General features: G+C 28.6%; 42 protein-coding genes, 3 pseudogenes and 2 CRISPR repeat arrays (1 of these 47 cut by a window edge). Of the genes and pseudogenes, 34 read left to right on the plus strand and 11 right to left on the minus strand.

Annotated features, from left to right (window positions below; translation table 4 throughout):
- The 10 genes and pseudogenes from R7X45_RS01520 to R7X45_RS01555 all read right to left on the minus strand — a co-directional run.
- Window positions 1-588: the 5' portion of a hypothetical protein gene (locus R7X45_RS01520; protein ID WP_318055663.1), read on the minus strand. Its footprint begins 144 nt before the window's first position; 588 of the gene's 732 nt are visible here — the first part of the coding sequence; the start codon lies at window positions 586-588; the stop codon falls past the left edge of the window.
- Between the two features lie 285 nt (window positions 589-873).
- Window positions 874-969, minus strand: a pseudogene (locus R7X45_RS03755) (transposase); the annotation flags it as partial.
- A 437-nt stretch (window positions 970-1,406) separates the two neighbouring features.
- Entirely contained in the window at window positions 1,407-2,138 is a 732-nt protein-coding gene (locus R7X45_RS01525) for a UPF0182 family protein (RefSeq protein ID WP_318055664.1), read from the minus strand.
- 287 nt (window positions 2,139-2,425) lie between these two features.
- On the minus strand, window positions 2,426-3,163 hold the full coding sequence (locus R7X45_RS01530; RefSeq protein ID WP_318055665.1) for a hypothetical protein: 738 nt from the start codon (window positions 3,161-3,163) through the stop codon (window positions 2,426-2,428).
- Window positions 3,164-3,243: 80 nt separating this feature from the next.
- Window positions 3,244-5,601: an ATP-binding cassette domain-containing protein gene (locus R7X45_RS01535; RefSeq protein ID WP_318055666.1), complete on the minus strand. Its 2,358-nt coding sequence runs from the start codon at window positions 5,599-5,601 to the stop codon at window positions 3,244-3,246.
- On the minus strand, window positions 5,588-7,477 hold the full coding sequence (locus R7X45_RS01540; RefSeq protein ID WP_318055667.1) for a hypothetical protein: 1,890 nt from the start codon (window positions 7,475-7,477) through the stop codon (window positions 5,588-5,590). The genes R7X45_RS01535 and R7X45_RS01540 overlap by 14 nt, the downstream gene beginning before the upstream one ends.
- Before the next feature lie 10 nt (window positions 7,478-7,487).
- Window positions 7,488-8,108, minus strand: a complete 621-nt coding sequence (locus tag R7X45_RS01545; protein WP_318055668.1) for a hypothetical protein — start codon at window positions 8,106-8,108, stop codon at window positions 7,488-7,490.
- A gap of 468 nt (window positions 8,109-8,576) precedes the next feature.
- Window positions 8,577-9,242 carry a hypothetical protein gene (locus tag R7X45_RS01550; RefSeq protein WP_318055669.1) on the minus strand — a complete coding sequence of 222 codons (666 nt, stop codon included), beginning with the start codon at window positions 9,240-9,242 and terminating at the stop codon, window positions 8,577-8,579.
- 298 nt (window positions 9,243-9,540) lie between these two features.
- Window positions 9,541-9,651 (minus strand): annotated as a pseudogene (locus R7X45_RS03745) (ATP-binding cassette domain-containing protein); the annotation flags it as partial.
- Window positions 9,638-11,530 carry a hypothetical protein gene (locus tag R7X45_RS01555; RefSeq protein WP_318055670.1) on the minus strand — a complete coding sequence of 631 codons (1,893 nt, stop codon included), beginning with the start codon at window positions 11,528-11,530 and terminating at the stop codon, window positions 9,638-9,640. The gene R7X45_RS01555 and the pseudogene R7X45_RS03745, both read right to left, overlap by 14 nt.
- A gap of 935 nt (window positions 11,531-12,465) precedes the next feature.
- Between R7X45_RS01555 and R7X45_RS01560 the strand changes: the two genes are divergently transcribed.
- The 32 genes and pseudogenes from R7X45_RS01560 to R7X45_RS01715 all read left to right on the plus strand — a co-directional run bounded on the left by R7X45_RS01560 (window position 12,466) and on the right by R7X45_RS01715 (window position 32,144).
- The gene (locus R7X45_RS01560) at window positions 12,466-14,091 is read left to right on the plus strand and encodes a hypothetical protein (protein ID WP_318055671.1); all 1,626 of its coding nucleotides are present in this window, start codon (window positions 12,466-12,468) and stop codon (window positions 14,089-14,091) included.
- On the plus strand, window positions 14,075-15,358 hold the full coding sequence (locus tag R7X45_RS01565; protein ID WP_318055672.1) for an MFS transporter: 1,284 nt from the start codon (window positions 14,075-14,077) through the stop codon (window positions 15,356-15,358). Before R7X45_RS01560 ends, R7X45_RS01565 begins: the two co-directional genes overlap by 17 nt.
- 307 nt (window positions 15,359-15,665) lie before the next feature.
- Window positions 15,666-15,986, plus strand: coding sequence for a 30S ribosomal protein S10 (gene rpsJ / locus R7X45_RS01570; RefSeq protein ID WP_029513109.1), 321 nt, complete (start codon window positions 15,666-15,668; stop codon window positions 15,984-15,986).
- A 1-nt stretch (window position 15,987) separates the two neighbouring features.
- Complete coding sequence (gene rplC, locus R7X45_RS01575; protein WP_129644594.1) at window positions 15,988-16,683, plus strand: 50S ribosomal protein L3; 696 nt, start codon at window positions 15,988-15,990, stop codon at window positions 16,681-16,683.
- Window positions 16,676-17,335 (plus strand): 50S ribosomal protein L4, encoded by a 660-nt coding sequence (gene rplD / locus R7X45_RS01580; protein ID WP_252262523.1) that lies wholly within the window; start codon window positions 16,676-16,678, stop codon window positions 17,333-17,335. Before rplC ends, rplD begins: the two co-directional genes overlap by 8 nt.
- Window positions 17,322-17,804 carry a 50S ribosomal protein L23 gene (rplW, locus tag R7X45_RS01585; protein ID WP_318055673.1) on the plus strand — a complete coding sequence of 161 codons (483 nt, stop codon included), beginning with the start codon at window positions 17,322-17,324 and terminating at the stop codon, window positions 17,802-17,804. The genes rplD and rplW overlap by 14 nt, the downstream gene beginning before the upstream one ends.
- On the plus strand, window positions 17,804-18,652 hold the full coding sequence (gene rplB, locus R7X45_RS01590; protein WP_069099475.1) for a 50S ribosomal protein L2: 849 nt from the start codon (window positions 17,804-17,806) through the stop codon (window positions 18,650-18,652). Before rplW ends, rplB begins: the two co-directional genes overlap by 1 nt.
- Window positions 18,652-18,927 (plus strand): 30S ribosomal protein S19, encoded by a 276-nt coding sequence (gene rpsS, locus R7X45_RS01595; RefSeq protein WP_010321352.1) that lies wholly within the window; start codon window positions 18,652-18,654, stop codon window positions 18,925-18,927. The genes rplB and rpsS overlap by 1 nt, the downstream gene beginning before the upstream one ends.
- 13 nt (window positions 18,928-18,940) lie before the next feature.
- Window positions 18,941-19,289, plus strand: a pseudogene (gene rplV, locus R7X45_RS01600) (50S ribosomal protein L22); the annotation flags it as partial.
- 115 nt (window positions 19,290-19,404) lie between these two features.
- A complete protein-coding gene (rpsC, locus tag R7X45_RS01605; protein ID WP_252262520.1) occupies window positions 19,405-20,088 on the plus strand; it encodes a 30S ribosomal protein S3 in 684 nt (227 codons plus the stop codon).
- A 2-nt stretch (window positions 20,089-20,090) separates the two neighbouring features.
- Entirely contained in the window at window positions 20,091-20,501 is a 411-nt protein-coding gene (gene rplP, locus R7X45_RS01610) for a 50S ribosomal protein L16 (protein WP_010321355.1), read from the plus strand.
- A 7-nt stretch (window positions 20,502-20,508) separates the two neighbouring features.
- Window positions 20,509-20,868 (plus strand): 50S ribosomal protein L29, encoded by a 360-nt coding sequence (gene rpmC, locus R7X45_RS01615; protein WP_044284056.1) that lies wholly within the window; start codon window positions 20,509-20,511, stop codon window positions 20,866-20,868.
- Window positions 20,858-21,142, plus strand: a complete 285-nt coding sequence (gene rpsQ, locus R7X45_RS01620; RefSeq protein WP_129644584.1) for a 30S ribosomal protein S17 — start codon at window positions 20,858-20,860, stop codon at window positions 21,140-21,142. The genes rpmC and rpsQ overlap by 11 nt, the downstream gene beginning before the upstream one ends.
- Before the next feature lies 1 nt (window position 21,143).
- On the plus strand, window positions 21,144-21,512 hold the full coding sequence (gene rplN / locus R7X45_RS01625) for a 50S ribosomal protein L14 (RefSeq protein WP_010321358.1): 369 nt from the start codon (window positions 21,144-21,146) through the stop codon (window positions 21,510-21,512).
- Window positions 21,513-21,515: 3 nt separating this feature from the next.
- Complete coding sequence (gene rplX, locus R7X45_RS01630; RefSeq protein ID WP_044284054.1) at window positions 21,516-21,839, plus strand: 50S ribosomal protein L24; 324 nt, start codon at window positions 21,516-21,518, stop codon at window positions 21,837-21,839.
- 1 nt (window position 21,840) lies between these two features.
- On the plus strand, window positions 21,841-22,386 hold the full coding sequence (gene rplE, locus R7X45_RS01635) for a 50S ribosomal protein L5 (RefSeq protein WP_010321360.1): 546 nt from the start codon (window positions 21,841-21,843) through the stop codon (window positions 22,384-22,386).
- A 46-nt stretch (window positions 22,387-22,432) separates the two neighbouring features.
- Complete coding sequence (locus tag R7X45_RS01640) at window positions 22,433-22,618, plus strand: type Z 30S ribosomal protein S14 (RefSeq protein ID WP_010321361.1); 186 nt, start codon at window positions 22,433-22,435, stop codon at window positions 22,616-22,618.
- A gap of 4 nt (window positions 22,619-22,622) precedes the next feature.
- Window positions 22,623-23,018: a 30S ribosomal protein S8 gene (gene rpsH / locus R7X45_RS01645; protein ID WP_069098717.1), complete on the plus strand. Its 396-nt coding sequence runs from the start codon at window positions 22,623-22,625 to the stop codon at window positions 23,016-23,018.
- Window positions 23,019-23,023: 5 nt separating this feature from the next.
- Window positions 23,024-23,563, plus strand: a complete 540-nt coding sequence (gene rplF / locus R7X45_RS01650; protein WP_318055674.1) for a 50S ribosomal protein L6 — start codon at window positions 23,024-23,026, stop codon at window positions 23,561-23,563.
- A gap of 2 nt (window positions 23,564-23,565) precedes the next feature.
- Window positions 23,566-23,931, plus strand: coding sequence for a 50S ribosomal protein L18 (gene rplR / locus R7X45_RS01655; protein WP_044284050.1), 366 nt, complete (start codon window positions 23,566-23,568; stop codon window positions 23,929-23,931).
- A gap of 1 nt (window position 23,932) precedes the next feature.
- Entirely contained in the window at window positions 23,933-24,565 is a 633-nt protein-coding gene (rpsE, locus tag R7X45_RS01660) for a 30S ribosomal protein S5 (RefSeq protein WP_318046989.1), read from the plus strand.
- 184 nt (window positions 24,566-24,749) lie between these two features.
- On the plus strand, window positions 24,750-25,196 hold the full coding sequence (gene rplO, locus R7X45_RS01665) for a 50S ribosomal protein L15 (protein WP_044285653.1): 447 nt from the start codon (window positions 24,750-24,752) through the stop codon (window positions 25,194-25,196).
- Window positions 25,196-26,617, plus strand: coding sequence for a preprotein translocase subunit SecY (secY, locus tag R7X45_RS01670; RefSeq protein ID WP_044284047.1), 1,422 nt, complete (start codon window positions 25,196-25,198; stop codon window positions 26,615-26,617). Before rplO ends, secY begins: the two co-directional genes overlap by 1 nt.
- 31 nt (window positions 26,618-26,648) lie before the next feature.
- Window positions 26,649-27,290 carry a nucleoside monophosphate kinase gene (locus R7X45_RS01675; RefSeq protein WP_318055675.1) on the plus strand — a complete coding sequence of 214 codons (642 nt, stop codon included), beginning with the start codon at window positions 26,649-26,651 and terminating at the stop codon, window positions 27,288-27,290.
- On the plus strand, window positions 27,281-28,033 hold the full coding sequence (gene map, locus R7X45_RS01680; RefSeq protein ID WP_318055676.1) for a type I methionyl aminopeptidase: 753 nt from the start codon (window positions 27,281-27,283) through the stop codon (window positions 28,031-28,033). Before R7X45_RS01675 ends, map begins: the two co-directional genes overlap by 10 nt.
- Entirely contained in the window at window positions 28,034-28,261 is a 228-nt protein-coding gene (gene infA / locus R7X45_RS01685; protein ID WP_044285649.1) for a translation initiation factor IF-1, read from the plus strand.
- Window positions 28,262-28,298: 37 nt separating this feature from the next.
- Window positions 28,299-28,412, plus strand: a complete 114-nt coding sequence (gene rpmJ / locus R7X45_RS01690; protein ID WP_010321371.1) for a 50S ribosomal protein L36 — start codon at window positions 28,299-28,301, stop codon at window positions 28,410-28,412.
- Between the two features lie 109 nt (window positions 28,413-28,521).
- Window positions 28,522-28,938 carry a 30S ribosomal protein S13 gene (gene rpsM / locus R7X45_RS01695; RefSeq protein WP_010321372.1) on the plus strand — a complete coding sequence of 139 codons (417 nt, stop codon included), beginning with the start codon at window positions 28,522-28,524 and terminating at the stop codon, window positions 28,936-28,938.
- A gap of 6 nt (window positions 28,939-28,944) precedes the next feature.
- A complete protein-coding gene (gene rpsK, locus R7X45_RS01700; protein WP_010321373.1) occupies window positions 28,945-29,349 on the plus strand; it encodes a 30S ribosomal protein S11 in 405 nt (134 codons plus the stop codon).
- 6 nt (window positions 29,350-29,355) lie between these two features.
- Window positions 29,356-30,354 carry a DNA-directed RNA polymerase subunit alpha gene (locus R7X45_RS01705; RefSeq protein WP_318055677.1) on the plus strand — a complete coding sequence of 333 codons (999 nt, stop codon included), beginning with the start codon at window positions 29,356-29,358 and terminating at the stop codon, window positions 30,352-30,354.
- Between the two features lie 2 nt (window positions 30,355-30,356).
- Window positions 30,357-30,719, plus strand: a complete 363-nt coding sequence (gene rplQ / locus R7X45_RS01710; protein ID WP_010321375.1) for a 50S ribosomal protein L17 — start codon at window positions 30,357-30,359, stop codon at window positions 30,717-30,719.
- A gap of 762 nt (window positions 30,720-31,481) precedes the next feature.
- Entirely contained in the window at window positions 31,482-32,144 is a 663-nt protein-coding gene (locus R7X45_RS01715; RefSeq protein WP_318055678.1) for a serine protease, read from the plus strand.
- 140 nt (window positions 32,145-32,284) lie between these two features.
- Here R7X45_RS01715 and R7X45_RS01720 read toward each other — a convergent pair whose 3' ends face one another.
- On the minus strand, window positions 32,285-32,962 hold the full coding sequence (locus R7X45_RS01720) for a hypothetical protein (protein WP_318055679.1): 678 nt from the start codon (window positions 32,960-32,962) through the stop codon (window positions 32,285-32,287).
- A 407-nt stretch (window positions 32,963-33,369) separates the two neighbouring features.
- Here R7X45_RS01720 and cas9 point away from each other — a divergent pair, with 407 nt between their 5' ends.
- Both cas9 and R7X45_RS01730 read left to right on the plus strand, forming a co-directional pair.
- Window positions 33,370-36,996, plus strand: coding sequence for a type II CRISPR RNA-guided endonuclease Cas9 (gene cas9 / locus R7X45_RS01725; RefSeq protein WP_318055680.1), 3,627 nt, complete (start codon window positions 33,370-33,372; stop codon window positions 36,994-36,996).
- 88 nt (window positions 36,997-37,084) lie between these two features.
- A CRISPR array of direct repeats spans window positions 37,085-38,377; the repeat unit is 36 nt; unit sequence GTTTTACTCTAATAAGAAATTGTACAGCACAAAAAC.
- 133 nt (window positions 38,378-38,510) lie between these two features.
- The gene (locus R7X45_RS01730; protein WP_318055681.1) at window positions 38,511-39,689 is read left to right on the plus strand and encodes an IS3 family transposase; all 1,179 of its coding nucleotides are present in this window, start codon (window positions 38,511-38,513) and stop codon (window positions 39,687-39,689) included.
- 60 nt (window positions 39,690-39,749) lie between these two features.
- A CRISPR array of direct repeats spans window positions 39,750-40,973; the repeat unit is 36 nt; unit sequence GTTTTACTCTAATAAGAAATTGTACAGCACAAAAAC.
- Window positions 40,974-40,992: the final 19 nt, after the last annotated feature.

Raw genomic sequence — 40,992 nt, forward strand, 5'->3', positions numbered from 1 at the left:
AACAACAAAAAATATAATACTAGTTATGAACGAATATGTAAAATTAGGAATAACAGATAAATTGTTGTCTTTTGTTGAAACCGCTATTGTAATTATAAAATAGTAAGATAAAGTACCGAATGCAATTGAAATAGTAAGTAAAAATAATTCAACAATCTGAAATTTTAAAATAATCTTGTATATAAATTTTTGTTTTTCTTTATAGTCGGGATCCTGTTCATTAAATTTAGAAGCAATTAAAGGTCATTGAAATTTTAACCAAGTATTATAATTTGAAACTCTTTTTGCAAATCGAGCTGCATTTTTTTCAATTTTTAAAAGTTTGGGAAACTTTTTTTCAAGTTCTTCATTTGACAAATTCAAAGCCTCTTTTCTGTATTTGGGAATAAATCAAATGTATCTTGAAAAGGTAAAAAAAGCAAGCAAAAAAATCGAACTAAAAATAAATATTCTTAAAATAAGTAAATGTTCGGGAAATAAGTATTGAAAAGGTGTACCTAATAGAATAATAATGAATAAAAAAACGCTCGGAACAACATAAATAGGTTTAACAAATATTAGTCTAAAATGTAGTAAAATTGATTTCATTTTAATAAACACCTGCGATAATTTTTTCTAAATCAAGTCTAAATAAGTATACTAATTTGGGTATAATAGAGTCTAAAATATTATAAACTATTTTTAAGAAGTTCGCTGACAGCTTTTTTGTAATATTCTAATGATTTAAAAAAATAGATAAGAAAAATAAATAAGCTAATTCAGAATTGAATTGAAATTAAATCCATAAAAATTTGTGTATAAGTTGGACTTATAAAATTAGGGGTGTTCATAATTTTGTGTTTTTAAATTTTTATGGATTTTTCAAATACAAATCTAATTTAATTTTACATTATTTAACCCATTAGGCAAAAAAATTTCTAGTTGTTTTTTAATTATGTTTCAATTTCTTACCTGCCTTTGTCATTTTATAGTTTCGCTTTTGTCAAAAAACAATCTGACTGATGGTTAAAAATTTTTGTTGTTTTTGGAACAGATTAATATTATTTATGCAATTTAATAGTTTTTTTATAGGTAATAAAACTCTAAATTTTAGTGTAAATTATTTATGCCCAATTAACTTGTACTTTTAGTTAATAAGAAATTCTCACACAAAAACAAGTCTTGTTTTAACAAAATAGTAAAACTCCCGCCAATTTGGCGGGAGTTTCTTTCAAGTTTTCAATCGTTATACCAATCAATAAATCAACTTATTTTTTGGTAAGCCACGGACACATTTTCAAAATTTACAAATTCAATATTAATCGTGACTACAAAATAGCTTAAAAAATCATTGGTAGTCTGTGGTGGTTGTTTTTTGAAGGTATTAATTTATTTGTGCTTTGATTTTCTAAAAAATTTATGCAATCTTAAATGTCTTTAGGAAGATAAAATCTGATAAAAATACTTTTAAAGCTTTTTTTAGATTCTTCAACAGAAACAGTCAAAAGATTTCTAAAAACTTGTATTAATTTGATTAATGATTGATTTAATCACGTTGAGGCAACACTAGTAATAACAAAAAGTATAATACCAGTTATCAGCGAATATGTAAAGTTAGGAATAACAGATAAATTATTATCTTTTGTTGAAATAAGTGCTGTCATCATAAAATAGTAAGATAAAGCAAGGCATGCCATTAAAATAGGAGCAAAAAATAATTCAACAATCTGCGATTTTAAAGTAATCTTGTATATAAATTTTCGTTTTTCTTCATAGTCGGGATCCTGTTCATTAAATTTAGAAGCAATTACAGGTAATTGAAATTTTAACCAAGTATTATAATTTGAAACTTTTTTTGCAAATCAAGCTGCATTTTTTTCAATTTTTAAAAGTTTGGGAAACTTTTTTTCAAGTTCTTCATTTGACAAATTCAAAGCCTCTTTTTTATATTTGCGAATAAATCAAATGTATCTTGAAATGGTAAGAAAAGCAAACAAAAAAATCGAACCAAAAATAAATATTCTTAAAATAAGTATATGTTCAGGAAATATGGGTTGAAAATGTGTGCTTATTATAAAAATTAAGGATAAAAAAAAGCTTGAAACAACATAAATGGGTTTTAAAAATACTAGTCTATTAAGTAGTAAAATTGATTTCATTTTAATAAACACCTGCGATAATTTTTTCTAAATCAAGTCTAAATTAGTATACTAATTTAGATATAATAGAGCCTAAAATATTATAAACTATTTTTAAGAAGTTCACTAACATCTTTTTTGGAATATTTTAATGATTTAAAAAAATAGATAAGAAAAATAAGGAAGCTAGTTGAGAATCAAATCTAAATGAAATTGATAAAAATTTGTGTATAAGTTGGACTTATAAAATTAGGGAGTGTTGATAGTTTTGTGTTTTAACTTTAATTTTCAAAAAAATTTAGACAATCCTAAATTTTTTTAGGAAGATAAAATCTAAAAAAAGTACTTTTATAGGCTTTTTTACATTCCTCAACAGAAAGAGTCAAAAGATTTTTAGAAATTTGTATTATTTTGGTTTTTGATTGAATTATTCACAGTGTGGTAAAAAGACCAAGACTATAAAGTATAATACTAGTTACTATCGAAAATACAAGATTATAATTATAAGAAAGATTATTAGTTATTGGATCAACCGAAAATGTTCTTGGTAATATAAAATAGAAAGATAAGGTAAGGCATGCAATTACAAAAACAACTAAAAATGATTCAACAATATATAATCTTAAATGCATCTTGTATAAAAATTTTTGTTTTTCTTCATAATCAGGATCTTGTTCATTAAATTCAGAAGCAATAAAAGGTAATCTAGTTCTTAGTCAAAATTCATAATTTAAAACGGGCGTTGCATATAGAGGTAAATTTTTTTCAATTCTTAAGAGTTGAGGATACTTTTCTTTAAGTTTTTCATTTGACAAATTCAAAGCTTCTTTTTTGTATTTGGAAATAAATCAAATGTATCTTGAAAGGTTAATAAAAATAAGCAAAGAAAGCGAACCAAAAACAAATATTCTTAAAATAATTATATGTTCAGGAAATGCTAATTGAAGAGGTGTGCTTATTAGAAAAATCAACGCTAAAAAAACGTTTGAAACAATATAAAGGGGCCTGAAAAATAATAGTTTATAAAATAGTAAAATTGATTTCATTTCAATAATCACCTGCGTTGATTTTTTCTAAATCAAATCTAAATTAGGATACTAATTTAGATATAAAATGACCTAAAAAATTATAAACTATTTTTAAGAAGTTCAGTAACAGGTTTTTTGTAATATCTTAATGATATGAAGAAATAGATAAGAAAAATAAGTAAGCTAGTTGAGAATCAAATTACAATGAAATTGATAAAAATTTGTGTATAAGTTGGACTGATAAAATCAGCGGTTGTTATCAAGCTATAAAAATATGGCATGCTAGGCAAACTTATTATTAGTCCTGATATTAAAATTAAGAAAGAAATTGCAAAAATATTTAATATGTGTAGGAAAAAGATTTTTCTAGTTTTTTCACCTAGTGATTTAAGAATTCCAATTGATTTTAATTTTGATTGTGTTAGATTTTTTGCATAAAGAACTGAAAAAACTACTAATAAAACTATAAGAATTACTTGGATAGCAAGTAGTACTGCTTTTACAAAAAAAGTTGACCTTAAAAGAAAAATTTTTATTGATTCAAGATCATTTGAATATGAAAAATTTGAAAAATCCTTTTTAAAAGAGGCTAAATTTTCATTGATATTGTCAGATTTTAAGAATATTTTTGCTGCTTCTGGCCTTATTTCGTTTCTGTATTCATCACCATCATTGTGCATTATGATTTGGTACTTAAATTCATGTCTTTGTTCTTCGGGAGCACCAGATTCAGATTTTTGTTCCTGCAAATGAAGGTTTTCCTTTAAATCAAAAGTTCCGACTATTTTAAAAGGAATATTTTTTCCATTTTTGTTTGATAATTCAACTTTAGATCCTATTTTTACCTTCTCGTATTTGTCAGTGCTACCATTGTTTAAATCATCTATAAGATTATTTATTTTATCAATAGTGTTAACTGAAACAACAATTTCATCTTTATTTTTAGGAAGTTCACCATCACTAATTTTTAAATTTTCTAGCTTTAAATCTTTTAAAAAATGATTTTTTTCAATTTCCAAATCTTGAAATCTTTTTACATTCAAAGGAGCGATCATTATGTCACTGAAAAGTGACACGCCGACTGTGTTTTTAACAAAAAAAGCTTCATTAATTTTTTTTGCTAAATTATAATGCAAAAAAGTGGGTATTGTGTTGTATACATCAGTTGAATAATTTACTCCGACAATAGTAACTTCAAAAATAGTTGGAATTTCATCAACACTCGAATTACGTATAGCTTTAATTTTAATTTTTTTACCAATAGGATCAGTAATTTTTAATTTTTCGACAACTGAATTTGAAATAATTATCTCATCTTCATTTTGTATAAAATTACCTTGAAGGTTTTTGTCATCAAATTTAAACCTATTTTTAAAAAAATCAGATTCGTCGATTAATTCAATAGTATTTTTCTCGGAAATTAATTCTTTGCCGTTATTATTGTAAGTAAAAGCAAAGTTATCAGTTCAATAAACGGGAATAATTTTATTAACAATGTCTTTTTTAGTATTGAATTTCTCGATTTCTCCGTCAAAAAATGGTGATATTCTCTTTTTTTGTACTTCAAAAGAATCTAAATTGTATTGATGAATTCGTTGCGAGTCAACAGCATTAGCTTGCGTATCAAGTGTAGCAAATAAATTTAGACTTAAAATGCTAATTAGAAATGTGATAATTAGTAAAGCTGTAATAATTATTTTATTTTTAAAATCTAGCCTCAAAAATAAAATAATTGATTTTAATTTATCACTTATTTTTAAAGGTTTTTTTTCAAATTTAAAATCATAATCAGTTTTATTTAAAGATTCGGCTTTATTTATTTCTTCGATTTTATCAATTTCTAATACAGATTCATTTTTTAGATAAATTATTCTATCACCGTATTTTTTAGCAAGATCCAAATTGTGGCTAACTATCAAAATAGTTTTATTTTTCTTTAATATTTGTATTTTTTCAAAAAGAATTTCAGCATTTTCAACATCAAGATTTCCAGTAGGTTCATCTAACAAAATAAAGTCAGATTCACGCGCTAATGATCGCAAAATTGCGATTCGTTGTTTTTGACCACCTGATAAATCACTCACTTTATTTGCTAAATTTTCTTTCGAAATATTAACAAAACTTGCATTTTCTTCAATATTCGTTTCATCAATATTAAAATTTATTGCATTTGCTCCAATTTTAATATTTTCCATACCAGTAGCAGATTCAATTAAGTTAAAATCCTGAAAAACAACGTCAATTAAAGGGTTTTTAACAATTTTATTATCTTTATAAAAAAGAATTTCACCTTTATCTTTTTGACTAAAATTAGCGATTAGGTTAATAAGGGTAGTTTTCCCAATCCCAGAAGGTCCAACGACAAAAACCAACTCATTGGACGGGATGTCTAGACTAAAATTTTTAAAAATACTTCTTCGATTAAAGTTTTTAGTCAAATTTTTAATTTTTATCATTTTTAAGTAGCCAATCTATTTGATAAGTCATATAAATAGTTTTAATATTCAAAAAGTGTGTTTTACCCATTTTTTTATCAATTTTATCTAAAATATCTTTTTTTAACAATGAAATAAATTTTTCTAATTTAGTAGAATCAATTTGGTGATCTAATTTTGATTTAATTGCACTTTGAAATTCGAGATACCAAAAAAGATGTTCTAAAAATTCAGTGTTATTTATATTTTTTTCATCAAGATTTTGGTTTATAAATTCAACAATTTCCTTGTTATCATCTAATTCATTTTTAAAAATAAACTTAATAAATAAGTTAATAAATTTTAAAAAAAATGGAGCATTTTTTTCTAGTTTCACATTTATAATATTGTCAAAAATTTGCTTTGAAACATTAATTTTTGTCGGCTTGTCTGTATTATAAAAACTATTTAATAGCGCAATTGTTTTAAACAAATAAAAAAAATCAATTGGTTTTTTTACAAATTTACTATAATCAATTATTGTATTTAAAAAATCTTTTTGACTCTTAAAAAAATCGGGATGAGTCTTAATTGAAAAAAATACATAATTATATAAGTCTGCAAAAAAATCAGGATTATTTTCTGGTTTTTCCGTTGTTTGTTTAAATAAGGTTTCTATTGTTTGATTTATTTTTTGCACTTGATTATCTTTTTTCTCACTCAAGTCTAAAATCTGTTTTACAAAAATAGTATTTGTGATGTCAGGTTCTTGACCAAATAAACCATTTTCAATGCCAAAATCTACAATTTCTTCACTTTTTTTAAGTAATTCGGTCTCTATTTTTTTATTATTACCAAAATAATAGTAAAGAAGACCTGAACCATAGAAACTTGGATCGCTGGACGTGCTAAAATTTATTAACCAATTTTTAGTAAAGTCATTTATTTTTGACAAATACTCTGGCGAGTAGTTATAAAAATCCTTACTAAAATAGTAAAAACTAACCATTGGTGAAATAAGCAAATTACTTTGGTTTTCTTCTATATCTTTATTTTCAATAATTTTTCTAAAATGGTTATCTCATTTTTTAATTAAAACATTTATTGATTCTTGCTTTTCCTTTATAACGTCGGTAAAATAGTCCTTATCTAAATTATTAATTATTGTTAAAATAGCGATATATTTTTTAAAAAGGAGAAAACGTTTTTTTCGCAAAGTTTCATGAGGTTCATTATCACTTATTAACACCTCATCGCTTTCAAAATTCGCTTTCTTAAATTCATTTTTAATCCAATCTTTAATATCGAAATATTTTTGAAAATCATGCCCATTTAATTTAAAATATAAAATATTTCATGCTAAATCTTGAAATTCATCATCTTTAATATTAATAAATTCCTTTTTGTTTTTGTCATAATATTTTGAAATAAAATTAACAACTTTAGGAACATTATTAATTGGGTCAATATTAAAATAAATATTGCTTATTTGGTATACATCAATTAAACTAAATTGTATTCTTCGCGATAAATTAGGCGTAGTTTTTAATATTGATTTAAGTTTCTCAAATTGGTTGATATTATTTGTAATTTTTAAAATTGCTAAAAACTCATTTGCATATACGTGATTATACTCTCCCTGAAAATTATTTTTTAGAGCATAGTCACTGTTTTGTGCATCTTTTTTTAATTCATTTTCTAAAATAAAGTTATTTATTTTTTCTTGATCGGAATTAGAAAAAATAGATGATGATTTTGAATTACTAGTTAATGTTTTAGGTTCAAATCTATTTATTTCAACTTCAACGGACTTAGTAAGAGCAAAATAAATTAAAGGAACACTTATAGCAATTGATCCCAAACTAGCGCCAATAATTGAAAAAATAACTCATTTTTTTGTAAAAATTTTAGGCATCATACCTATTCATCTAAGCTCCCGGTTCATCTAAACTTTCAGACAATTGTGGAACACTATTATAATATGAATCAGACAATATACTTGCAGCTTTACCATCATATATGGCTTTTGCACCTGCTGAACTACCAAAGGTTGTTACTTTGTATTTTCAACCATGAAAATCATATTTTATTTTTGCATATCTACGATTATAATTGGTAATTGAGTCAACAAGATATCCATTTGAATCAATCGAAATATCTACATTTCCACTTACCTTAGCTGAAAATTTACCATCGTATTTTATTTCCCCTCCTACTGAAAACGAAGGACTTCCCATTCCAGAAATTCAAGATGTCACTTTTAATTCTAATTTTTCCGGGTTAGAAAAATAGTCATAATAATATGGATTTCTTGGTCTATATTTTGTTTTTGCTTCTCCAGTTCATGAAACTTTATCTTGAAAAAATCAACCGCCATAATACGATAAACGTTGGTGACCTATTAATGATATTCCGAAATAATAGTCTTTATCATATGTTTCAGCAAGTTGCACTACATTATTTTGGTTTGCTAAAAGCGCAATTCCTGGAAACAATAAAAAAGCCTTGGCATTTATTTTTTGACTAGCAACAATTACCGGTGTTGTCACTGCAAGCGTTAAACTTGTTAATGCTGTTAAGTTAAGTAAAATTTTTTTTATTTTTTTGTGAATGACATAGAATCTCCTTAGAAATTTTAGTGATATTATATAATGCTAAATTAAAATTATTACTCATAATTATATCACGCTAAATTAAATAACAAAGAACAAAAACAAAAAAAATACAAAAATATAATTTTTGTAAAAAAAAGTAAAAAATATATTTTTATTCATAGCAATTTTGCAAACCATAAATTCTATAAACATAAAACAAAATTTAAATAACAAAAAGTAAGTCATTAAAATTTGCAGCTGTGTCTTCATTTTTTCTTTTTTATATATAGTGTTCAAAAGGGCAAATTTTTTTTTGTTCTTTTTTCATATTTTAGTTCTTTATGATAAATTTTACCAAAACAGATTTACCTTAAAAACACAAAATACTTAATATTTCCCAAAAATTTTAGAAATCATTTACTGTTATTCCAAACTTTCAGATAATTTAGAAACCTTATAAAAAGGAGAATTAGATAATAAATTGATAGTTTTTCAATCGTATTCAGCTCTTGCTGACGCTAAGATGCCAAATCCTGTTGCTTTGTATTTTCAACCATGATGATCATAATAAATTGAAGCAAATTTATTATTATAATTAGTGATTGACTGAACAAGATAACCATTTGAATCAATTGAAGTATCTATATTCATACTTGCCCTAGGTGAAAATTTACCATTATATTTTATCTCGTCACCAACTTGAAAAGAAGGGCTTCCAACCCCTGAAATTCAAGATACTACCTTTAATTTTAAATTTTTTGGTTTATCATAATATTTATTTTTTAATTTAAATTTTGTTCTTGCTTTTCCAGTTCATGAAATTTTGTCTTGATAAAATAAACCACCATAATATGATAAATGCTGGTAACCCATCAATGATATTCCGAAATAATAGTCATCTGTATGTCATTCAGCAAGTTGTTCTATATTATTTTTGTTTGCTAAAACCGAAATTCCAGAAAAAACTAAAGAAGCCTTCGCATTTATTTTTTGACTAGCAACAATTACCGGTGTTGTTACTGCAAGCGTCAAACTTGTTAATGCTGTTAAGTTTAGTAAAATTTTTTTTATTTTTTTTGTAAAAGACATAAGATCTCCTTAGTAAATTTTTAGTCATAATTATATCGTGCTAAATTAAATAACAAAGAACAAAAACAAAAAAAATACAAAAATATAATTTTTATTAAAAAACGGTAAAAATTATATTTTTATTCATAGCAATTTTGCAAACCATAAAATCTATAAACATAAAATAAAATTTAAATAACAAAAAGTAAGTTATTAAAATTTCCGGTTGTTTCTTCATAAATTAGTAGAAAAAATTAACAAAAGTGGCACAATCAGAATCATAGATAAAAAACTAATTGTTTGAATTTTTCTACTAATTCAGGTTAATGAGAGTAGTTTTCCCAATGCCAGAAGGTCCAACTACAAAGACCAACTCATTAGACGGGATGTCTAAGTTAAAATTTTTAGTTAAATTTTTAATTTTTATCATTTTTAAGTAGCAAATCTATTTGATAAGTCATATAAATAGTTTTAATATTCAAAAAATGTGTTTTACCTATTTTTCTATCAATTTTATCCAAAATATCTTTTTTTAGTAATGAAATAAATTTTTCTAATTTAGTAGAGTCTATTTGGTGATCCAATTTTGATTTAATTGCACTTTGAAATTCAATACACCAAAAAAGATGTTGTAAAAATTCAGTGTTATTTATATTTTTTTCATCAAGATTTTGGTTTATAAATTCGACAATTTCCTTGTTGTCATCTAATTCATTTTTAAAAATAAACTTAATAAATAAGTGAATAAATTTTAAAAAAAATGGAGCATTTTTTTCTAGTTTTGCATTCATAATATTGTCAAAAATTTGCTTGGAAACATTAATTTTTGTCGGCTTGTCTGTATTATAAAAGCTATTTAATACCGCAATTGTTTTAGACAAATAAAAAAAATCAATTGGTTTTTTTACAAATTTACTATAACCAATTATTGTGTTTAAAAAATCTTTTTGACTCTTTAAAAAATCGGGATGAGTCTTAATTGAAAAAAATACATAATTATATAAGTCTGCAAAAAAATCAGGATTATTTTCCGGTTTTTCCATTGTTTGATTAAATAAGGTTTCTATTGTTTGATTTATTTTTTCCACTTGATTATCTTTTTTCTCGCTAAATTCTAAAATCTGTTTTACAAAAATAGTTTTTGTGATATCAGCCTCTTGACGAAACAATCTATTTTCAAGAACATAATCTACAATTTCTTCGCTTTTTTTAAGTAATTCGGGTTCTAAATTTTTATTATTTCCAAAATAATAGTAAAGAAGTACACCGGCATAGTACCGAGTATCACTATCTGTTTTAAAATTTAACAATCAGTTTTTAGTGAACTCATTTATTTTTGACAAATACTCTGAAGAATACTTATAAAAATTCTTGCTAAAGTGGTAAAAACTAAATATTGGATAAAGTAAAATGTCCAATTTTCTTATATTTTCTTCTGTTTCCTGATTTTCAATGATTTGTCTAAAATATTTATCCCATTTTTCAATTAAAATATTTATTGATTTTTGTTTTTCTTTTATAATATCAGAAAAATGATTGTTGCCTAAAGTATTTATTATTGATAAAATCGAGATATATTTTTTCGTGAGTAGTGAATCTTTATTGTCTAGTGATTCGGGATTTTCACTCCCGTTTAACAATACTTCTTCGCTTTCAAAATTCATTTTCTTGAATTCACCCCTAATTCAATCTTTAATATCGAAATATTTTAGAAAATCATGCCCATTTAATTTAAAATAGTAAATATTTCATGCTAAATCTCGAAAGTTATTTTTTATATCAATAAACTGTTTTTTATTTTTGTCATAATATTTTGAAATAAAATTAATAATTTTAGAAAAATTGTTAGACGGATTAATAGCGAAATAAATGTTAATTGATTGACGAATATTAAATAAATCAAAAGTTATTCTTCTTGTCAAGTCAGGTGTGATTTTTAAGGTTGTTTTTACTCTATCGCTCTGATTAATGTTATTCGACATTTTTAAAATTGCTAAAATTTGGTTCGCAGAGTCGTAATTATACTCTAACTGAACTTCACTTTTTAGAGCATAGTCACTCTTTTCTACTCCTTTTTTTAACTCGCCTTCTAAAATAAAGCTGTTTATTTTTTCTAGATTAGAATTAGAAAAAATAGATGCGGATTTTGAATTACTAGTTAATGTTTTAGGTTCAAATCTATTTATTTCAACTTCAACAGGCCTAGTAAGAGCATAATAAATTAAAGGGACACTTATAGCAATTGTTCCCAAACTAGCACCAATAATTGAAAAAATAACTCATTTTTTTGTAAAAATTTTAGGTATCATGACTATTCCTCTAAATTTTGAGATAATTTTGAAACTTTATGAAAAGAAGATTTAGGCAATATATTCGTAACTTTTCCTTCATTGCATTCAGTTCTTGCCAAGTGCCAGTTGCTGAATGTTGTTATTTTTTATTTTCAACCCCAATAGTTTTAATTAATTCTAGCAATTTATGATTATAACTAGTGATTTAACAACAACAACAACAAAACCATTTTAATCAATTAAAACATCTACATTTACACTTGACTTAGATAGAAATCCACCATCAAATTTTACTTAGGTCTAGTGATTTTTTATTTTTTTGTAATTATCATAAATTATCCTTAATAAATTTTTATTTATAAATTAGTGTTAGTCATAATTTTACCATACTAAAGCAAATAATAAAGAACAAAATAAGAAAAATACAAAAATATAATTTTGTTAAAAAATGGTAAAAATTATATTTTTATTCATAGCTATTTTTGCAAACTATAAATATAAAACAAAATATTTAATATTCCCTTCTTTTTCTACTTATTTATGTTTTTTATGTTACAATTTTGACAATTTCAATTACTAATTCAGCAAAATTACAGTTATATTTTAAGTGTTAAGCTAGTTTTTACTTTTTAAAAATCAACAACAAAAGGCAAAAACATGAATTTTGGCGATCGCAAAAATTTTTTTTGATTAAATAGTTTCCCTCAATAATAGTGGCATTTTACCAAAAAAAGTATAAATAAAATCGCAATGAAACGTTAAATTCATTATAATATCATAAAAAGGATCCTAAAAATACGAGCGATATTCAGAAATGATAAAAAATATGCCTTTAAAAACTTCGGTTTTAGTATTTGCCTTGAATGATTATCGCTATTTATAATAAGCGAATCTAATATCCGCAAAGTTGAGTCAATCCCTAGACAAGTAAGTTTGGAAATTTTACCATAAAAATGCAAGAAATTATTAGCCAAATAGCATCGTTAATTAGCAAATTCAATAAAGAAAATAATTTGAATTTGCAAATTTTTCTAAAAGGAAGTTATCTATTTTGAAAGGAAAATTTTATAAGTCGAAAGCCCAACGATTTGGATTTGGGCTTTGTAAATTGTTCCTTTAGTCAACGTCAAGAATTTATTAATTTTATTTTGCAAGAAGAAAATGCTGAATTGATAAAAAAAGACGAAAATTTACAAGTACTTAGAATTAACGGTTTTATTATTGAATTTATAATATTAGAAACAATAAACAAGCAATTTTTAAAAGAATCCCAATACAAAAATCTTTATGAATTAAAGATCAAGTATGCTTTTTTTCAAAAAATTACGATGATAGGTTATGTTCTAAGTCCAGTTTTTCCACATGATTCAAATAAAAAAATGCTAAGTATAATTGATGATTTGAACATTTCTTGAAATATACTAAGTAAAAATCCAGACAACATTAATTATCAAAGCGAAAAAAATTTCTTTCAAAATAGTCTATGAAATAGCTTCTTTATTTATTGGTTTTATAATTATGACAAAATGCTTGATAAATATTTTGATTTTTTAAAATTAAAAAGCTACAATAATTATTTTGACCAATCCTTAAAAAATTATATCTATAATTTTTTAACTTTTATAAAAGAACAATTTAAAGACAATTTAAATTTTTTTGACAAAATACTAAAAAACAAGCTAATTTATACAAATATGATGTTAAATTTTTTGAATTTTCCATCAATTCCAGGTTTTGAAAAAAAGTATATTGAAAAATTGTTTGCTGATAATATTCATAAAAAAACAAACGGTGGTTATTTATCAAAAAATAATAAGAATAACAATGTTTTATTTATAAATCACAGTGATGAAGTTGGCGGTATTGCAATAGCTGGTGAGGTTTTTAATCAAGGAAAAACTTATTTTGACTCAGGTGTTTTTGAAATATTTGACCAGAATTCAGAAAAAATTAATGAAATTTCTTGTGTCAAAGTTGACAATTTAGTTTTTTCTGAAGAAAAAAGTGCAAAAATAAATCGACCTAATTTAAAGTGCCTTGGAATCCCTGAAAATGGAATTTACCAAGTTTTACCCAAAAGTGAGGTAAAAATTTCCGGATTTACTATCTTTTCGCGAAATCAAGATAATAAAATTTCTAACATATTAACTAGAATTCTTTTGGATATTGACAAAAATTTTGATATTCTTTTGACAACAAAAGCGGAAATTCAACTACAAGGAACAAAAGATTTTTTTGTTACTAATCAAGTTAAAAAATACAAATTTTTGGTCAATATTGATGTCTGTGAGGACCAAAATTGAAATAATGAAGGTATAAAAATAAGAGTAGCTGATACTTTCACAGCACATAATATTGTTTTTTATAACAAAATTGTCGAAATTTTTCAAAAAAATAACATTCCTTTTAAACCTTATTTTAGTTCAGGCTCAACTGATATTACTAATTTTCAAAATCAAAACGCCATAACTTTATCAATTCCGGTGTCAAAAATATATTCTAACTCCTCGATGTCACTAATAAAAAATTTTTTCTTTTTGCTTTGAATTTGCAAGGAAATAAATGACAATATTTTTTAAAAATTCAATCAAATTTACTAGTTCACTTAGCACTTCACTTATAGGTTCGGAAGCTTTTAAGTTTAGTTCGTCTTTATACATATTTAAAATTACAGGCGATTTTTGGCTTGTTACAATTTTATATTTGTTAATTCAAATACCTAATTTGGTAGTTTATTTATTTAGTAGCAAAATTGTCCAAAAGTGAAAAAATGACAAAATTATTTTATTAATTTCAGATATTTTGAGTGTTTTTTGTTTAGCTTTTTTGTTAATTATTTTCTTTAGTCTGGTTGATAGTCAAATTTTTACCTTTTCAATAATATTAATTTTAGTTAATACATTGCTTGGTTTTATCCATGCTTTTCGATTTATTTATTTGAAAAACATTGTTTATTATTTAGCAAATAATGAAAAACAGATGCAAAATATTAATGTTTTTTCCTCTTTTGCAACAGCAATGGGGTTTTTAATTTCGGCAGTATTTGCCTTAGTTATTTACTCTAGACTTGATTTTTATTGAATGGTTTTGTTTAATATGGGTACCTATTCAATTTCAGGTTTCCTTTATTTTTGGCTGAAATTAAATGCAAAAAAATTTGATTTTGCCCTTAGTCAGCAAGAAAATTTCAAAGAAAATGACAAAAAAATTTCGACTTATAAATGAGTTTTTGTCTTAGCCGGCCATTTTATTGTTGCAATTTTCTTTTTGCCAAGAACAACGCTATTTCCACCAGTTTTTAAATATATTAACTCTCAAAGTCAAGTTGAACTTTTTAATTACCAACAATTAGCAACGTGATTCAATATTGGCTTTTCGTTTGCTTCAGTTTTAGGAACAATCGTTAGTTTTTTAATATTAAATAAAACAAGAAAAAAAATTAGCATTATTTGACTTTTGGTTGGCCTTTTAATATTAGGTTGAATTTGACCTTTTGTTGCTTTTATCAAAAATTTAAATGTTCAATTTTATTCATATATGATAATTACTAGTTTTAATCAGTTTATATTTTCGTTGTTTTTCCCAACTTTTTCCAGTTTGTCATATTTATTTTTTAGCAAAGAAAAATTCCATGTCCAAAACGGAATTTCACTAGTAACTAGAGCGATTTTTTACACTTTAGTTACAATTGCTACAACCGCAACTTTTATTTATCTTTCATTTTACTTTTCATTTTTAATATTTATGGTTCTCATCTCAGTTTTGGGCTTGATAGTCATTTTTAGCTATTGAAAAATTAAAAAATTAACTATTAAAAAAGTTAAAATCAAAACTACAAAAAGCTAGAAAACCTATAAATTCTTATATTAATTTAGAAAAAATCATTTTTTGTCTTTTGTTTTAAGGGATTTGCATGTATAATAAATAAGCATTTATTCGAAGAAAAGTTTTCTTATTTTTTGCTTTGGTAAAATTTCTCTAAAAAATATTTACAAAGATAAGAAAATTTTTCCTTTTTTTGTTATAATTAATCTTTACATTGTAAGGACTATGAAACATAAGGTTGCAATACACGAGAAGGAGTTGTTTTTGTGTATTGGTTTTTATGTAGAGTCCGTTCAAAAATATGAACAGGAGCAACTCACTTATTTTTATGAGCACAACATCAATAAAAATTAAGTTCAAATCGTTTGACCACCGTCAAATTGATGCTGCTGCTAAAAAAGTTATTCTTTTAGCACGTGAACTTAATGTCGAGACATGTGGCCCGGTACCGCTGCCAACTTCAAGAGCGATTTATACAATTTTGAGATCTGTCCACGTTAATAAAAAATCTCGTGAACAATTTGAAAGTCGCACTCACAAACGGCTAGTAATTTTAAAAGTTTCGCCAAACAATCAAAAAGCAGTTACAGAAAAAATTTCACGAACACAATTGCCAGCTGGCGTTTGATTAGAAATCGAGGTAAATTAAAATGAAAGGAATTTTAGGTAGAAAAATTGGAATGACGCAACTTTTTACAGTTGAAGGTATTTCAATTCCTGTTAGCGTCATTGAAGTTCCTGAAAACATAGTTACAAAAATTCTTACTAAAGAAAAAGATAACTATGAGGCAATTCAGCTCGGTGTCTTTGACAAAAAGCAATCAGCTCACAAAAAACCTGAACTAGGTCATTTTGCAAAAGCTGATACTAAACCGAAAAAATTTGTTCGTGAATTCCGTGATTTTCCAGGTTTAAAACTAGGTCAAAGCATTAATGTTTCAATTTTTAGCGCAGGTGAATTTGTTGATGTAATTGGAACTTCAAAAGGAAAAGGTTTTGCCGGTCCAATTAAACGTCACAATCAAGCAATCGGACCTAGATCTCACGGTGGTGGGGGTGGTTCAAAACCAATTCGTCAAACTGGTTCACTTGGAGATATTTCCGGAAACAAAGTTGTTAAAGGAATGACAATGCCAGGACGTCTTGGACATTCTCGGGTAACTAAACAGTCACTTGAAATTGTCAAAGTTGATCAGGAAAATAATTTATTAATAGTAAAAGGTTCAATTCCTGGCCCAAAAAAATCATTTGTTATGATAAGAACCGCAATTAAAAAATCAACTTCTAAAACTCCCATTAATCTTTTTGAAGTTAGTCCCAAAGATCAGGAGTTAAAACATGAATAAAAACACACCAATTTCAATTCAGAGCGCAAAATACGAAAATATTGTTAAATTTAACCCTGATAAAGCTCTTCCAGAAGTTTTATTTGAAAAAAGAGAACTAAAAACTCAAGCTATTTTTGACTCAATTTTGGCCGAAAGAGCCTCACGTCGTTTTTCAACTCACAAAGTTAAAAACCGTGGTGAAGTTTCAGGGACAGGTAAAAAACCTTGAAAACAAAAATCAACCGGGAAAGCCCGTGCTGGATCAAGAAGATCACCAATTTTTGTTGGCGGGGGTCGCGCTTTTGGACCGACAACTTTAAGAAATTACACTCTAAAAGTAAACAAAAAAGTAAAAAAACTAGCTTTTGTTGGCGCCCTTTCCCAACTAGCCCAAAATCACCAAGTTTTAGTAAATGATTTTTCAATGGACAAAATTTCAACCAAACTTCTTGTAGAACAGTTAAAAACCTTTAAAATTGATAAACTTCGTCACATTTTAATCGCATCAACTGATACAAATTTATTTTTATCAGCAAGAAATTTACCAAATGTCGAGTTAGTAAAACCTAATTCAATAACAGTTGAATCACTAGTAAAAACTGATTTGTTAATCATTTCCGAAAATGATATTGCAAGTCTTAAAAAAAGGATTGAAGATGAACGTAAATAATATTATTAAAGGTCCAATTTTAACTGAAAAATCCTACCAGTTAATGTCTCAAGGAGTTTATTCTTTTAAAGTAAGTCCGACAACAAATCGTTCTGAGACAAAAAAAGCTGTTGAATACATTTTTAATGTCAAAGTTGAAAAAGTTAATATTTTCACTGTTCCAAAAAAAGAAAAAAAACTAGGAAAATCACGTGGTTTTAGTACTAAATATAAAAAAGCATTTGTAAAATTAAAACCAGGATACACAATTAATCTTTTTGAGGACGAGACTCCAGCTGCAGCAAGCATTGACCAAACCAACAAAGACCAACAAGAATTTAGTCAACAAATTGAAGAAAAAAGAGCCGAGCTAGAGCAAAAAAATCAAGAAATAGCCCAAAAACTTGCAAAAAAACAGGCAGCCGAAAGTCAAAAAACTGAGGAAAATCAGCCCGAAAACCAAACTAACGAACAAGGAGAGACAAACTAATGGCGCTTAAATATTATAAACCAACAACAAACGGCCGTCGCCATATGTCTTCACTTGATTTTGGCGCAAATTTAACAACAAACAAACCCGAAAAGTCTTTGCTTGTTACTTTAAAAAAACATTCAGGCCGTAATGCTCAAGGTAAAATTACCGTTAGACACCAAGGTGGACGCCACAAAAGAAAATACCGTCTAATTGATTTTAAAAGAAATAAAGACAATATTCCTGCAATTGTAAAAACAATTGAATATGACCCAAATCGTTCAGCAAATATTGCGCTTGTTTCTTATATTGACGGTGAAAAACGTTACATTTTAGCACCTAAAAATCTAAAAGTAGGACAAAAAATTTCTTCGGGTCCTGAGGCTGATATTCTTGTTGGAAATTGCCTACCGCTTAAAAATATTCCTGAGGGTACTTTTGTTCACAATCTCGAACTCCATCCAGGAGCAGGGGGTCAGCTAATTCGTTCAGCCGGAACTTGAGCCCAAATTCAAGGTCGCGATGAAAGCGGAAAATACGTTATTCTCAAACTAAAATCAGGAGAATACCGTCGAATTTTATCTACTTGCCGGGCAACTGTTGGTGTAGTTGGAAATGAAGAAAATTCACTTGTTAACATCGGAAAAGCAGGAAGAAATCGTCACAAAGGAATTAGACCAACCGTTCGGGGATCAGTAATGAATCCAAATGATCACCCACATGGAGGTGGAGAAGGTAAACAACCAATTGGACGTAAAACTCCGCTTACTCCTTGAGGTAAAAAAGCACTTGGAGTTAAGACAAGAAATCCTAAAAAAGCTTCAACTAAATTGATAATCCGTTCAAGAAAGGAATCTAAAAAATAATGGCTCGTTCACTTAAAAAAGGTCCATTTGCTGATGAGCATCTTCTTAAAAAAGTTGATGATGCAATTATGAAAAATTCACGCAAACCAATTAAGACTTGATCACGCCGGTCAACTATTTTTCCCCAGTTTGTTGGTCTAACTTTTTTGGTCCACAATGGCAAAATTTTTAACGAAGTTTATGTTACTGATGATATGGTAGGCCACAAATTAGGTGAGTTTTCACCAACAAGAACTTATTATGGGCATGGAAAAGACAAGGCTAAAAAGAAATAAAAGGACAGTATAAATGAATTTAGAAAACAATAATTATGCAGTTGCTTCTTTAAAAACCCAAAGAATTTCTGCCTCAAAAGCACGCCTTGTTGCTAATTTAGTTAAAAATAAACCTGTCTTTGAAGCCCTTTCAATTTTAGCCCATACTAATAAAAAAGCATCACCAATTTTTCGAAAACTAATTAATTCTGCCATTGCCAATGCAATTAATAATCATGGTCTTGAACAAGCAAATTTAGTTGTAAAATCAGCGATTGTTAATGAAGGTCCAACGCTAAAACGTTTTCGTCCACGGGCAAAAGGATCAGCAAGTCAAATTCTTAAAAGAACTTCTCACTTCAAAGTCGTTCTTGCAGCACTAGACAACAGTCAAGATTCAAATAATTTTGAGACTTTTGACTCTGAAAGTACAACTTCTGCTGAAGTTTTACCAGAAACTAACAATCAAGACTTAAATCCAAAACAAGGAGAAAAATAATGGGACAAAAGGTAAATCCAAATGGTTTCCGTTTTGGAATAACAAGAGCTCATAATGCAATTTGGTATGCAGACAAAAATAAATTTGCCACTAATTTGTTAGAAGATGTTAAAATTCACCGTTTTTTTGAAAAATTAACTCGTGAATACCAAATTGGAAACACAATAATTCGTCGTGATCGCAATAATGCAATTACTGTTTTAGTCTATACAGCAAGACTTGGTTCATTTCTTGGATCTTCAGGCGAAAATCTGAAAAAAATTGTTGAACAACTGAAAAAAACTCTTAAAAACCGTAAAATTGTTTTACACATTGATGCAATTGAAATCACAAATCCTGAATTAAATGCAAAATTAATGGCTGAAACTATCGCCCAAAAACTTGAACAACGTGGATCCTACCGAATTGCCCAAAAATTTGCAATTCGAACCGCACTAAAAGCGGGTGCAAAAGGGGTAAAAACACTTGTCTCTGGTCGTCTTAATGGTGTTGAAATGGCTCGTTCTGAAGGATATGCCGAAGGTGAAATGAAATTGCACACTTTACGTCAAAATGTTGAATATGCAACTGCAATTGCAAAAACAACTTACGGAATTTTGGGCGTTAAAGTTTGAGTATCACTTGGTGAAACCAGACAAAAAATTGATATTGAATCTGTCATAAGAAGTGATAAAAGGAGATAAAAATGTTGCAACCAAAAAAAACTAAGCACCGTAAAACTTTCCGTCTTTATCACGATAAACGGGAAGCACACTCAGGAAATTTTTTAGCCTTTGGTGACTATGGACTTCAAGCCGTTGGCTCAGCTTGAATTTCTGCAGCCCAAATTGAAGCTGCCCGTATTGCAATTACAAGAAGAATGGGACGTGAAGGTCAAGTTATTATTCGAATTTTTCCACATTTGTCCTTAACTTCTAAGCCAATTGGAGTTAGAATGGGATCTGGAAAAGGTTCAGTTGATCGTTGAGTCGCTGTTGTTAAGAAAAATACAATGATGTTTGAAATTAAAGGTGTAAAAGACGATGTTGCTCGTGATGCACTTCGACTTGGTGGGCATAAATTACCACTAAAATGAAAAATAGTAACTATATCTTAGGAAAACAATGGAATATAAAGAACTTTTAAAAAAAACACCAAGCGAACTTAACTCTCTTCTTCTTGAATACCGTTCTGAATTATTTACTTTAAGATTTAAAAATCAAAGTTCAAATTTAGACCAAACTCATAAAATCAGCCAGATTCGTAAAATAATTGCCCGAATTTTAACAATTCTTTCTGAGCAAAAATTAGCCCAAAGTCCAAAGCCAAAAAAACTCACCAAAAAGCAAAAAAAAGCGCAAAAAGTCGTATTTGCAAAATCGCCAAAATCAATCAAAGCCCATTTTAATGCACATATCAAGCCGCTTTTAGCCCCAAAAATTCAAACAAAACCAGCAGAAATGAGTAGCCAAAATGAACAATAATTTAGAAAAAATTCCCCAAAAGCGTAATCTTCGTAAAACACTGCAAGGAAAAGTGATTCGCACTTCTGAAAAAACAATAATGGTTTCTGTTGAGACAGCTTACAAACATAAACTTTATGGAAAACGGTTCAAAAAAACAAAGAAATTTGCAACTCATGACCAAGCAGGAACAGCAAATGTTGGTGATTTTGTTAAAATTGCAGAATGCCGTCCAATTTCAAAAACAAAACATTTCCGTCTAGTTGAAGTTTTACAAAAAAAAGGAGAAGTCTAAAATGGTTCAAGAACAATCTCGTTTAAATGTTGCTGACAATTCGGGCGCAAAAATTGTTGGTGTAATCAGAAATTTAGGTGGATCTGTTAAAAAAACTTCAAATATTGGCGACATTGTTGTAGTTTCTGTTAAAAAAGCAATTCCTAACGGAATGCTCAAAGAAGGACAAGTAGTAAAAGCACTAATTGTCCGTTCAACATACGGTCTTCGTCGTCCAAATGGTTCACATATAAAATTTGATGACAATGCAGTTGTAATTATCAAAGAGGATGGAACCCCAAGAGGAACACGTGTTTTTGGGCCAATTGCCAGAGAAATCCGTGAAAAAGGTTACCTAAAAATCGCTTCACTGGCGCAGGAGGTTCTCTAAAAAATGCAAAAAATTCGTAAAAATGATTCAGTTGTAGTTTTATCTGGCGATGACAAAGGTAAAGTTTCATCTGTCCTTGAAATAATTCCTGCCAAAAACGCGGCAATTGTTAAAGATGTAAACATTAAAACAAAACACCGTAAACCTTCAAATCAAAACACAAAAGGTGAAATTGTCACTTATGAGGCACCAATTTTACTTTCAAAACTAGCACTTGTTGCCAAAAAAGCTGGAAAAGATAAGCCAGCTGTTCCAACTCGTGTTGGTTTTAAAGTCGAAAATGGTAAAAAAACCCGAATTGCAAAAAAAACAGGAAAGGCTATTTAGTATGACAAAGCTTCAAGAGCACTATCGTGATAATGTTTTTGGCCAACTAAAAGACCATTTTAATTTCAAATCTCCTTCTGAAGTTCCCAAAATTGTAAAAGTTGTCGTTAATATGACTGCCGGAAATCAAGTAACAAATGCAAAAGCAATTGAAGCTGTTCTTGATGATCTAGCAAACATTACTGGTCAAAAACCGTATAAAACAGTGGCAAAAAAATCACTTGCAACTTGAAAACTTCGTCAAGGAATGCCAGTTGGTGGAAAAGTTACTCTCCGTCGTGAACAAATGTGGAATTTTCTTTCAAAAGTTCTCAATATTGCAATTCCTCGTATTCGTGATTTTCGTGGTCTTTCACCTAAGTCTTTTGATGGCAAAGGAAATTTTGCCCTTGGTTTTAAAGAATCAATCGTTTTTCCCGAGATAACTTTTGATAAAATCACAAAAATTCGCGGACTTGATGTAATAATAGTAACAAGTGCAAAAAATAATGAGCAAGCCTTAAAACTTCTTGAATTATTAGGCTTTCCTTTTGCGAAAAAAAGTTAATTTTTTCGCAAAAAATTAAAAATTTTTTAGGTTAAAGGATAAATCTATGGCAAAAATGTCGTGAAAAGTCAAAGCAAATCGGGCTCCTAAATTCAAAGTTCGTGCCTATACTCGTTGTCAGTTGTGTGGCCGTTCTCATTCAGTTTTAAGAAAATTCCGTATTTGCCGTATTTGTTTTCGTACTTTGGCTCACCAAGGACGAATTCCTGGAATTAAGAAAGCGAGTTGGTAAAATTATGGCTTTTATAACAGATCCAATTGCTGATATGCTAACCCGAATTCGGAATGCAACAATCAGAAAACACAAACAAGTATCATTTCAGCACTCAAAAATTAAAGCAAAAATGTTAGAAATTATTAAAGAAGCTGGATATATCAAAGATTTCCAAATTGAAGGCGAGCTTAAAAAAACAATAACTGTTGAGCTTAAATACAAAGGAACTACCTCATCAATTTCTGGACTCAAAAGAATTTCTAAACCTTCGCTTCGCGTTTATGCTCCTGCCCAAAAAATTCCTTTTGTCCAATCTGGCTACGGAATTGCAATTTTATCAACTTCAAAAGGGCTCTTAACTGATTCACAAGCAAGAAAGGAAAATGTCGGCGGTGAAATTATCGCCTACATTTGGTAAAAAATATGTCACGTGTCGGTAATCGTGTTTTAATTATTCCTGAAAAAGTTAGTGTTGAAATTAATGGCTCAAATGTTAAAATTCAAGGTCCGCTTGGTATTTTAGAGCGCCAATTTTCTGATTTAATTACAATACTTCAAGAAAACAATACACTAAAGACAATCAGAAAATCTGAAGAAAAACAAGTAAAACAGCTTCATGGAACAACAAATTCTCACCTTAGTGGAATGCTAATTGGTGTCTCAAAAGGTTTTCAAAAAGAACTTAAAATTAAAGGGGTTGGGTATAAGGCAACACTAAAAGAAAAAGTTATTGAACTTTTAGTTGGCTATTCTCATCCCGTTGAACTCAAAGTTCCAGGCGAACTTGATGTTTTAGTACCAAATGCAACAACTATTGTAATTAAAGGGATTGACAAACAAAAAGTTGGTCAATTTAGCGCCCAAATTCGTCAAGTTCGCCGGCCAAATCCTTATTCAGGCAAAGGAATTTCCTATAGTAACGAAATTCTTAAACTCAAAGAAGGGAAAAAAGCTTCTAAATAATTATGCAAAAATCACGTAATTTTCACCGAAAAGCAAAACATGTCCGTATTTTGAAAAAACTTAGTCCTTCGCACCAAGAGCAAAAAAAATACCGGATTGGCGTATATAAATCTTTACGTCATTTTTATGCTTATATTTTTGATCCTTGAAAAAATCAAGTTATCCTTTCGGTTTCAACACTTGATAAATCTGATAAATACAGCGGAAATATCCAAGCTGCAAGTAATTTAGCCCCTGAATTATACGCTAAATTAAAAGAGCTTAAATTGGAAGAAAATCCTTTTGTTTTTGACCGAAGCGGTTATTTATATCATGGTCGCATTAAAGCTTTTGCCGAATCATTAAGAGCCCAAGGAGTAAAATTCTAAAATGGATACAAATCTTCAAAATAAACCTGTACAGCAAAAAACAAATCAAAACAGTCAAAATCAAAAACAACTCTCTCCAAAAGAAGCAAGCCGTCAACAACGTCCACGTGCTCAGCGTCAAAAACCAAAAGAAAAAAATTTTCGCCCTGAGTTTGAAGAGAGAATAATTTCAGTTGCCCGGGTAACTAAAGTTGTAAAAGGTGGACGCCGTTTTTCTTTTAGTGCCTTTGCCGTTGTTGGAAATAAAAAAGGAAAAGTTGGACTAGGACACGGAAAAGCTAACGAAGTGCAAGACTCAATTCGTAAAGCCGTTAAAGACGCCCAAAACCGTCTTGTGACTGTGCCAATTTACCGAAGATCAACTGTTCCTCACGAGATAAATGCTAAATATTCAGCCTCAAAAATTCTCATCAAACCAGCCCCAAGAGGAAAAGGAATTGTTGCTTCAAATACCGTGCGTGCTGTTGTTGAACTTGCTGGATATACCGATATTTATACAAAAACTTACGGATCAAGAACAAAAATTAACGTTGTGCGCGCAACTCTCAAAGCGCTTTTAGGACTTAAAACTATTAATCAAATAGCTGAACTTCGTGATCTTAATCCTTCACAAGTTTTAGCCCAAAAAAAATAACTTTTGCTTTACAAATTCATAAATTTTTCCCTTTATTAAAAAAATAGCAAAAAATCTTGTAATTTTTAGTGCCTGCAAGGTAAAATTTAGGCACTAAAAATTGCTTAAAACTTTTTTTCATTTTTTTTGAAAAAAAGTTTTAAAATAAAGTATAATAATATAACTTAAAAAAATAGGAACAAACATGGCAATAAGACTTGAAAATTTAACTTATACCCCTGGTGCAAGAACAAAAAAACACCGTAAAGGGCGTGGGCATGCTGCTGGAAAAGGTAAACAAGCCGGTAGAGGTCAATCTGGACAAAAAAAACGTTCAACTGTTCGTCTTGGCTTTGAAGGTGGTCAAAACCCTTGATTTCGTCGTGTGCCAAAAATTGGTTTCCGCAATTTTAACTCAAAAAAATATGAAATCTTTAATCTAGCCGATCTTGAAAGCCGTTATCAAGATGGTGATAAAGTTAGTCTTGAGTCACTTTATCTTAAAGGTGTACTTAAAAAACGTAATTTGCCAGCCAAATTACTTGCAAAAGGTGAGTTAACAAAAAAACTTTTTGTAACAACAAATGCTTATTCTGAAGCGGCATTAGTTAAAATTGAAGAGCTCGGCGGTTCAATAACTGAGGTAAACTAGTGAGCAAACTTTTTGCTAAACTTTGAGAGAAAACAAATTCTGGATATATAAGTCTCAAAAATTATATCCAACTTGTTTATAAAGAAAAAGTTCTTGCCCGCAAAATAATTTTTACATTTTTTTTATTAGTAATTTTTATTGTTTGTGGTACAATTACTATTCCTGGGCTCAGGTTGCTGCAATTTCAAATTGATACCAACTCATTTTTAGGTATCATTAATACCGTCGGTGGTGGCGGGTTACTTAATTTTTCAGTTGTTGCCTTAGGCATCAGCCCTTTTATTACGTCGTCTTTGTTCATGCTTATTGCTCAGACAAAGATTTTCCCGCCAATTCATCGACTTTCCCAGTCTGGTCCTGCCGGAAGAAGAAAAATCAATATAATTACAAGATTTTTGACTCTTCTTGTTGCGCTTATTCAGGCGATTGTTTTAATTCGCACCGTTATTCTTAATGAAAGTTTTGGCTTTGTTCGTTTAGAGATTACTAGCGCTGGATATGTTTGATTTGTTTTACCCTTAATTTTAGTCGCTGGTTCTTTGTTTTCCTTGTTTTTAGCCGAACAGATAACCGATAAAGGTGTAGGAAACGGGACTTCGTTATTAATTTTTTCGGGAATAATTGTTGGTCTTCCCCAACGTTTTCGTCATGCTTTTGAGTATTTAGTCGATCTTTCTTCCCCTTCTTCATTAATAACACAAGTTCTTAGTTTTATCCTTTATATTGTTGCATTTTTGGCTATTTTATTTATATCAGTTTATGTTTATTTGGCCGAGAGAAAAATCCCAATTCAACAAACTGGTTCAGGAATGTCCAAAAACATTAAAGAAATATCGGTTTTACCTTTAAAACTAAATCCAGCCGGAATTATGCCAGTAATTTTTGCGTTAATTGTTGTTTCAATCCCTTCACTTTTGACCGGATTTTTTGACCGAAACACTTCAGCTGCCCGTAATTGAATCGATAATAATTTGCAAATTCATCATCCAATTGGTCTTAGTATATTTATTGTATGTAATATTATTTTTAGCATTATTATGTCGCTTCAGCAATCACGGATTGATAAAATTTCCCAGGATTTTGCAAAAAATTCAACTTTTATCCCTGGTATTCGTCCTGGTGAGCAAACTGAAGATTATTTAATTGGTGTTATTCTTCGAATTTCAGTATTTAGTGCTATTTATTTGACTTTTCTTGGAATTTTTCAGCCAATTGCGATAATGTTAGGTCTACCTTCGGCAATAACTTTTTCAGGAACTTCGATAATAATTTTAGGAACAACTGCTCTTGAGACTATATCGCAAATTAAAGCACGTTATGGCGCGCAAAAAGTACTAAAACAAACAAAAAAAATCCGCAAAAATCTTACATATAAACAAGATTCTTCTTCTGCAAAGTCAAGTCGTGATTTATTATGGTAAAAAATTAAAAAAAGGTCTTAAAAATTTAACAATGTCATTATCTAATTCAAAAATTCTTTTAATTGGCGCCCCTGGTTCAGGAAAAGGTAGTATTTCAAAAATTCTAGTTGACAAGTTTAAATTAGTTCATATTTCTACTGGTAATCTTTTCCGTGAAAAAATTGAAAAAGATCGTGATTTTGCCGAGAAAATTCAAAACTATGTTAAAAATGGCCTATATGTTCCTGATGAAATTACTAATGATTTATTGTCAAATTTTATCAGTCAACTCCCGCCGCAAACTGGTTATATTCTTGATGGCTACCCGCGAACATTAAATCAGCTCAATTTTATGAACGAAAATAAAATTGATGTTGACAAAGTTTTTTACCTCCAAATTGAGCCAGAGACAATAGTTAGCCGTCTTTCTCAACGTTTGTTTTGCAGTAAATGTCAAAAATCATATAATTTACTACTGGCAAAACCAAAAGTAGAAAATACATGCGACATTGATGGTGAGCCTTTATTTACCCGGCCAGATGATCGTCCTGAAATTGTTAAGCTTCGAATTGAAAAATTTAATGAATCTGTAAGCCCAATTGTTGATTTTTATGAAAAACATGGTAAAATTTATTACTTAAATGTTGAGCGAAGCTTAGATGAAATTGTTAGTGAAATTGAAAAATGTCTCTAATTAAAACAGAATTTGAAATTGAGCAACTAAAAATAGCCGGTAAACTCCTGGCAGAAGTCAAGAAAAAAATTTATGACTTTGTAAGACCAGGAATCTCTTTAAAAGAAATTGATGCCATCGCTTTTGATGAGATTATTGCTAGAGGCGCCAAACCAGCATTTTTAAATTATCATGGTTTTCCGGCAACTATTTGTATAAGTGTTAATGAAATCCTCATTCATGGTATTCCAAATGACTACATTCTTCAAGAAGGTGATTTGGTTTCCGTTGATTTAGGACTATCTTATAATGGTTTTTTTGCCGATAGTGCTTTTAGTAAATCACTTGGCCCAAATGCTGAAAATGAAAAACTAATAAAATGTGCTGAAGAAGCTTTTTTTGCCGGATTTGAGGCAATCAAGCCAGGAGCAACAACAGGGGACATTGGTTTTGCTATCAGTCAAGTAATAAGATCTTACGGATTTTTTACCCCTGTTGAATTTTGTGGGCATGGTATTGGCAAAAAATTGCACGAAAATCCTAATATTTTCAATTTTGGCGTTCCGGGCAGAGGAAAAAAAATACAAAATAATATGGTAATTTGTATTGAGCCAATGATCGTCCAGAGTTCTCCGCGAATAAAAATTTTAAAAGACGGATGATCGGTACAGTCAAATGATGGTAAAAAAACTTCCCATTATGAACAAATGATTTTAATTCAAGACGGGAAGGGAATAATACTAACAGAAATGGATCAAAAATAGATGCAAAATTCTTCAAAAGAACAAAAATTATTATTTCAAGGTAAAATATCACACGTTTTTAACTCTCAAGAATATGAAGTAACTCTTGAAAACGGGGTAAAATTAAACTGTCATATTGCTGGGAAAATGAAACTTCACCATATTAAAATTATTTTAGGCGACAGCGTTAAGGTTGAAATGTCACCTTATGATCTTTCAAAAGGAAGAATTGTTTACCGCTTTAAATAATTTTTTTTGAAATTATTACCTAATTTAAAGGAAAAAAATGAAAGTTCGAGCAAGTATTAAAAAAATTTGCAAAGATTGCAAAATAATTAAGCGTCGTTCGGTGAACCGTGTAATTTGTGTTTTAAAAAAACACAAACAAAGACAAGGGTAGTTTTTGATTTTTGTTCTATTTTGTTAGTATTTTTCACCTCTAAATTTTTAAAGGTGAAAAATAAAATTTTATAAAAAGGAAAATATATTTATTTAAATAAGTTTAAAATATGGCACGTATTCTTAATGTTGAAATCCCCAATCATAAAAGAATTGTAATTGCTCTTACAAGTATTTATGGAATTGGAAAATCGCTTGCTGCAGAAATAATTGACAAAACTGCTGCAATTCAGCAAGAAAAATTTGGGAAAAAATATCCTGTTTTAACCCAAGATACAAAAGTTAAAGAAATTCAGGAAGATGTTTTGCAAATCATTCGTGATATTGCAAAAACTTATAAAACCGAAGGTGACCTGCACCGTGAAGTTCAGTCAAATATTAAAAGACTAATTGAAATTAAATGTTATCGTGGAATCCGTCATCGTAAAGGTCTTCCAGTTCGTGGTCAAGTAACTCAGAAAAACGCACGTACTCGAAAAGGCCCAAGAAAAGCAATTATGGCAAAAAAAGACAAAGGTAAAAAATAGTTAATCATGGCAACTAATACACGTAAAGTTAAAAAAATCCGTCCAAAAAATGTAACAGCCGGAATTGCCCACATTCACTCTTCACACCAAAACACGATAATTTCTTTTACTGACAAACAAGGAAATGTAATTTCTTGAGCTAGTTCAGGATCAATTGGCTTTAAAGGAACAAAGAAAAAAACTGCATATGCTGCAACCTTAGCAACAGCTGCTGCTGCCCAAAAAGCCCGTGAACACGGAATGCGCGAAGTTGTTGTTCACCTTAAAGGAACCGGGCAAGGAAAAGAAGCTGCTCGTAAGCAAATTATCACTTCAGGAATTAATATTTTACTTACCCAAGACGTTACCCCTATTCCGCACAACGGAACTCGACCACCGCGTAAATGATTTAAACGTCAGGAAAAAAGGTAGGATTTTATGAAAAAACATGCAAATGTTTACTATTCTGAAAACTTAACTGACCAAATTAGTGAATTTGAAACAAGTTTTGAACTAAAACCGCTCGAGCGCGGACTTGGAAATACAATTGGAAATGCCCTTCGTCGTGTAGTTCTCTCTTCCATTACTTCTTGTGCTGTTTTTGGGGTAAAAATTGCCGGCGTAACTCATGAATTTAGTATTCTTGATGATGTAATTGAAGATGTTGTTACAATTCTAAACAACCTAAAAAGAGTCCGTTTTTTCTATGATCCTGCTCTTTTTAGTCAAAATCAAATTCACCGGGCAAGTTTTAATGGTCAAAAAGCCGGACAAATTTATGCTCGGGACATTGTTTCTGACAGTGGACTAAAAATTGTCAATCCTGATTTATATATTGCTGATGTCTCCCGGGTTAATTCACTTAAATTTGAACTTTTTATAACATCAGGTAAAGGTTTTAGCGATTTTGAGACTAACAAAAAATTCGTAAACGAAGTTTTACTAAGTCTTGAATCCAACCTTGATGGTACAGTTTTGGCTGTTGATAGTGATTTTTCACCGGTTTTAAGTGCTAATTATCAATCTGTTGAAATCAACTCAGCCAGCCCGATTGTTGAAGAAAAACTAAGTTTTTCAATTAAAACTGACGGCTCCATCAAAGCTAAAGATGCTGTCTCTGAGGGTTCAAAAATCTTGCTAGCACACCTTAATATTCTAGCAAATGTTGAAAACATTAACAAATTCTCAGAAGAATTTTTTGAACCCTTGACCGTCAAAGAAGAACCAGCCCGCCGCTTTTCGGATGCAATTGAGTCTTTGGACCTTTCCGTGCGCTCAATAAATGCACTTAGACGTGCACATTATTATAAAATTTCTGACATTGAAAATCTAACACAAGATGACTTTGAAAATATTAAAAATCTTGGCCGTAAATCAGTTCAGGAAATAATTGAAAAACTTGAAATATATAAAAACGAACAAAAAGGAGAAAACTAATTATGGCTAATCCGCACCAAATTTATTCCCGTGATGCTGCCTGAGATCGCCAAGTTTTCCGCTCACTTGCAACTTCTTTAATTTTACATGGTCATCTAAAAACAACTCTTGCGCGTGCAAAACGTCTTCGTTCTGTTGTTGAAAAACTAATAACTAAAGCCAAAAAAAATGATCTAGCAGCACGCCGTCAAGTTCTTAGTTATTTATATAACCAAAAAACCAAAGACGGAATGAAAGTTATGCCTTATTTGTTTACCAAAATAGCACCTCGCTATCAAGAAAGACAAGGGGGCTATACTCGAATAGTTAAAATTCCAAGCCGAAATGGTGATAATTCAAAAATGGCAATTATTGAACTAGTTTAGTTATTAAATTAAAGACCAAAATCTAAAAAAAGCCTATGAATTCATAGGTTTTTTTGTGCTTTTAGATTAAAAATTATTCTTTAGTCCCGAGTTTCCCGGTTTGATGCAAAAATTACTTTTTAGTGAATATAGATACGCAAAAATACCTCCCGAGTTTCCCAGTTTGATAAGGTAATTTTAAAAAAGTATCCGATTTTAGGGACTTTTTTAAGTTTTTTGGTAAAAGTTAGTTACAATTTTATTAGTGATTTATTAAGATATCAAAGTAAAAATCATATCTATTTCAAATATTCGGGTCACTAGGAACACCATTTCGATTTTTGAATGTTATTTGCTGATCTAAATTGTTAAATTCAACCCTTTGTCTTAATTTTTACAACATCGTTACTAAACCAACTTAGTTAATTTTTATTTTTTCATAATTTATAATTATACCATAAAATTATTTAAAATGCTAGTAAATGATAGTAATAAAAATTAAGGTTTTACATTCAAAAAGCACCGATTTACGGGTATTTTTTCATATTTGCATTCACTAAAAACTGAATTTTTGCCTTAAAACTGGGAAACTCGGGAAAAATTACTTTTTAGTGAATATAGATACGCAAAAATACCTGTAAAATCCGCGGTTTTTGCCGCTAAAATCCTAATTTTTATAGTTTTGAAATTAACCTTTTGTAAAAAAAAAAAAAAAAATGCTTGGTCTGAGAAAAAATTAAGGTATAATTACAAACGCTTAAGAATAAGACACTTTTAGATAAAATGAAAAAATTCACTAAAAAATACGGGTTTATTGGTTTATTTTTGGCTCTAAATCTTGGAATTTTGTTAGCAAACGTTGCTTTGGTAACAAATAATTGAGTAAAACTGAATCCAAAAATTAACCATGAAGCCCTTTTAAAGTCAATTGTTGAAATTAAACTTCAAAAAAACGACGAAATTTCTTTTGCGACCGGTTTTGTTATAGATAATAAAATTATCACTAATAAACACATTCTTGAAAATAGTGATGAAATTGATATTTTTTATCGGTTTGCAAATGAAAAAGACTATAAAAAAACTAAAATTATAAAAATTTCACCAAACTATGATATATTAAGTTTGGAACTAAACACAAAAGTTAAAAACCTTGAAATAGAAGAAGATTTTAACTATGGCGATGAAATTTTTACAATCGGAAATCCACATAATCTTGGCTTGACAATCAACAAAGGAATAGTTTCAGGAACTAATAAATTAGCAAATCAAAATTTTGTTCGAACTAGTATCGCAATTGAGCCAGGAAATAGTGGTGGCCCAGTTTTAAATACTAAAAACAAAGTAATTGGGATAATGACTTTTCGCCTTATAAATGAAAAACCGGTTCAAGGTATTTCGTTTTTTGTCCCTTCAAGTCAAATAAAAGAGTTTTTGAATTCAAATTAAATTTTTAATTTTCTAAATAATTTACTATTAAATCTATTAAATCAATATAGTCAAAATTATTAAAATTTGTGATTAGGCTTTACTCTATTAAGAAATTGTACAGCACAAGAACTTATCTATTGCTAGTTTATTGGCTTTAATTACATTTTCTTTTTTGGTGCTTTAAATTTCTTGCTTTGCTTTGAATTGTCTTTTTGTGCTAATTTAAGCTCATATTTTTGTTCAATTCATCTATTGACTTTGTAATGAGGGTCAAGAGCTTTTCGATGTCGCTTAAGAAGTACAGTCGCAAGCTCTGGCTCATTTAAAGCAAAAAAAATAAGTTGGTCATCATCTGTAAAAAGTTCGATATCGCCTTGATCTTTACCCTTAGTCATAACTAAAATATATTTATTATTTTTATATTGTTCTCAAAATTTTTTATCAAATTTTTTGAGATCTTCTCAATCTTCGTCTGTGAGTTCTCGAATATAAGGCTCATCAGCATAATCATTACCATTTTCATCTTTTAAATATTTGGCCAGTAAACAAATATCCCATATTATTTCATCTTTTTGATCTTGTGTTAAACTCTCTATAACATCTTCATAGTCCAAATCTTTAAAATCATTTCCTTGGATAGTTTGGTTGTAAAGGGAATATTTATAACCTTTTTGAAAAGCAATAAACTCGTCAGGAAAATCTCAAAAATAAGACTCTAACCATTTATCTAAATTATTTAGATCAATTTTTTTAGGCCCAAATCCATTTATATCTTCAATTAATTCTTTTTTATCTTTTGTTGATAAATTTTGGATTTCAAGTTGAACTATATCCATTTTTTTACTCCTATTTCATTAATTTATCTAATTTGTATTTTCATTTTTTAAATACTCAAATAATTTTTGGATTAAATTTGTATTCAATTTTTCGGCGCGCGGGCCTTGGTGGTCTTTTGATTTTTGTTTCGAGTCAAGTCCATAAAGGAGCCCGATAAAACTTGTGAACGGGCATTATACTAATATTTTATTGCAAAAAAACTAAAACTACAAAAAATTTTTCTACTTATTTGCATTTTTTTACGTTATTTTAATAATGTATTTCAAACCAAAACTAATATGGATTTTTGCTTTTTATGGTATAATTTATTTAATATTTATTTTTATAATTGGTAAAATTTATATAAATATTGCAAATTAATTAATAATCTTACAAACGTAAAAAATCATTGTTTAAAGGATCATCTATGAATCAAAAGAAAAGTATTGCTATTGGGTTTGATTTAGGAATAGCATCAGTTGGTTGAGCAATCATTAATTCTGAAACAAATGAAATTTTGAACTGAGGTTCTCGGATTTTCAAGGAAAGAGAAAAAGGTGCAGCCGACCGAAGATCTTTTAGAACTGCTAGAAGAACCATTCGCCGTAGACAATATAAAAGTGAAAAATTACTAAAACTAATTTTAAGATCAAAAAATATATTTGATTTTAAAAATATTGACGAAATTAAAAACTCTTTTCTAAAAAGCTCTAGTCGAAATAGTAATATTTTAGATCTAAAAATCAAAGCGCTTAATGAAAAAATAGATCCAAAAGACTTTGCATGAATTTTGCATGACTACCTTGAAAACAGAGGTTATTTTTACGAACTTGATGATAACCGTGAAAAACTTAAATATTATAATGGTGATAAATTCCCTACCGAGGTGTTAAGCGAGTTTTTCAAAAAAAATAATTTCTTTAAATCAAGCAAGTATAACTTCTCAAATCAGCAATGAACGGTTGAAATCAAAAAACTTTTTGAAGTGCAAAATATTGATGAAGAATTTCAAAAAAGTTTTTTAAGGCTTTTTAATTATATTAGAGATTTTGCAAAAGGTCCTGGATCTTTACACAGTGCAAGTGAATATGGAATTTGAAAATTTGACAAAGAACAAAATAAAATTGTCCAACAATATGATAATATTTGGGATAAAACAATTGGAAAATGTAGCATTTTCCCAAACGAATTAAGAGCCTCGCTTAATTTTGTTTCTTATGAATTTTTCAACCTTTTGAATGAATTAAGTAATTTAAGATCGGATTTTGATCCCGAATGAAGACTTAAAAAAGAAGATAGAGATAAGTTAATTAATGGATTGCTTTCTGGTGAATACAAAAATATTACTGACAGTAAGATTGAAAAAATCATAAAGAAAGATCTTGAAATAGATGAAGATTATTTCAAAGGAATGGAAATTCTTAAAAAAAAGGATGACATTAAGAAGAAGTTAAAGGATAAAACAAAAAATACAAATATTTTAATAAAAGAAATAACTAATCATTCAGAAAAATATAAGTATTTTAAAGTTGAAAATTTTGTAGATCACCCCGAACACCTTGAAGCACTTGATTCAATTTGTTCTGTTTTAGAAAAATACAAAGAAAAAAAAGATAGATTTATCGAGGAACTCGATAAAACAAAAGTTTCAGATAAAATAAATGTTTTAGATTACTTTGGAATTATTAATAAAAAAGACGAATTTATTAATAATTTGTTAAATAATAAAGACCTAACCTTCAAAAAAACAGGAAGTTATTCAGCAAAAGCAACAAGATTATTTGTTAAAAAAATGCTAATAACACAAGAGAATTCTGAATATTTACAATATAATGATAAAGAGATTAATGATATTATTAAACAAAACGCAAAGGCAAAACCGTTAACAAAATACTTAAATCCTTTTATTTTTAAAGACGAAATTTTGCCCCCTTCTGTTAAACAAACTTTCGAACAAGCAATAGCAGTTCTAAATAAAATTATTAAGAAATATTCTAAAGATCACGAAATTTCGGGAATTTTTATCGAAATTCCTCGTGAAAAAAATGATGAAAAAGCAAAAAAGAAACAAGCAAATAAGACAGTAAAGAGCGGTCTTGATGAAATTTATGAAGTCATGAACAAAAAATACAATCTTGAATTATTAAAAATTTCAAGAGAAGATTTAGACGATAAGCCTGCACCGTTATTAAAAAAATTAAAACTTTATTGTCAACAAGACGGGGTTGATTTATATACACTCAAAAAAATTGATATTGCTGATTTAATAAATAATAGTTCCAAATATCATTTTGAACACATTATTCCTAAAGCTTATTTGCCTGATAATTCTTTATCAAATCTTCTTTTAACAACGCAATCCGAGAATTCAAAAAAATCAAATCTTTGCGCAGCTGCTTATATGAGATCAAAAGGCGCTGATGATTATAAAAGATATGTCAAAAAAATAAATGAATTATTTAATCCTAAACTTGCACCAAAAGATGATTCAAGAAAAATTTTCGGTTTAGATAAAAAAGCAATGCTTAAAAAATTAAAACTTCTTTATCAAGAAGGAATTGATCCTCATCAAAAAGAAGAATTTTTATCAAGACAATTGAATGACACAAGATATTCAACAAAATTATTTCTCGAAATTGTAAAAGAACATTTCAAAGATAACCCGAATTTTTCTTATGAGCAAGCAACAAAAATATTTACATTAAACGGGCATCATACAGCTTTTATTCGTGAAAAAATTCTTCCAAACAATAAGGATCGTGCAGATAATAGCCATCATGCAATCGATGCTGCAATTATCGGGATAATGGCAAATAAAAATCGACACGCTTTATCCTCATTGACAATACAAGAAGGTTTACGCCAGTCAAAATATGAACAAATCGAAGATGGCACAATAATAGATAAGCAAACAGGCGAAATTTTAAAGTATTCAGATTATGATAGTAAAAAGTTTGAATTAGTTGAAAATATTTCTGGTTTAGTAAAAGAAAAAATTGAAAACGCCCAAGGTAATGTTGAGATCAAATTTTCAAGAAAAATGACAAATTCTACAAACTCGCCTTTGTTTGACGACACTTTATATGGTCTTAGACAAAATGATGATGGTACCTACGACAAAGTTGAAAAAATCAACTTAGTTAATCCAAAAAGTCTAGATAATTTGCAAGACTATTTTGCCGATCCTAATCCTAATAGTGGCAAATATCTTGTATTGATGTATCAAAGCCATAAATCTGAATTTGAAAAATTAAGAACAATTTTTAACAGACCTGAATTTAATGAAAATAAAAATCAAAATCCTTTTCATGCATATATGGACTGATTAGTTAGCGAAAAATATATTGATGAAGAAGAAAAAGAAAATGCAAAAGGGGCAAATAAATTAATTTATTTTGATCCTGTCACTAATAAAAAAACACTTTTTAAAGATTTAAGAGTTGTAACAGAAAAAAATGTTAATAAAGATTTTGTCTTCGTTAACAAAAAACAAGGTGAAAAATCGTTCCAAACTGGTAAGAAACAACTTTTTGCACTTGTTTATGAAAATAAAGAAGGGCAACTTAGTTCTATACCTGTAAATTTTTTGCTTAAAAAATTTGGTTCCAAACTTGATCGTAATTTTTATTCATTAGATGAATCAAATTATGATCAAGAAAATCTAAAAAAATACAAGGACAATTTGGGTATTGAGCATCATTCCAAACCAATAATTGCAATTAAAATATCTGCGATTGTAAAATTAAAAGTTGATAAAAAAATTCGCCTTGTTTCTAAAGTCGAGAAAGGAAAAAGAATCACAGAATCAATCCCTATAAGGGCAGATGGCGATCATTATTTTTATATTTCCGGTATATCTAAGAAAAAAGATGAAGACACTAAATTCACAGTAAAATCATTTGAATTGAAGGGATTAGAATATAGTGGACGTACTAATCCTTTTCTTAATTATTTTCAATTTGTTAGCCTTGATGAACTAGGAACCGAATATGAATCTAATGAGCAAAGAAAATTGGAAGAATATTTTCTTAATAGAAACAAAAAAGTTGACTAATAACTAGTACTTTATACCCTAAAATTTAAAATTCATTAATAAGTAAAAAACACTCAAGAATTGTACTAAAACTACAATTTTTGAGTGTTTTTTACTCTAATAAGAAATTGTACAGCACAAAAACTTAATATCAAATTGACTTTTACCAAGCTTAGTTTTGCTCTAATAAGAAATTGTGCAGCACAAAAACATTTCAAATTCCATATATTTGCTAAATTTAGTTTTACTCTAATAAGAAATTGTACAGCACAAAAACTTTGTTTTTAAGTAATTTATCAATAAGCTCAGTTTTACTCTAATAAGAAATTGTACAGCACAAAAACGGAAACAGAAAATAAAAAAATTACTGACTTGTTTTACTCTAATAAGAAATTGTGCAGCACAAAAACGTAGTCAATTTGAAGCTACATCATAGTTTTGTTTTACTCTAATAAGAAATTGTACAGCACAAAAACTTTGCTTTTTGTTCTTCCAAAATATTCTGAGTTTTACTCTAATAAGAAATTGTACAGCACAAAAACACGCATTCAAATTTTGTTAATAACTTTTTTGTTTTACTCTAATAAGAAATTGTACAGCACAAAAACTAACATAAATAAACATGGTCAAAAGTTAGAGTTTTACTCTAATAAGAAATTGTACAGCACAAAAACTATGTAGAGTTTAGTGATATGGATTTTTTAGTTTTACTCTAATAAGAAATTGTACAGCACAAAAACAGACCAGCATACCGCTCCTCAAATTTTAGAGTTTTACTCTAATAAGAAATTGTACAGCACAAAAACATGCTTTAAAAAACTCAATTTGTAGGTCAAGTTTTACTCTAATAAGAAATTGTACAGCACAAAAACACTGTTATGTCAAAGTCATGGTCAAAATCAGTTTTACTCTAATAAGAAATTGTACAGCACAAAAACATTATAAAGAGCTTGATACTTTTAAAAATTTGTTTTACTCTAATAAGAAATTGTACAGCACAAAAACCAAATGATAAGTTTTCAATTACCGCAAATTGTTTTACTCTAATAAGAAATTGTACAGCACAAAAACGTCTCAGTAAAAGGCACAAATTCGTCAAAAGTTTTACTCTAATAAGAAATTGTACAGCACAAAAACCAGAGATGCTTGATGGTTAATCGAGCATTAGTTTTACTCTAATAAGAAATTGTACAGCACAAAAACACCTCTCTGGGCTATCTCGGTCATTTTTTGGTTTTACTCTAATAAGAAATTGTACAGCACAAAAACAGGTGAAAGGGGGCAAACCGGAAGTAGTGGGTTTTACTCTAATAAGAAATTGTACAGCACAAAAACACGGGGCGACAAGTATTTTAAACAATACTAGTTTTACTCTAATAAGAAATTGTACAGCACAAAAACTTAGTTCTTTAAACTAGGACAAAGAAAATTAACTCTATAAGGTGTTGGTTTTTTGTCCGAATTTAAGGAGAAAGCTAACACCAAAAGTGTTAGTTTTTTTAAATTTTCAAATGCAATAAAAAAGGAGAATACTAATGTCAAGACACTTTAAAAAAGATGAGTTTGATATGATTTATAAAATTTACAATGAATTTGGATTAAAAAAAACAATAAATTATATAAATGATATTTCGCCAGATACAAATTTTACAACCAGAAGTCAACTAGTTCGAAGAATCAAAAAAATTATTAGGTATTATAATAATGGTATGCAAGATCAATTATTAGATAAAAAGGGTGCGAGAAGAAAGCCAGGGTATGTCAAACCTAAAAAACAAATTGAACCCGATTGAAACGAATTTACAAAAGAAGAATTAATAGAAATAGCTAAGAGATATTACCAAACCAATAAGGATAAATTAAAATCAGGAAAACTTAGTGAAGCCAAAACACTAAATATTCCCTATAGCAAATCTGCAAAAATTTTTAATGTGTGCAGACAAGCAGTGGCAAAATCTAAAACTAGAGTTATAAAAGTAAAGGAACACAAAAATGACGCAATAATTAAAAAATCCTTTCTTGATAACAAAGGTAGATATGGTCGCCTAAGGTTGAGTGCTTATATTTCTATGAAATATAATATTAACATTCACCCTCGAAGTCTTGGAAGACATTTAAAAAGATTTAATTTAGTATGCAAAATTAGGAAAAAAAGAAGAAAGAGCGAAATTAAGAACACTAAATTCGCAATGCCGGATATTGTTAAACGCGACTACAATGATAAATTAAATAGGAATATTTTTGCTACTGATGTTACATATATAAAAGCTCCCAGAGATGTTAAGGAAAACCATGTGTTTTTGTCTGTAATAATTGAGCATAAAACTAAAAAAATCAGAGATTTTAAACTATCTGTAAGCAATGATCTTAATTTAGTTATGGATAATATAAAGACATTTAGGTCTATAGATAAAGATTTTGTTATTCATTCGGACCATGGATTCCAATACACTTCAAAAGTCTATATTGACAAAATAAATAAAATGGGAGGAACTGTTTCGTTGTCTCGTATAGGAAATTCATTAGATAATAGGGAGGTTGAATATTGATTTTCAATTATAAAAAGTGAATGCTTAAACGAGTTAAACTACAGTAAAATAACTTTAGAAGATCTGAAAAAAATAATTGCAGATTATATATTTTGATACAACAACTATAGAATTCAATCAATTTTAAATTGAAAAACCCCGCAACAATATACTATGATGTTATAATAATATTAAACTGTTAATTTTCTTTGTCCTAGTTTACTTCGGGCAATTTCTCTTTATAATGTTTTACTCTAATAAGAAATTGTACAGCACAAAAACGGAACTAGGCATTGACCCATCCTGAGTCAAGTTTTACTCTAATAAGAAATTGTACAGCACAAAAACCTAATTACACCTTGAAAAAATGCTCTATTGGTTTTACTCTAATAAGAAATTGTACAGCACAAAAACACTACAAAGACCCTGAGACTTTTAAAAATTGTTTTACTCTAATAAGAAATTGTACAGCACAAAAACTAGGGATAGTTTCTTATGTAATTAGCTTTAGTTTTACTCTAATAAGAAATTGTACAGCACAAAAACGATGTAAGCGTATTTAAAATCAAATATTTTGTTTTACTCTAATAAGAAATTGTACAGCACAAAAACGTGTTCTAAAAATTTATCAAAAATTGATTTTGTTTTACTCTAATAAGAAATTGTACAGCACAAAAACAACTCTCTTTTAATTTGAAAATCAGAAAACGTTTTACTCTAATAAGAAATTGTACAGCACAAAAACTTTGAATTCTTCGGGCAAAATTTCATAAAGGTTTTACTCTAATAAGAAATTGTACAGCACAAAAACAACCGAATACTTAAAAAAAACACCAATTAGGTTTTACTCTAATAAGAAATTGTACAGCACAAAAACCAAAAATTAATGATATTGATTATACGCACGGTTTTACTCTAATAAGAAATTGTACAGCACAAAAACATTTGAGACCTAAACCAAATAGATTTATTAGTTTTACTCTAATAAGAAATTGTACAGCACAAAAACTACTTTTACAAATTACAGTAAAGTTAATATGTTTTACTCTAATAAGAAATTGTACAGCACAAAAACAGCTCCATTTTTAATTTGTTTGGGTATTTGGTTTTACTCTAATAAGAAATTGTACAGCACAAAAACCTTCTCCTTCAGATATACGCATTAGTACAAGTTTTACTCTAATAAGAAATTGTACAACACAAAAACAAAAGACAAAAAGCAAGTTGAAGACTGCGGTTTTACTCTAATAAGAAATTGTACAGCACAAAAACTGTTAGCAAAGTACTTTAATTTGTAAAAATGTTTTACTCTAATAAGAAATTGTACAGCACAAAAACTTAGCTATTCCTAAAGGAATAGCTTTTCTAGTTTTACTCTAATAAGAAATTGTACAGCACAAAAACTGTATAAATCTAAGGATTTATCAGAACCAGGTTTTACTCTAATAAGAAATTGTACAGCACAAAAACAAAAGAACGGCACGAGTAT

The sequence above is a fragment of the Mesomycoplasma ovipneumoniae genome (assembly GCF_033343935.1).
Taxonomy (GTDB): domain Bacteria; phylum Bacillota_I; class Bacilli_A; order Mycoplasmatales; family Metamycoplasmataceae; genus Mesomycoplasma; species Mesomycoplasma ovipneumoniae_G.